This window comes from Actinotalea fermentans (assembly GCF_007991475.1).
GTDB classification, from domain to species: domain Bacteria; phylum Actinomycetota; class Actinomycetes; order Actinomycetales; family Cellulomonadaceae; genus Actinotalea; species Actinotalea fermentans.
Genome location: NZ_BJYK01000006.1, coordinates 1 through 54,761, shown reverse-complemented (window position 1 = coordinate 54,761; position 54,761 = coordinate 1). Strand labels below are relative to the sequence as shown.

The window sequence follows — 54,761 nt, the reverse complement described above, 5'->3', positions numbered from 1 at the left end:
CTCGGTCATGAGGAAGGAGACGTGGGGACGGACGGCCGCGCCGGAGCCGGTGCTGGGCAGGCTGAGCACGGTGTCCGCCAGTGCCTCCAACGCGTCGGCCGTCCGCTGCGCGTGGCCCCTGGAGTCGTCCGCGGCGGGCCGTGGGCTCAACGCCTCGAGCGCCAGCCGAAGGCGGTGCCCGGCCATGGAGTCGAGCTGCCCGGAGATCCTCGTCCCCGACGGTGTCTCCGCGAGGTGCAGGAAGCGCTCGGCGCGCTGCGCCTGGTGGGTGCGCTCGACGTGCGCGGCGTCGACGCTCGCCGCCATGCGCGCGAGGGCGGTCGCGAACCGACCTGCGTCCAGCCGCCGCGCCATCTGGAGCACGCGTGCCTGACCCTCGGGGGACCCGAGGGCGTCGCGTACCGCCTGGGAGCCGCGGGCCGTCGCCTGCCCGATCACGTCGACGTGCGCCACGCTCACCGAGCCCGCGAGGGTCGCGTCCCGGACCTCCCGCATCGACGTCAGGGTCTCGGCCCGGCGCTCCTCGGCGGCTCCACCTCTGACGCCCACGCGGGCCGTGCGGCCGCGCCACGCGGCGAACGACGGGTCCCCCGAGCCCCGCCAGTCACCCGAGTCGCGCTCCGCCAGCAGCACCTCGGACCGCACCGCGGTGAGCCCGGCGATCGCCCGGTCCACCTCCGTCAGGATGGTCCGCCGTCGCGCGGCGTCCCAGGAGCGTGCGCCCGTGGCGAGGGTGGCGAGGCCCTCGACGGCGTCCCGCAGCGCGTGGTGCGGTGACGTCGCCACCCCAGCGCTCGCCGTCGGCATCTCAACTCCCTTCGAACGGGTGTTCTAAGTCTACCGAAACCGGGCAGAGGGGGCAATTCGCCCAGAGCGAACGCAGGCAGCCAATCGCCAGCACGGAACACAGCTGCCTGCCGCATGCCCGGTCCCGCTGCCGCCCACCCCGAGAACGACGAACGCCCCGCCTCATCCGAGGCGGGGCGTCTGCCCAGCTGACTGCAGGTGGCCACTGGCAGGGTCGAACTGCCGACCTTTCGATTTTCAGTCGAACGCTCTACCAACTGAGCTAAGTGGCCGTTCGACCTGCCGGCGAACCGGATGGTCGAGAGCGACCCCGACGGGACTTGAACCCGCGACCTCCGCCGTGACAGGGCGGCGCGCTAACCAGACTGCGCTACGGGGCCTTGCGTGACTGCTGTCCTGCTTCCGTGCTGTCCTGCGACCTGCTGTCCGTACCCCCAACGGGATTCGAACCCGTGCTACCGCCGTGAAAGGGCGGGGTCCTAGGCCGCTAGACGATGGGGGCCCTGGTGGGCGCCCAGACGTCCACGCGCCGAAGACCTCGGAAAGCATACGGGCTCCGGCTCGGAACTCCAAAGCGGCTTCCTACGACGACGCCCGCACCCGAGCGCGGGCCCTCCCGCCCCCTCCTCGCCCGACCCCGGACGGCCCCCGCTCGGCCACAATGGTGGCGTGGTCACGATGTCGCGCGCCGAGTTCGAGGACGCAGTCCGGGACGCCCTGGACCTGATCCCCGCCGAGCTCGCCGAGCAGATGGACAACGTCGTCGTCCTGGTCGAGGACCATCCGCCCGCCGACGAGCCGCAGGACCTGCTCGGCCTCTACGAGGGCGTCTCGCTCACCGAGCGGGACCACTGGTGGGCGGCCGGGTCCCTGCCGGACCGCATCACGATCTTCCGGATGCCGACGCTCGCCGTGTGCGACTCGGTCGAGGAGGTCGTGGAGGAGGTGGCGGTGACCGTCATCCACGAGATCGCCCACCACTTCGGCATCGACGACGAGCGCCTCCACGAGCTCGGCTGGGACTGACCCACCCCGACACCCACCACCCCACACCCCACACCCCACACCCCACACCCCACACCCCGGACGGAGCCGCTCGTGCGCATCGGGATCGTCCTGCTCCCGCAGGACCGCTGGCCGGTGGCGCGCGAACGCTGGCGCCGCGCTGAGGAGTACGGCTTCGACCACGCCTGGACCTACGACCACCTGGCCTGGCGCTCGCTCGCCGACGAGCCGTGGTTCGCCACCGTGCCGCTCCTGGCGGCCGCCGCGACCGCGACCGAGCGCATCCGGCTCGGCACGTGGGTCGCGAGCCCGAACTTCCGGCACCCCGTCCCGTTCGCCAAGGACGTCATGGGCCTGGACGACGTCAGCGGCGGGCGCCTCCTCCTCGGCGTCGGCGCCGGCGGTGAGGGGTACGACGCCGAGGTGCTGGGTCCGCCGCCGACGCGCGGTGAGCGCGTGGCGCGGTTCGCGGAGTTCGTGGACCTGCTCGACGAGCTCCTCACGCACCCCGTCACCGAGCGCACCGGCGAGCACTACGAGGCGCACGGCGCACGGATGATCCCGGGCTGCGTGCAGACGCCGCGCGTGCCCTTCGTCGTCGCGGCGAACGGTCCCCGCGCGATGCGCGTCGCCGCGCGGCACGGGCAGGGCTGGGCGACGTACGGGCCGCCGTCGGGCGACGGCGACCTGACGCCCGCGCAGGCGTGGGAGGCCTGGTGGGCGGGGCTGGGCGCGCTGGTCGCCCGCTTCGACGAGGTCGCGCTCGAGGCGGGCCGCGCACCCGGCGCCGTCGACAGGTACCTCAACGTGGACGCCGCGCCGCGCCTCGCGCTGGAGTCCGCGGACGTGTTCGAGGAGTCGGTAGTGCGGGCCCGCGCGCTCGGGTTCACCGACGTCGTCGTGCACTGGCCGCGCGAGGAGGGCGTCTACGCGGCGCGCGAGGAGGTCCTGGACGAGCTCGCGAGCCGGCTCGACGCCCTCCGCCAGGCAGACTGACCGCCCCCCACGCCCGCCCGACGCGCGTCCCGCCCGACGCGCGGCGGGGAGCGTCCCTCCCGACGTGCGAGAGGAACGCTCCCCGGAGCGCGTGCGGTCAGGCCGTCAGAGGACGGTGCGCCGGCGCGAGCCGAGCGTGCGCGCCGCGATCATCACACCGATGACCGCGAGGCCGATCTGCAGGACGAGCTCGATCCAGTCGATGCCGTCGGTCACCGCCACTCCGATGTTCTGGGCGATCCACGTGCCGAGCAGCGCGGCGAGGATGCCGATGACGATCGTGAGCAGGATCGAGATGCGCTGACGGCCCGGGGCGAAGAGCCGCCCGAGCGCGCCGATGATGAGCCCGACCACGATGGCGCTGATGATGCCGCCGATTCCCATGGCGATACCCCTTCCCTCGGTGGGCCGTGGGGATCACCGGCCCTGATTTCGGAAGGTAAGCCCCGGGAGAACGTCCCGCACGTCGAGGGATCGCACGGACCGGCGGGTGCGCTGCCCCCTCCACCGCTCGCCGCGCGACCGGTTCGCCCTACCCTGAGGCGATGCGCCCCCTCGTGATCGCCGCGACGGACGACGTCTCGCCCGCCGCGGTCGTCCTCGCCGTCGCGCTCGCCCTCATCGCCGCCGTCCTGCTCGCGGAGGGCGTGGCGGCCGGGCTGCGGGCGGCCGGCCGCCGCCGCTGGCTCTGGGCCCACCTGGCCCGCCGCACCCGCAACCCGGTGCGCCTGCTGCTCGCCGCGGTCGCCGTCCGGATCGGCGTGGGCCTCGCCCTGCCGCGCCCGACGGCGGCCCTCGACCGCTCGTGTGCGCTCGCCGCGATCCTGGCGCTGACCTGGCTCGCCGTCGTCGTCGCGCCGGCCTGCGTGGACGCGGCGCTCGGCCGCCACCGGACCGACACCCCCGGCCATCGCCACGCCCGCGGGAGCCGCGCGCTCGCCGGGGCCGCCAGGGCCGTCGCGCTGGTCGTGGTCCTCGTCGCGGGCCTCGCCGGCGCCCTGCTGGTCTTCCCGACGACGCGCGTCGCGGGCCTCGCGGCCCTCGGCCTCCTCGCGCTGGTGCTCGCCGCGGTGGTGGGCGCCGCGCTGCCCTGGCTGCGCGACGTCGTCGCGGGCCTCGAGCTGGCCTCCGCGGACGCGCTCCGGCTCGACGACGTCATCGCCCTCGGTGGCCTGGGGGCCGACGGCGCGCCGTCCGGCCGCGGTCCCCTCGCCCCGACGGCGGCCGACGGCGTCGGCACCGACCGCCTGTGGGGTCGCGTGGAGGAGATCACCGCGACCACCGTCGTCGTGCAGGCGTGGGACGACCGCCGCGTGGTCGTGCCGGCCCGGCGCCTGGTGGCGGCGGGCTTCGAGAACTGGACGCACCGCAGCGCCGACCTGGTCGGGACCGTCGACGTCGACGTCGACCCGGCCGTCCCCGTCGCCGACGTGCGCGCGGCCCTGCTCCGCGTCGTCGAGGCGAACGACCTGTGGGACCGCCGCGTCGCCGTCCTGCAGGTCGCCGACGCGACCGGCGGTCGGGTGCGGTTGCGGGCCGTCGTGAGCGCCGCGGACGCGCCGCAGCTCGCTGACCTGCGCTGCGACGTCCGGGAGGGCCTGGTCGACCACCTCGTGCGGGTGCGCCCGTCCAGGGCCGAGGGTGCCGCGCCGCCGCAGCCCACGGGCCGGCACTCCGGCGACACGACGATGACGGTCGACCCGCGCAAGGACTCGCGGCTGTTCACCGGGAGCGTCTTCGCGGTCGAGCGCTCGCAGTCGTTCACCGGCCCGGGCGCGGACGTGCTCGCCGAGCGCGACGCCGCAGCCGAGGCCTGAGACGGGCTGACCGGCCGACCGGCCGACCGGCCGACCGGCCGACCGGCACCCGACCCCGCCGCGGGTCTCAGCGCGGCAGGACGATCCCCGTCACGTCGGCGAGCCGGGTGAGCACGCGCTCCTGGAGCTCGACGTCGAGCGCCTGCGGGTTGGGCTCGAGCGGCGTGCGGTGCTTGAGGAACCGGCCGCCGACGAGCGCCTCGGGATCGTCCGACGTCGCGAGCCAGACCTGCGTCTCCGCGCCGGGTCCGAGGTCGTCGGTCGCGTTCGGCCCGCCCAGCCGGGTGCGGACCCAGCCCGGGTCGACGGCGTTCGTGACGACGTCGGGCCACAGGCGGGACACCGCGCAGGCGAGGACCAGGTCGACGAGCTTGGCGTCCGCGTAGGCCTGCATGCCGTCCCAGCCCCACTCGATCTCGTCGGGCTCGGCGTACCCCTCGGCCTGCAGGCCCGAGGTGAGGTAGACGAGCCGGCGCGGGCGCGGCATGAGCGCGGTGAGGACGTAGGGCGCCACGGCGTCGACCTGGAAGATGCGCTCGAGCCCGTCCGCGGTGAGCACCTTGTCCGGTGCGCCGCCGCCGATCCCCGCGTTGTGCACGACGGCGTCGAACGGCCCCGCGGCCGCGGCCGCCTCCGCGAGCGCACGGGTCTGGGCGAGGGAGGAGAGGTCGCCGACGACGACGTCCGCGAGCCCGGGCAGGACGGCGCGGACCTGGTCGGCCCGCTCGGCGCTCCGCGCGTGCCCGACGACCTCGTGACCCGCCTCGAGCAGCTGCCGGGCGGTCTCCCGGCCGATGCCGGCGGTCGATCCGGTGACGAACACGCGGGCCATGGGAACTCCTCGTCGTGCGGGTGATCGAGGTCCTTCGGGTGGTCGTGCCCACGCCGCCCAGCGCCGGGCGACGTGCGCACAGTCTCGCACTCGCGCGTCGTGCGGCGGGCCGGTCCGGAGCCCGGGCGAGTACCGGACGAACCGTCCCGAGATGTGGACGTACCGGGGCGTAGGGGTTGCGGGAGCGCCGTGCCGCCCCGACGGTGGAGTGGTCCGAGGCCCGCCCTGCGGTGCCGCGACGTTCGATGGAAGGACAGCGCTCATGCTCACCCTGACCGACAACGCCCGCTTCGCCGTGCAGGACATCGCCGCGCGCGCCGGGCTCCCGGAGGAGGGTGGTCTGCGGATCGCCGAGTCCGAGGCCCAGACCGGCGCCTTCGAGCTCTCCCTGGTGGCGGCGCCGCTCGACGGCGACGAGATCATCGACGCCGGGTCGGCGCACGTGTACGTCGAGCCGACGACGTCGGAGATCCTCGCCGACCAGAAGCTCGACGCCGTCCCGTCGCCCGAGGGCACGGGCTTCCTCCTGGCTCCCCAGGACGCGCCCGACGCCGGGGCGGACGGCGTGGCCCGCTAGCTCAGACCGTCAGCCGGCTGCGCAGCGCGGCGACGATCGCGCTCGTCTCGGCGACCGGCAGCGGCCCCGGTCGGCCCGTGAGGTAGCCCTGGACCGCCTCGGCGCCGAGCGCCGACCAGGCCACCAGGTCGTCGACGTCCTCGATGCCCTCGACGACCATGCGCGCGCCCGCGGCGTGCGCGAACTCGGTCAGCGAGGTGGCCAGCGCGCGCTTGAGCGGGCTGCTGCCGACGCCCTGCGCGAGCGAGATGTCGATCTTGATGATGTCCGGGGCCAGCTGGACGATGTGCCGCAGGCTCGAGAACCCGGCGCCGGTGTCGTCGACGGCGAGGCGGACGCCGAGGGCCCGGAGGTCGCTGAGGTGCTCCTGCAGCAGGGCGTAGTCCTCGACGACGGCGTGCTCGGTGATCTCGACGGCGAACGTCCGGTCCGGGTGGCCGGCGAGGATCGCGTGCAGACGCGGGTCCGCGAGAGTCGCCGGGGAGGCGTTCACCGCGAGGGACACGTGGCGCGGGAGGTCGCGGGCGCCGTCGGCGGCCTTCTCGATGGCGGCGATCTCGAGATCCGTGCCGAGGCCGGCGATGGCCGCCGCGCGGAACCAGACGTCGGGCGTGCGGCGGGGCTCGGCGTCGAACCGCGTGAGCGCCTCGACCGCGACGAGGCGGCCGTCCGCGAGCGAGTAGGCGGGCTGGTAGACCACGTGGAAGAGCCCCTCGGCGAGCACGCGCTCCAGAGCCGGCAGGACGGCGTCGTCGGTCTCGTCTGCGCCGTAGCTGCGAGTGACGCGGTCGCGGATCTCGGTGGTGAGCTGCTGCTCGCTGACGCGCTCGCGGATCTCCATGGCGAGCGTGGCTGCGCCCGCGACGATGCAGAACATGACCGCGCGCAGGAGCCAGCCGTTGGGCTGCTGGGCCTCGCCCGTCGCCGTGTTGAGCGGCATCAGCGGCCCGACGGCGATCGCGGACACCAGGGCGGCCGGGATCCCGCCGCGGAACCCGAAGAGCATCGCCGCGCCGATGATCGGGATGTAGAAGAGGTGAGGGAACGCCCGTTGGCTGCCGCCGGAGGCGTACGTCGCCAGCCACGCGGCGGCGATGAGGATGCCGACGCACAGCGCGGTCGCCCACCACGGCCAGGCGGCGCCGCGCCGGATCGCGCCGTCGAGCCACGACGTCGGGACGACTGTCCTCGACGGGCTCTCGGTGCGTATGGCCATCACGGTCCCCTGTCGTGTCACCACGGGCCTGTGTGCGCGGCCCTAGCCCCATCCTCATGCCCGCGAGGGCTCCGCCGGGAGGGGGTGGGTGCGTGTTCTGTCGTGTTGGTCCCTGGTCGTGTGGGGCTGGCGCCGGATTTCACCCGGCTGTGACGGGGTCCTTCGAGAGTCCAGAGTCCCGGACGGCCGGCCCGGGGACCGGGCAGACTCGGGAGGGCATGATCGCGACGAGAGAGAGGGAGAGCGATGACTGCACCCGCCATGACGAGCCCCCTGGGTGACGCCGACAAGGCGGCCACCGGAGCGGCACTCAACCGTGTGCTCGCGGACCTGATCGACCTGAGCCTCGTCGGCAAGCAGGCGCACTGGACGCTGGTCGGCCGTGGCTTCCGCAGCCTGCACCTCCAGCTGGACGAGGTGGTCGACGCCGTCCGCATCCACGCCGACGACGTCGCCGAGCGCGCCGTCACCATCGGCGTGACGCCCGACGGCCGCGCGAAGACCGTCGCTGCGGAGTCGGCCCTGCCCGAGCACCCGACCGGGTGGGCGCAGGACACCGACGTGATCGACTACTTCGTGTCCGCGCTCGGCACCGCCATCGGGCGCCTGCGCGAGGCGATCGCCGAGACCGAGAAGCACGACGTGGTCAGCCAGGACCTGCTGATCGGCATCACGGCCGCGCTCGAGAAGCACCTGTGGATGTTCCAGGCCGAGCGCTGAGACGTTCCCACCTGACGGGGAACCCGGGCCGGTCGGTGCGCGAGCGCCGGCCGGCCCTTCCCGTTCCCGCGTCCTCCACCGCCGACGGCGGCACCTGGCCGGCGTGCGCCGGGGTCACGGCTGCGCCTCGAGGTCGGTGACGTGCTCGATCGGCAACTCATTGCCTCGGCCGATCGTGGCGAGGGCGCCGTCGGGGCCGACCCGGTACAGCCCCTGCGCGGGGTTGACGAGGTCGTACGGTGCCCCGTCGTGGCGGTTCAGGACGAAGGCGTACTCCGCGTCGCCTGGCTCGACAAGAGTCGTTCCGGCCGCAGGCTGGTCCCGCGTCCCGAGTTGGCTCACCTCGATGACCTGGCCCTCGCGCACGTCGCCCTTCATCGCGCGCGTGACCTCGACCTCGGCCACGGTCACCACGATGGCCGATCCTCGATCGGCGGTCGCCGCCGCCCCGGCTTGCGGGTTCAGGCTCGGATCCGTCCCCAGATCCTGATCGGCGTAGACGTCTTCCACGCGGGTGCTCAGGACTCGTCCCGTGACGATCACGTCCGCCGCGACGACCATCTCGTCGACCGTGGCGTAGCCGGGGTAGTCGGCAGCCGGGCCCCCCGAGCTGCACGCGGCCAGCACGGGTAGCAGGAGGCCCAGCCCCATCGGTCGCACCCTGCCAGGCCGTCGTCGCGCGCGAGATCTCGATCGACTCGGTGCGGTGCCGGACCCCGTGCGGCCCCGGATGCCAGCAACCCGCGGCTCTCTCACGGCACAGCCCCCGTCCCCGTCGGCTCCCACCCTCGGCATGATGCCGCGTGGGACGGTGTGCGGGCGGGCGATCCGCATCAGGCTTGCCCCGGTGCGCCACGCGGGCCTCTGACCTCCGCGAATGCGCGGCGGGTGTGCACGGGTGGGCCCCGTGGGGATCGAACCCACAACCCGCGGATTAAAAGACGCTTGTGGTGGCAGTTCGAGCGGCTGGCAAGAGGGCCGAAAGTCGGCCTGAGCTGCAGCGATGCCTTCCGACGGTTCTTGTCTTTGAGGGCCCTTTCTCGGTCAGTTGCGGACTAGGTGCGGACTGGCCGTGCATCGCCTCGCTGTTCGCCAGATGGCCGAGATGCCGTCACTCAGCCCTCTGGGCTCGCTGTGTCGGCCAGGTCCATCCGTCCAATCGACCGACGAAGTCACGATAGGGATCGCCTTCATAGCCTCGTCGAGCGGCGTGACCCCTACGAGTCTGCATTCCAGCGAGGTAGGGCCGTCTCAGGCCAGGCCAGTGCGCCGCGAGACCACGTTGGCGGGAAGTCATCGAAGTCGGTGAATTTCCCGTCGCCCAGCTCAAGGCTGTACATGTGCTCCTCCGGGAAGCGGTTCATCCGGATGAAGACTTCGCCATCGTCGATTGAAGCCTTCAGCCAGAGCTCGCGAGTCGCGTCAGGTTCCCAGTGCAGCGGCATGCGCATCAGACTCGTAAGATCGATCACCTCTGCTCCCCCAATCCGTACTGCTGGTTCACGGATGTTCGCGACCTCGATGCAGCCTGTGCAATGGCGTCGAAGTCCCCGTCATACTTCTGGAGCACCTGTTCCCAGGTGAGATTCGGATCCGACCGTGAAAGCGCGGCAGCCGCCTCCCGATCGGACATTGCGGCACGCGCCTGTGAACGTATTGCGTTTCGCGCCTCAAATGCCATCTGGGCACGGACCTCGGCGGGAACCCCGGCGGCGATCATCTCTGCGTTTCGGGCTGCGATTTGCTGCTCTTGAGCAAGATACCAAGCGCGGGCCTCCGCATTTGAGAGGGAGCCGAACGCTGGCGCGGTGTTAGCCGTGCCAGGCCCCGCCGCGCTTCCGCTGGTGCCCGGTCCGAAGAAGCCCCGTCCGGCCACCGAGAGTGTGCCGCCGATGAGAGCGCCCGTGCCGATGTACAGGGAGGCATCACCCCCGTCCCAACGATACTGCGGGGTCGACGTGGTGTAGCCAAGCGCCGCCGTTGTGGCACCGCCGGCTGCGCCGGCGATGAAGGCGCAGCCGTAGCTGCCCGCCCCTCCGGTGCCTGCTTCGCAGATCACGAAGACCCCACCAGCGACCAGCGCCCCGGCCGCCGTGGCTCCAAGGGACTCGAACGCTTCCTGGGGGCTCATGAAGTCCGTGGGCACGCCGAGCTTGAGCAGTCGCATCGCTTGGGCGACGGCGGTCGCGCGGTCGGGGCTGATGGTGCCTTGCTCCATGCCGTACTGCAGGCCGACCATCGCGGCCTGCAGGTTGGAGCGGTAGGTGTCGAGGTCCATCTGCGTCCACGTCGGCACGCCGTCGTCCTCGAAGGGCCGGCACTGGTTCTCCGCGGGGAACACCCGGCACATCGCCATGAGCCCCAGGACGTAGGCAAGTTCTTCCGCGGGCAGCCGTTGGGCCAGGATCGCCGCCTGGGCGGCCATCCGCCCGGTCGGGTCGACCAGGGTCTCCGGGGCGCCCTGGGCGTAGGTGTACCGGTTCTGCGTCGCGGCGACCGTAGCGGTGCCCGGCCAGGTGTCCTCCTGCACCCACACCCGTGATGCGGGGTCGTAGGTGCGGGTGGGCGTCTCGACCAGCCCGGCCGCCTCCAGGTGCCCGGTGTAGCCCGTGACGGTGTCCCAGCCGGGTGTGGCGACGACATTGCCGAAGGCGCCGGTCCAGGCCAGGTCGTCGGAAACCACCCCGGCCTCGGCAATGCTCAGCGGGGTGCCGAGGAGGTCGGCGAGCACGTCGACCGCCACCGGGACCGTCGTGGCGTTGCGGCCGTGACCCACGACGGTGTCCGTGGTCTCCACCAGCGCTTCGCCGGCAGGCCCGCGGGTGATCCGCGTGGGCCCGTCGGCCACGGCCAGCGACCCGTCAAACACCCGGCGTTGGGCGGTGCCGTTCTGCGTCTCGACCAGTGCCCTGCCCAGGCCGTCCCGGCCCCAGGTGGTGATGATGTCGTCGCGGGCGTTGTTGAGGTTCGCCCCGGCGTCGTGTTCGCGGACCAGCCGGTCGGCGGCGTCGTAGGCGTAGGCGATGCGTGCCTGCGTGTGCGTGGCACCGCCCGAGGTCGTCGTCGTGGTCTGCCCGGTCCGGTTCCCCCGCAAGTCATAGGTGAGCGCGACCGTCTCGGTGTGCGGGACCGGGGCGTGTGCGTAGTCGGTCACGATCGTCGTGGTTTGGTTGATCGCGTTGACCGAGCGGAGCGCGGACCATCCGTCCGCGTCGATGGGGGTGGTCGGGTCGTCCGACGTCACCTCCGCAACCAGGTTCGACGCCGCATCCCACCCGTACGTGGCGACGTACCCGCCGGTCGTGGATGACACCAGGCGGCCCAGGGCGTCGTGCGCGTACTCGGTGGTCGTAATCGCCTCGTCCGTGGTCACGGTCCGCGTGGTCACCAGGCCGCGCGGGTCGTAGGTGTAGGACACGACGAGGGTCGAGGTGGTGCAGGCAGGCTGCTGGTTCGGGTGGCCCGTCGGGTTGTCCTTGCAGTGGCCGAAGGCGTTGCCCGGCGCGTTCGCAGACGAGTTCCCCGCCGGGGAGGTCCCGGGTGCCGCGCCGCTGCCGGTGTGCGTCATCCCGGTGACGCGTCCGTTGAGGTCGCGCGTCAGCGAGGTTACGACCCCGGTCGGCCGGGATGTCACCGACAGGTTCCCGTCAGCGTCGTAGGAGAACCGAGTCGTGCCGGTGGCGTCTGCCTGCGTGGTCGCGAGGCCGCGGGCATCGAACTCCCGGGTGAGGCGTCGCGCGTCGGGGTAGGAGACCTGCACCTGGTTGCCTGCGGCGTCGTAGACGTAGCCGATGACAGCACCGGAGGCGTCCTGTGCCCTCGTGACCCGGCCCACCGGGTCGTACACCCACGAGCTGGTCCCCATCGGATCCTTCATGGAGGTGCGTCGACCAACGGCGTCGTACCCGAACGTGACGGCGTGGTCGGGGTAGGCAACCGAGGCCACCTGCCCGTCCGGCGTGTACGCCGTAGCGGTGACCTGGCCATCCGGCGCGGTCGCCGTGACCGGCCGGCCGGCGGCGTCGTACGCCGTCGCCTTGACACGCCCGGCCGCATCCGTGGTCGCCGTCACACGACCGGCAGCGTCACGAGCGTAAGCGGTGGTGTTCCCGCGGGGGTCGGTCGCCGAGGAGAGGCGGCCGGCGTCGTCGTAGGCGTATTGCGTGGTGACGTTCACCGCCGGTCCCGCCGGGGTGTCCGGGAGGGCGTTCTCGACGACGGCGGTGAGCAGGTCGCGCGGGTCGTAGGTCATGGCGCTGACGACCCCGACGGGGTCGGTCACCGTCACGGCGTTGCCCTGGCCGTCGTACACGGTCGCGGTCACCCCGCCTTCGGCGTCCGTGACCTGCACGGGCCGGTCCATCGCGTCGTACTCCCACGCGGTGACCCCGCCCCTCGGCGTCGTCCGGGTCACGAGGTTCCCGACGGAGTCGTAGGCGTAGGTGGTCGTGTTGCCCTCGGCGTCGGTGACGGAGGTTGGACGGCCGACGGCGTCGTAGGCCGTGGCCGTCGTCGCGCCGACCGGGTCCGTGGTTGCTACGACGCGTCCCGCGGCGTCGTAGGCGGTCGTGGTGGTCGCGCCGGTGGCGTCGGTGATCGTGACGGGCCGGTCGGCGGCGTCGTAGGTGCTCGACGTCGTCGCCCCGGTCGGGTCGGTCGAGGTCAGGAGGTTCCCGACGCCGTCCCACGTCTGGGTCCACGTCGCACCGGAGGGGAGCGTCATGGTGAGCTGCCGTCCGGCACCGTCATACGTGAGAGTCGTCTGGCTGCCGACGGCGTCGGTCGTCACCACGGCGAGGCCGCGAGCGTCGTAGGTCGTCTTGGTGATGCCGCCCGTCGGGTCGGTCACCGCGACGGGTCGGCCAGCGGCGTCGTACTCCGTCGTCGTGGTGCCACCGAGCGGGTCGGTGGTGGCCGTGACCATGCCTCGAGCGTCGTAGGTGGTGGCCCAGTCCTGGCCCGCCTCGTCGGTCATGGCGATGGGCCGACCAAGGGCGTCCACGACCAGCTCGATGGTGTGGCCGCGGCCATTGGTCTGGGCCACCATCTGGCCGGTCGGGTTGTACGCGGAGGTGATCGTCGTTCCGTCGGGTCGCGCCACCTCGGTGACGCGCCCGGTGCCGTCGTAGGCGTAGCGGGTGATGCGGCCGAGTGGGTCGGTCACCTTGACCACCTGGCCTGCGGCGTCATACACCGTCGTGGTCGTGGCGCCGGTCGGGTCCGTGACGGCGACGGGGCGCCCTGCGGCGTCGTACTCCGTGGTCGTGGCGTGGCCGAGCGGGTCGGTGACGCTGACGGGCCGACCTGCCACGTCGTAGGCGGTCAGGGTCGCCGCTCCGGTGCCGTCGGTGACGGACACCGGGCGGTTGGCCGCGTCGAAGACGGTCGTCGTGGTGTGGCCGTTCGCGTCCGTGACGGTGGTCGCGTTACCCGCGGCGTCGTAGGCGATCCGGGTGATGGCGCCGGTCGGATCGGTCATCGTGAGGGGCCGGCCCATCGGGTCGGACTCGACGGTGGTGCGGCCGCCCACCGGGTCGGTGACCACCGCTGCCACACCGCGCGTGTCGTAGCTGGTCGTCGTCGTCGCACCCGTGGGGTCGGTGACCTCGACTCGGCGCCCGGCGGCGTCGTAGGTGTACTCGGTGCGGGCACCCGTCGGGTCTGTCTCGGCCAACGCGCGGCCCAGGCGGTCGTACTCCGTGGTCCAGTGACCGCCGGCCGCGTCGACCATGAGGGTGCGCCGGCCGGTGGGGTCGTAGCCGTAGGTGGTGACCTGGCCTCGGGCGTCGGTGAGCTGGGCGAGGCGGCCTGCCTCGTCGTAGGCCTGCGTGGTCACCGCACCTGTGGGGTCGGTCACGGTGAGGACGCGGCCGGCTTCGTCGTAGGTGAGCGTGGTGACCCGGCCGAGCGGATCGGTGCTCGCGGTGACGCGTCCGGCGGCGTCGTACGTCGTGGACGTTGTGCCGCCGGTGGGGTCGGTGGTGGCAACCAGGTGCCCGGCCGCGTCGTAGGCGTTGGTCGTGGTGGCGCCCGTGGGGTCCGTGGTTGTGACGATGCGGCCCGCGCCGTCGTACTCCGTGGTCCAGACCGCGCCCGTCGCGTCTGTCCTGCTGACCTGCCGGCCGAGGGCGTCGTAGGCGAAGGCTGTGACGCCGCCACGAGGGTCGGTGATCGTGGCGATGTTGCCCACCGGGTCGTAGGTGTAGGTAGTGGTCGCGGCGTCCGGGGTCGTCACGCCGGTGAGCCGGCCCATCACGTCGTAGGTGCGCGCGGTCACGCCGCCGATGGCGTCCGTCTGCTGGCCCACCAGACCGCCGGGGAGCCAGGTGGTGGAGGTGGTGTGGCCGAGCGGGTCGGTCACCGAGGTGACCTGACCGAGGGCGTCGAAGCTCGACGTGGTCCTTCCGCCCTCGGCGTCCACGACCGCGACCGGGTTCCCGACGGCGTCGTACTCGGTGGTGGTCGTGGCGTCGGCCTCATCGGTGATGCTGACCTGCCGCCCGAGGGCGTCGTAGGTGAACGTGACGGTCGTGCCGTCCGGGTTGGTCCGAGTGGTGACGTGGTGCTCGTCGTCGTAGGCCAACTCGGTGCGTGCCCCGTCGGGCGCGATCTCGGCGGTGATCTGGAGGTTCGCGTTGTGCTCGAACCGGGTGACGTTTCCGAGCGGGTCGGTCGTGGACGTGCGTGTCCCGGTGGCGTCGTACTCGTGCTTGGTCACCGCGCCGATCGGGTCGGTCACCGACACGACATTGTCGTCGCCGTCGTAGGTGTAGACGGTTCGGGCTCCCGTGGGGTCGGTCGAGGCGGTGAGCCGATTGGCTAGGTCGAACTCGAAGGTGCTGGTGCCGCCCTCCGCGTCGACGGTCTGGACGCGGTTGCCGCGGGCGTCGTAGGAGTGCCGGGTGGTGTTGCCCGCAGCGTCCGTGACCGAGGTGACGTCGCCGTGCGCGTCGTACGCCGCCGTCATCACGGTGCCGTCAGGCAGGTGCGTCTCGACTGCACGGCCGTCCTCGTTGAGAACGAAGGTGGTCGTCGCGTTCGAGCCGTCCGGCGCCGTGGTGGTCCTCGAGGTCAGGTCGCCGGCGGCGTTGTAGGCGGACGTAGTGGTGTTGCCGAGAGGATCGGTGGTGGTCAGGACCCGGCCTGTGGCGTCGAAGGTCGAGTGGTGCTCGTTGCCCAGGGCGTCGACCGAGGTCACCGGGTTACGCGCATCGTCATACTCCGTGCGCGTGACTCCGCCGGCGGCGTCGATCGTGCGCTCGGGCAGGCCAGCGTCGTCGTGCACGACGGTGCTGCTGTTGCCCAGGGCGTCGGTGAGGGTGGTGGTGCCGTCGCCGTCGTAGGCGAAGGTGCGCCGCAGGCCTCTGCCGTCGACCTGGACCGCGACACGGTGGTCGAGGTCGTAGGCATTGGTGACCTCGACGACGCCGTCGGCGCGTGTGATGGAGGTGAGGTAGCCGGCGTCGTCGTAGGCGAAGGACCGGGTGTGCCCGGCGGCGTCGGTGATCGACGTCAGGTTGTCGCCGTCGTAGCCGAGGGTCCAGGCGGCGCCGTCGGGGCGGGTGAACCCGGTGATCCGCCCCGTGCTCGTGGTGGTGACGACGACCTGCTGGCCACCCTCGTCCGTGATCGAAGCCAGGGGGGCGAAAACCGCTCCCTCCCCGCCGCGCGCGCGGCTGGCGTAGGCGAGCGTGTAGGCGTTGCCCTGGCGGTCGACGACGCCAGTAAGGACGCCCGTGCCGGTGAGCGGATCGATCGTGTAGGTCTCCTGCGTGCCGTCGATGCGGGTCAGGACGACGCCGTCGGCCGTCTTGGCGAGCGTCGCCCGAGCGGCGGGCGGGGACGCGTAGCCGCCGCCATCGGGGGTGAAGTACAGGCCCTGGCCGTTCGCGCCGGTGATGAGTACCCCGCCGCCGTCGTACTTCTGCGCCCAGGCCGAGTACGCGAAGTTCCAGCCCCGACCGACGGGGGTGATGCGCCCGTCACCGCCGTTGTACGTGAGGGTGAGGTCGATCATCTGGTCGCCGACGCCGGTCAGGGCGAGCAGCTCCTCGCTCTGTGTCACGTTGCCGGTGGCCAGGTTCACCGGGTCGCCGCCGTAGATCTGCTCGTACGTCAGGCCATAGCCGGCGAGCAGCGCGAGCACGTCCCGGTCGGGCGGCAGGGGGAGGAACGGCCCCGGCGGCAGCGGGGGAGCGGCCCACGGCGCGGTCCAGGCCAGGATCGGGTCGTCGCTGGAGTTGAGCACGTAGACGTGGCCGTCCCAGTCGCCGTCGACGCGGTAGCTCACCCAGGACGAGATGTTGCCGAGCGACGAAGCGTTGCCCGTGGCTGGGTCGTACGAGAACACGGGGCTGAAGGCCGGGTAGAGCTCGAAGTCCCCGGACCCCTCGCCCAGACTCGCGACCACGATGTCCAGCCACCAGCCGACCTCGCGGATGGCCGTCCAGAACCTCGAGAGCATGTCCTGGTGCGGGTCGATGTCCCACGAGGCGTTCACCCGCACGGTTCCCGGTTCGCCCTCGGCCGGGAAGGCGGTGACCGAGTACGTCGCCGTGACGCCGCCCTCGTCGACCTCTTCGAAGCGCTGGTTCACCCCGCCCCACCAGGAGCCCTCGTCCCCCTCCGCCATCGGCAGGACGTGCGCGTCGGTCCCCCTGGAGAAGCCGTGCCCACCCGCCACGACGGTCCCGGCGGCTGCCGAAGGCCTCGGCCAGCACTCGCCGGATCGATCCAGGGTGCTGACGACGGCCCGCGCGAGGGCCTGGGCGTAGAGCTCGGGACGATGTGCGATCACCGCGTGGTCGTAGTTGTGGTCCAGGTAACCGAGCTCGACTCGGGCGTAGGTGGCGTCGGCGACCTGGGCCGCGTCGGCGACCGGCCGAGCGGTCCCAAGCTCTGTGGAGTCCACCGTTCGCGCCGGCCGACCCGTGTACGTCACGAGGGCGTCGGTCATCGCGGCGGCTAGTGCGGTGTCGGTGCTCCAGACGCGCGCGCCGCCGGTCTCGGCAGTGCCCCCGGGAAGGCCGTCGGTAGCGTCGAAGCCGAGCGTCAGAGCGAGCGTCGGGCGGGTGCGGGTGACCGCCGCGGCTCGCATGGCCGGATCCACGACGGCGGTCTCGGCCGACCGAGTGATGAGGACGTCGGCCATGCACGCGTCCTCGACGTACCCCTCGAACAGCTCCGCCACGGCCGCGGTCGTCGGGAGCTCTCCGACGACCTCGCCGTCCCACATGGCGCGTGCCGCGTCGTCGTCGAGGTCCAGCGCCACCACTGGGGCAGCCCGCGGAGCCGACGGAGCCACGACGAAGTCCCCTGTGGAGTCCGCCTGCGCCACGACTGCGCCGCGGGCCGGCAGCCAGGCCGAGGGCACGGGGGCCCACTCCGCATCGTCGGTCGTGCGGTGCCAGACCTGGAGCGTCGTCAGCGCGTCGTCACGCACCTCGAGCGCCTCGCGAGCGAACGCCACCTCCACACCGGGCGCCGACAGCTCCGCGGACCATGGTTCATCGACTAGGCCGCCCGACAAGGCGGCCGCGCCCGGCCACCGGGTGAGGGCCGCCCCCGAGGCGTCGGTCGCCGCGAACGTCGCAACCTCGGAGACGGCGCCCTCCGGGACATCCCCCGTGGTCGGCGCGAGCCTCAGCGTTGCCGTGCCGCCGGCGACGCCCGGATCGTCGGACCATACCGAAGCGGTGACGCCTCCGTTCTGCACCATGAACGGCTCCGCCGGCTTCAGGACCGGCGCCGATCCGGCGGCCGCGGCAGGTTGCACCAGGGCTCCCGTGATGAGGAGCGCGCTGGTCGCTAGCGCTGCGCAGGCGCCTCGCAGTCGGCGACTCGGGGCGGCGATGGCGGACGGGGCGTGCACGGACACGAGGGGACCCCCTGCTCGGACGGCAAGTGGGCCGAACCTTGGCAGCGTTCCCAACCGGGCGGCAATGCGCCGTCAGAGTGACGATGACTTCCAGAAAGCCAGGCGCATGACCGTGACTATTGACACGCGAACGCTCACAACGGCGCCAAACGGGCCTTTTCGGCAAGCACGGCGGTTCCCCGGGTCCGCCTGAACTACGCGGATTTCACCCCCGCCCCGCCCGAAGAATGGGACCGCGCCTGGGCTGTTCGGGTGAACGGCGCGAGCCGGGGGCGGACGTCAGAGGCGGACGGCAACATGAACACGGACGCCGTGGTCGTCTCCTGCGAGGCCGATGGGTCCGCCTCCGGCTCGCCCAAGGGAAGGGCGTCGGCGCGTCACGCGCTGAGGGCTTCGCTGCCACACCGGGGCGCGGGACTGCGGCACGAGCCCCGGGCTCGACGGGAACTGGTCAGCTTCTGGTCGCCGCCGGCGGCTTGCCCTGCAGGCTGCGGACGGAATGCGGACCAGGCGTTGCCCATCGTCGTGCCGCGTACGCGCGCCCTACAGGCTGACCTGCAGTGATGTCTGGTTTGGCGTCGGTGCGAATGCGCAACCCGTGGACCCTAGGTCCACGCGTACTCCCGTGCGACCGGTTGAAGGTCCACAGCCGCCTGACCTGCACAGACGCGCCCGAGAGTGCGAACAGGTACGCGAGGAAGGGGCCGCCTGTCGATTCCTCGGTCGAAAGAGACTCATGGTCAGCAACGCCGTGACCTGCGGCGACGTGGGCCCCGTGGGGATCGAACCCACAACCCGCGGATTAAAAGACGCTTGTGGTGGGGAGTTGGGTGGCTGGTCAGAGGGGCGAGAGCGGGGCTGACCTGCGGCGGGACCTTCGGATGGCTCTCGTCGGTTGGGGCCCATTCTCGGCCAGTTGCGGACTAGATGCGGACTGGATCGCCGCGACAAGCTCCTCCATCGTCGGCGAGCCGGCAACGCCGTTCGCCGTCCGGTACAGCCGACACGAGAGGCCTACTGGAGCGCCCGGCTGGGCGAAGGGGTCCTGGCCGTCCAAGAGCAGCGATGGAGACCCGTGAAAGGCCCAGTGCTCGGCCTGCTCCTGGGTGGTGATCAGAACCCGCTCCACCTTGGCGTCGCTGCCGACCATGCGAAGGGCTTCACGTAGGCGGGCGTCGGCGACGTGCCAGTTCGGGCACCCGTCGAAGTAGAGGAGCTGCGCGCGCATCACGTCATCCTCCACTCAGGTGACGCAGGCCGGGCGCAGGCGCGGTGCGTCGGGCCCGTCGGCGACGATCGCACCCAGGGCTCGCAGTGTGTCGGCGAACGCGCCGGGCGCGAGCCGGTACCAGGTGTAGCGGCCCTCCGGTTCGCTGGCGACGACGCCGGCCTCGCGCAGCAGGCGCAGGTGGTTGCTGATCGTGGTCTGGCGGGCGCCGGTGATGTCGACGAGGTGGCACGTGCACAGCTGCTCACGGGAGAGCGCCTCCACGATCCGCAGCCGCAGCGGGTCGGCGAGGAGCGCGAACTGGCTGGCGACCACAGGGGGCGTGGGGACCCTGGGCAGCGGGACGGCGACCGGACTCATGTCCCATACGCTACAACTCATCAGTGTGGTCTGATGTCAGCAGCAGATGATGTGCACTCGCTTCGAGGAGGACCTGATGGCTCGCGTGGAGATCTTCGACCCGGCGATGTGCTGCTCGACCGGGGTGTGCGGCACCGACGTCGACCCGACGCTCTCGCGGTTCGCCGCTGACGTCGCGTGGCTGTCGTCGCGCGGCGTCGAGGTCGACCGCGCCACGTTGTCCCAGGAGCCTGCGAAGTTCGTCGCCAACGCCGCGGTGCGGCAGGCGCTGGAGATCGACGGCGCGGCGGCCCTGCCCATGGTGGTCGTCGACGGGGCCGTGAAGGCGAAGGGGCACTACCCGAGCCGCAACGAGCTCGCGACGTGGGCGGAGGTGCCGCGCACCGCGATCCCGCTCAGCGCCGCCGTCGCGCTGGCGAGTGCCCCGGCGCAGGGGTGCTGCGGTGGGACGGGCTGCTGCTGACATGACCTCCCTGGCGCTGGGCGACACGCGACTGCTCACGGGCGTCCTGGCCGCGCCGACGCCGTACCTGTTCTTCACGGGCAAGGGGGGCGTGGGCAAGACGTCGTGCGCGGCGGCGACAGCGGTCGCGCTGGCCGACGCCGGCCGCCGGGTGCTCATCGTCTCCACCGACCCGGCGAGCAACCTCGCCGAGGTCTTCGGCATGCCCGAGCCGACATCGTCGTCCCCCGAGCCGGTGCCCGGCGTGCCGGGTCTCGACGTGGTCGACATCGACCCGGCGGCCGCGGCCGCCGAGTACCGGGAGCGCGTCGTCGGGCCCTACCGAGGGCTGTTGCCCGCCGACGCCGTCGCGTCGATCGAGGAGGAGCTGTCCGGGTCCTGCACGGTCGAGGTCGCGGCGTTCAACGAGTTCGTCACCCTCCTGACCAGCGAGGACGTCGCCGCCACCTACGACCACGTGGTGTTCGACACCGCCCCCACCGGGCACACCCTGCGCCTGCTTGCCCTGCCCGCGGCCTGGACCGGGTTCCTGGAGACCAACACCGCCGGCGTCACCTGCGTCGGGCCGGTCTCCGCGCTCGGGCACGCCCAGGAGTCCTACGCCGCCAGCCTGGCCGCCCTGCGCGATCGTGACCGCACCACGGTGGTCCTGGTCGCCCGCGCCGAGGCGTCGTCGCTGCTCGAGGCCGCGCGCGCCGCGACCGATCTGGCCGACCTGGGCATGACCCAGCAACGCCTCGTCATCAACGGCGTCCTCGCCGAACCGGCCGGCGACGACACCACCGCCATCGCGCGCCGTGCACGCGAGGCGGCAGCGCTCGACGAACTCCCCGCCGTGCTGAGCGCCGCGACCTCCGTCGACACCGTCCCGCTCCTGGCCCGTGCTCCGATCGGTGTGGCGGCCCTGCGTGCCGCGCTCGCCGGCACGCCCGCCTCCCACGACGTCGTACGCGTCGCCGCCCCCGACCTGGACCCGCTCGGGTCGCTAGTGGACGAGCTGGCCGAGGGCGAGCCCTGCATCGTCATGACGATGGGCAAGGGCGGTGTCGGCAAGACCACGATCGCCGCGGCCATCGCGCTGGCGCTCGCCGACCGCGGACTGCCGGTCACGCTCACCACCACCGACCCTGCTGCCCACATCACCGGCGTGCTGCCTGACCCCCCGGCGAACCTGGACATCACGCGCCTGGACCCGGTCGCCGAAACCGCCGCGTGGACCGAGCATGTGCTCGCGACCGCCGGGGCCGGCCTGGACGACGCCGCCCGCGACCTGCTCACCGAGGACCTGCGCTCACCGTGCACGGAGGAGGTCGCCGTCTTCCACGCGTTCGCGCGGACCGTCGCCGACGCCGCGGACCGCTTCGTCGTCATCGACACCGCACCCACCGGCCACACCCTGCTGCTGCTGGAGTCCTCCCAGAGCTTCGCCCGACAAGCGGTCCGCGGTGGGGGCAGGGACGACGCCGCGACGTCGTTGTTCGCCTCGCTCGCCGACCCGGAGCGCACCCGCATCGTCCTCGTGGCCCTTCCGGAGGCGACGCCGGTGCACGAGGCGCTGGCCCTGCAGGCCGACCTCGCCCGCTCCGGTCTGCGCCCATGGACGTGGGTGGCCAACTCCTCGCTCGCCGCCACCGGGACGACCGACCCCGTCCTGCGGGCACGCGCGGCCGACGAGGCCCGGTGGCTCAGCGAGATCACCGAGGCAAGTCCCCGCCGCCCGGTCATCGTGCCGTGGATGGCCGAGGTGCCGGCCGGCGCGGGCGGGCTGCGGCGCCTGACCGGGTAGCGCCCGCCTGACCTGTCCACCGAACTCAGTGCCGCGCCTCGCGGCGCCCCAACCGACCCGCGCTTGGAGACCCGCCCGTGCTGCTCGCCGTCGTCATCTTCGTGCTCACCTTGACCCTGGTCATCTGGCAGCCCCGCGGGCTGGGCATCGGGTGGAGCGCCCTCGGCGGTGCCGCCCTCGCCCTGATCACCGGGGTCGTTCAGCTCGGCGACGTGCCCGACGTCTGGGTGATCGTGTGGAACGCGACGCTCACGTTCGTCGCGGTGATCATCATCTCCCTCGTGCTCGACGAGGCCGGGACGTTCGAGTGGTCGGCGCTGCACGTGGCCCGGTGGGGCCGCGGCAACGGACGGATGCTGTTCAACCTCATCGTGGTCCTGGGTGCCGCGATCGCCGCGGTGTTCGCCAACGACGGCGCTGCGTTGATCCTGACGCCGATCGTCTACCAGATGCTCCTGGCGCTGAAGTTCGACCCCAAGGCGGCCTTCGCGTTCGTGATGGCCACCGGGTTCATCGCCGACACCACGAGCCTGCCGCTGGTGGTGTCGAACCTGGTCAACATCGTCTCGGCCGACTTCTTCGGCATCGGCTTCGGCCGCTACGCCCTGGTGATGATCCCCGTCAGCCTCGCCTCACTCGCCGCCAGCCTGCTCGTCCTGCGCGTGTACTTCCGCAAGGCGATCCCCGGCCGCTACGACGTCGCCGACCTGGCCCGTCCGGCCGACGTCGTCCACGACCACCTGACCTTCCGCGCGGGGTGGGTCGTCCTGGCTGTGCTGCTGGTCGGGTACTTCGTCGCCGACCCGCTCGGCGTCCCGATCGCCGCCGTCGCCGGGCTCGGGGCTGTCGCCATCGTCCTGATCGCCGCCCGCAAGCCTGCCTGGGCCTTCGCCCGCCTGGCACCCACGCTGCTGACCGTCGACGTCGAGGGCGTCGTCGAACCGGCCCACGACCACGCCCGCTCAGGCGTGGTGCACGACGACATCCACGACCACGCCCTGGACACGGGCGCCGGACATCACGAGCCGGCGCCAGCGCGGACCAAGCCGAGCGTGCACATCCCGATCGCGCCCGTGCTGCGCTCGGCGCCGTGGCAGGTCGTCCTGTTCAGCCTGGGCATGTACCTGGTCGTCTACGGGCTGCGCAACCAGGGCCTGACCGACTCCCTCGGCGAGGTGTTCGCCTGGTTCGGCGACCAGGGCCCGTTCGCCGCAGCCGGCGGCACCGGCTTCCTCGTCGCAGGCATGTCCTCGGTGATGAACAACATGCCCACCGTCCTGGTCGCCGCCCTGGGCATCGACGCGGCCGGCGCGACCGGGATCACGCACGAGCTGATGGTCTACGCGAACGTCATCGGGGCCGACCTGGGGCCGAAGATCACCCCGATCGGCAGCCTTGCGACCCTGCTGTGGCTGCACGTCCTGGACCGCAAGGGCATGCACATCGGCTGGGGCACCTACTTCAAGGTCGGCATCGTCCTGACCATCCCGGTGCTCGCCGTGACGCTCCTTGCACTGGTGGGCTGGCTCATGGTGGTCGGTGCCTAGCCTCGTTGCGGATTCGAGCCCAGTCTAATTAGACTAGCCTCGAATCCACGGGAGGACCGGATGGCGACAGGAGCACGAGAGCGGGCCATCGGCTCGGGGGTGGCGGAGGCGCTCGCCGAGGCACTGCGCGCCATCGGCGATCCGATCCGCCTGCGCGTTCTTTCGGCCATCGCCACCGCGGACGCCGGTGAGGTGTCGGCCGGTGAGCTTGCCGCGATGACGGAAGTCACCGCGCCGACCGTCTCCCACCACCTGCGGGTGCTCAAGGAGGCGGGCCTGCTCGTCTCGGACCGCCGGGCCAGCGCCGTCTACTACCGGCTGGCCACGGACGTCCAGCAGGCCGTGACCGTGCTGCTCGAGGCCTTCGCCCCAGTGGCCGCGCGCCTTGGTTCCCAGCGCCGTCCCGACGTCCCCGAGCGGCTGGGCGGGATCGACCCGTTGCGGCACGCGGACGAGCTCATCGACCGCGTCGGCGAGAAGCTGGTCGAGCGCTATGGCGACCTGACCCGCGACGTCGTCGTGCGGACGGTCCGCGAGTCCTACACGGCGCTCCTGCGCACCGCGCGCGTCACCAGATACGTCCCGGTGCTCGCCGAACGGTTCGCCAAGCAGCGCCTGGACGACCTGCGCCGGGTGGAGGGCCAGAGCGCCACGGTCCGTCGGCCGCAGGTGCTCTTCGTGTGCGTGGCCAACGCCGGGCGGTCCCAGCTGGCCGCCGCCCTGCTGCGCCACTACGTCGGCGACGCCGTCGTCATCCGCTCCGCCGGTTCGCACCCGGCGGACGAGATCCACCCCACCGTCCAGCCCCTGCTGGAGGAGATCCTGGGCCCCGACGCCGAGACCCCGTTCCCCAAGCCCTTGACTGACGACGCCGTGCGTGCCGCGGACGTGGTGATCACGATGGGCTGCGGCGACGTCTGCCCCGTCTTCCCGGGTAAGCGCTACGAGGACTGGGCGCTCGGGGACCCCGCCCTCGCGTCCCCCGAGGGGGTGCGCGCCATCCGCGACGAGATCGACGCCCGTGTGCGGGCGCTGGCCGTCGAGCTGCTCGACCAGCCGATCTCCACCGACACCTGACCCACACCCATCCAGGAGGACCCAGCGTGACCGACCAGACCGCACCGCAGACCACCCGCCCCAGCGTGCTGTTCGTCTGCGTGCACAACGCCGGACGATCGCAGATGGCGGCCGGCTGGCTGACCTACCTGTCCGGCGGCGCAGTCGAGGTCCGGTCCGCAGGGTCCATGCCCGCCGACCAGATCAACCCGGTCGCCGTCGAGGCGATGCTCGAGGAGGGCGTGGACATCCGCGCCGAGCAGCCCAAGGTGCTCACCACAGAGGCGGTCCAGGCCTCCGACGTCGTGATCACGATGGGCTGCGGCGATGTCTGCCCGATCTTCCCCGGCAAGCGCTACGAGGACTGGAAGCTGGACGACCCGGCCGGCCAGGGGATCGACTCCGTCCGCCCCATCCGCGATGAGATCCGCGGTCGGGTCGAGGCGCTGCTCGGCGAGCTCGGCGTCCCGGTGGCGCGCGCCTGAGTCGTCACACATACGCACGCCGAAGTGCGTGCACGACGGTCCGGACGATCGTGGAACGGGCTGTCAGCAGCAGGTGGCCTCCACCTGTCGGCCGAGGATGCCGAGGGCGTCCGGCTCGAGCGCGTAGTAGACGAAGACGCCGCGCTTGGAGCGCGTCACGAACCTGGCCTCGACGAGGACCTTCAGGTGATGGGAGACGGTCGGCTGACTGAGCCCGACGAGATCTGTGAGGTCGGCGACGCATGCCTCGTGGTTCTCGTGCGCTGCGATCAGCGAGAGCAGGCGGAGCCGGCCCGGCTCGGCGATCGCCCTGAGGCGGTGGGCGAGCTCGGCCGCCTCCGCGTCCGTGATCGAGCTGCCCACCAATGCGCAGGACGGACGCGGGGTCCGCGTCGCGGCGATCTCCGACTTCACTCTCAGCGTCCCTTCAAGACTCCAGCTTCGCCGCATTCACCCCGTCAGCCCACCGCCATCGTGACGATCTTCACGGCCGTCATGACGACGATGAGGATGCCGAATACCCGCTTGAGCGTGGGGCCGGAGACGAACCGGCTGGTCAGCCGGGCCCCGAGGAAGGAACCTGCGGCGCCGACGACCACCAGGACGGTGGCCACGCGCAGGTCCACCTCGGCGGTGTCCACGTGCGGGATCAGCGCGGTGAACGAGGGCATCGTCACGGCCACGGCGTTGATGCCCGCGGCAAGCTTCGGCTCGTACCCGGCGAGGATCAGCACAGGCATCAGCAGGAAGCCCGGCCCCACGCCCAGCAGGCCCGCCACGACCGAGATCGGGACCGCGAGGATCAGGGCAAGGCCGAGCCGGGGATGCTGGGCGGCACCCTCCCTCGGGCCCCCTCCCTTCTGGAACATCCGGAAGGCGAGGTACGCCACGGCGACCAGGTAGAGGCCCCACAGCCACGCCTGGCTGGTGCCCTGCGCCAGCCAGGAGCCGAGCGGGGCGCCGACGGCCGTCACCGCGGTGAGCATCAGCGCAGGCCGCCACGCGACCAGGCCGCTCTTGGCGAATCCGACCGCCGCGAAGATCGCGGTCACCCCGTTCAGGAACAGGCTCAGCGGCTGCACCTCGTGCACCAGGTCGCCCATGAAGAAGCCCAGGAACGGCACGGCGGCGAACGCGACGCCGAGCCCGAGCATCCCCGAGGCGACCGAGAGCGCGAGCAGGCCGACCGCGACGACGATGATCGTGCCGGTGTCCACGGGCTCTTCCTCCTGCCGGGTGCGACGGCTACTGCTGCTGGGCTTCGAGCCAGGCGAGGGCGTCGGCTGCGGTGTCGTTCACGGTGGCCATCTTCATCAACCGGGCGACCAGCACCGCCTCGGCGATCTCGGCGTCGCTGGCACCGGCGTTCTTGGCCTGCCGGGTCCACATGAGGGTGCACGTCGAGGACTGCAGCGCGGCGGCGACGCCGATCCCGATGAGGAGCTTGTCCTTGGTCGGCAGCGCGCTGAGCGCAGGGTTGTCCATGATCGCGGCGCGGTGCGCCAGGTAGGTGCTGGCGCCTTCGGGCGAGACCGCGCCGAGGATGTCCATCGGCGTGCGGGCGGGGGCCGTGCTGGTCATGTCTTCTCCAATTCTTCGAGGTGACCGGCCGGCGATGCCGCGCCGGGAGTCGGGCGGGTGATGCGCGGCGCGTAGTACGCGCGAACCCGGGGCGCGAGCCGGAGGAAGCCGACCATCAAGATCACCTGGAAGATCGGCATCGTGGCCGCCGGCACAGCGACCAGCGGTGAGAAGGCGGTCGCGGCGATCGCGATGGCGGTGGCGTTGTTCTTGCCCGCGGAGGCGAACACGACCGCGACCGACTGCTCGTAGCTCAGCCCGAGCCGACGGTTCACCCAGGTCGCCACACCCAAGGTCAGCGCCATGAACAGGGCGTTGGGCACGAGCAGGAGCAGGACGGTGCTCCAGCGGTCCACGATAATCGTGGCCTTGCTGAAGAAGATGCCGAAGATCGTGGCGAACATCGCGAGCATCGACGCCGCGGAGAAGGCGGGCTGAAGGCGCCCCATGACGGCCGGGCCCCGCCACCGGGCGACGCCCACCCGCGTGAGCCACCCGGCGATCATCGGCCCGATCAGCACCGTGACGATGGACACGACCATCGAGCCGATCGGCACGTCCAGGTCGTACCCGGAGGCGAAGACCGCCATCCATGCCGGCACCACGACCACGGCCAGGACGAAGCTCGTCCCGACGACCACCGTCGCCAGCTCGACGTCACCCTTGGCCAGGCCCGTGTAGGCGATGCTCATGCTCGAGCACGGCACCACCATGACCAGCAGGAACCCGAGCGCAAGCAGGTGGTCGTGCAGGAAGAGCCGCGCGAGCACGAAGCCGACCGCGGGCGCCCACACGAAGTTGTAGACCAGCGCCAGAGCGAGCCCGCGCACGTTGCGCCCGGCACGGGCCAAGGCCTCCACGCGGAGGTTGACCATCATCGGGTAGATCACCAGGAACACCGAGATCGTGGTGACCGTCCCCAGGTCGTCGGTGTGGCGGGAGGTCCAGTCCCGCAGGGGGTAGCCCACGAGGACGCCGACGAGCATCGAACCGAGCGCGTAGAGCATCAACCATCGGCTCAGATGGGCCTGGAGCCGGGCGGGGCCCACCGCAGTGGTGCGACCGGCGTCGCCGGAGGGAGCGCCGGTGGGCGTGCTCATCGGCCCCGTCACCGCGCGGCCGCCTGGGAGAGCAGCTCGCGGAGCGCCGCGGCCTTGGGGACGCGGCCCACGACCACCACGGTCCCGTCGATCGCCAGCGCGGGGGTGCTCATGATCCCGTAGCTGAGGATCGCCGCGTAGTCGGAGACGATCTCCAGCTCGGCGTCCAGGTCGAGCGCAGCGACCGCCTCGCGCATCGCCCGCTCAAGGCTCAGGCAGCTGGGACAGCCCGGGCCCAGGACGGTGATCTTCATCTCGGTCCCTCGTCAGGCCGGTCAGAGTGGGCGGGCGGGCGACGTCAGAGGCTCACCGGGCAGCGCCGGCGACGAGCGGCGCGAGGATGTCTCGCACCTGCGCTGCCGTCGGAACGCGGCCGGAGAGCACGACCTGCTCGTCGACCACGAGGCCGGGGGTGCGCATGATGCCGTAGCCCACGATGGCGGCGTAGTCGGTGACCTTCTCGATCTCGGCGTCGATGCCGAGCGCAGCGACCGCCTCGCGCGTCGCCCTCTCGAGGTTGACGCAGTTGGCGCAGCCGGGGCCCAGGACCTTGATCTTCATGGTGGTTCCCTTCGGTGGGTGGGTCACAGGACGGCGTTGAAGAAGTAGCCGACGGCGACGATTCCGACGACGACCGCGCCGAAGAAGATCGCGAGCAGCGGCGGCTTGAGGACGCGGCGGAGCATCACGGCCTCGGGGATCGACAGGGCGATCGCGCTCATCGTGAAGGCCATGACCGTGCCCAGCGGCATGCCCTTGCTCCACAGGGCTTCGGCGATCGGGACGACGCCCGCGCCGTTGACGTACAGCGGCATGCCCGCGAGCGTCACGATCGGGACCGCTAGCGGGTTGTCGGCGCCCGCGACGTCGGCGAAGAACTCCGCCGGGACCCAGCCGTGGATCGCCGCGCCGATGGCCACGCCGACCAGCACCCACTTCCAGACCTTGCCGAAGATCTCGCGGGTCTCGGCCTTGGCGGCGTCGATGCGCTCGGCCCACGTGGGCACGTGGCCGTCGGCACGCAGGGTCGCGATCCTCGTCGCGAAGACCATGTCCTCGACCCAGCGGTCCAGGCGCAGGCGGGAGAACACCCACCCGATCAGCAGCGCGACGACCGCCCCGGCGGCCACGTAGGCGGCGGCGATCCCCCAGCCGAACTGGTCGCCGATCATGATCGCTGCGATCTCACTGATCAGCGGCGAGGCGACCAGGAACGTCAGGGTCACCGACAGCGGGATGCCCGCCGCGACGAACCCCATGAACAACGGGATCGACGAGCACGAGCAGAACGGCGTCACCGCACCGAGGACCACCGCCAGGACCAGGCCCACGAACAAGCCCCTGCCCTCGAGGTAGGCGCGCGCCCGCTCCACGTCCAGGCTCGCGCGCGCCAGTCCGATGACGAACATCAGCCCCGACAGCAGGAGGAAGATCTTGGAGACGTCGTAGAGGAAGAAGTGCACGGCGCCGGGCACGCGGTCCTCGAGGTCCGCCCCCACGACGTCACCCACCAGCCACGTCCAGACGACCTCGTTGAGCGCGTAGAGACCCGCCCAGGCAGCCGCGGCCAGGCCCAGACCCACCCATCGACCGACCGGGGTCGTGACGCGCAGCCGCTCGGTGACGCTCATGCGGGCCCCTCCGCCGGGCCGCCCGGGAGGGCCGCGTGCATGAGCCGGCGGGCGTCGTCGGCGAGGGCGTAGTCGATCCACCGACCGCGTCGCGTGGCCGTCACGAGCCCGGTGTCGCGCAGCACCTTCAAGTGGTAGCTGAGCAGGTTCGCCGGCACCGGCACCCGCTTCCGGATGTCACAGACGCACTTGGTCGTGTCCGCGAGCTCCTCCAGCACCGCCCACCGCACCGGATCGGCCACGGCCTGCAGGAGCTCGATCCGCTCTGCGCGGGTCAGCGTCACATCAACCACGCTTGAATCAGTCACACTCGAAACGTACGACCGCCGATCCGGGCGGACGAGGGACCAACGTCACCGGTACATTGACACCTGTCGATGCAAACCGGCGCCCTGATCGCGGCGCCTCGCTGAGGAGGACCAGTGACCGAGACCGACGCGCTCAGGGACGAAGTCCGCGAACGCTACGCCCTGGCGGCCACCGCCGTCGGCAGCGGCTGCTGCGGGCCGGCCGACGGGGCGGCCAGCTGCTGTGCAGAGGTGGGAGCCGACGCCGACCTGTTCGGCGCCGGCCTCTATGCCGCCGACGACGTCGAGGGACTGCCGGCCGAGGCAGTCCTGGCCTCCCTCGGATGCGGCAACCCCCTGATGGTCGCCGAGCTACGCGAAGGCGACGTCGTCCTCGACCTCGGCTCCGGCGGCGGGATCGACGTCCTGCTCTCCGCCCGCCGCGTCGGACCGACCGGGTTCGCCTACGGCGTCGACATGACCCCCGAGATGCTCGACCTCGCCCGCGCCAACACCGCAAAGGCCGGAGCCACGAACGTCGAGTTCCGCGAGGGCGCCATCGAGAACCTGCCCTTCGCCGACGGCGACATCGACGTCATCATCTCCAACTGCGTCATCAACCTCTCCGTCGACAAGCCCGCCGTCCTCCGCGAGGCCTTCCGAGTCCTGGCGCCCGGCGGGCGGTTCGGGGTGTCCGACGTCGTCGCCGAGGACCACATCTCCCCCGCCCAACGCGCCGAACGCGGCAGCTACGTCGGCTGCATCGCCGGCGCACTGTCCCGCTCCGAGTACCTGGAGATCCTCGCCAGCGCCGGATTCGAGGGCGCCGACGTCACCTTCACCCATGAGGTTGCCGACGGCCTCCACGGCGCGATCGTCCGGGCGACGAAGCCCCGGGGGTAGGCAATACCGGCCAGCATCCGCGGGCGGGTGACGGCTCGCCGGCGTCACCCGCTGCTGACCAAGTGCGGACTAGATGCGGACTAGATGCGGACCCGGCCCGCGCGGCTCGACCGCGGCGAGGACGTCCGGGCCGCTGACCTGCGCAGATACCAGACTCGCCTTGAGGTTGGCATTCACAACCCGCGGACCAGATGACCACGACTTCCGAGCCGACTCGGCAAGATCAACAACGCTCTGACCTGCGGAAACGTGGGCCCCGTGGGGATCGAACCCACAACCCGCGGATTAAAAGTCGCTTGTGGTGGGGGAGGCGGCGCCTGGTCGTGGTGCCCTCTGCGGGTCTGACCTGGGGTGATGCCTCCCGACCTCTCTCGTTCGTGAGGGCCCGTTCTCGCCGAGTTGCGGACTAGATGCGGACTGCGATAGCGATGCGGGTCCGTCGAGCATGTAGCATCGCTGTATGACGATGATAGCGACCACGAGCGATCCGCATGTGGACGAGACGGCCGCCGTATCCGCTGCGGCTTGCCTGTTCCATGGCTTCAGTGATGCTTCACGGTTGGCGATCCTCCGCCATCTCGCTCTCGGGGAGCACCGCGTGGTGGACCTCACCAGGCACCTCGGTCTGGCGCAGTCGACGGTCTCCAAGCACCTGGCGTGCCTCCGTGACTGTGGGCTGGTGTCCTCCCGGGCGGAGGGTCGGGCGTCGGTGTTCTCGTTGACGCATCCCGAGGCGGTGCTGGACGTGCTCGCTGCGGCGGAGCGGCTTCTCGGGCTCACCGGTGACGCGGTCGCGCTGTGCCCGGTGTACGGCATGGGTGGCCGGGCGGCGGCGGCGCACACCGAAGGGGCTGTGTCGTGAGCGACGCCGAGCTGGCCGCACCTGAGGTCGAGCGGCTCACGCGTCGTGGGCTCCGTCTGGCGCAGTTCACCGTCGCCTACAACGTCGTCGAGGGCGTGGTCGCGATCACCGCCGGCATCCTGGCCGAGCTCGTGTCGGTGATCGGCTTCGGCATCGACTCCGGCATCGAGTCCATCGCCGCCGTCCTGGTCGGTCTGCGGCTCGCTGCCCGGTTGCGGCACGGCCACGCGGATGAGGACAAGGAGCGGCTCGTCCTCCGCGCCGTGGCCGTGACGTTCTTCGTCCTCGCGGCGTACGTGACGGTCGAGGGCGTGCGCAGCCTGGTCGACGGCGAGGCGCCGGACGCCTCGCCCTTGGCCCTCGTTCTGCTGGCCGCGTCGATCGTCGTGATGCCCGTCCTTGCGGCCGCGAAGCGTCGGGTCGGCCTGGCGCTGCGCGACAACCTGATCCTCGCCGACGCCGCCGAGACCAGGATCTGCGTCCTCCTGAGCGTGTCGACCCTGGCCGGGGTGGGCCTGTTCCAGCTCACGGGCGCGGCCTGGCTGGACCCCGTCGCGGGCTTCGTCATCGCGGCGTTCGCGATCCACGAGGGCAGGGAGGCCTGGGAAGGCGAGCTCGTCGAGGACGACGACGAGGACGAGGGCGGTCACGACGACGATGACGGCGCTGCCAGCCGCCGCGAACCTGGGCCGGCCGTGCCGACGAGTGCCGAGGTGAGGTGATGGGCGCCGGGCACGAGCACGCCCACGGCACTGCCACCGGGCGGCACCGGCGCCGCCTGGTCCTCGTGCTCGCCATGACGTTGTCGGTGGTCGGTGTCCAGGTGGTCGGTGGGCTGGTGTCGGGGTCGCTGGCGCTGCTCGCCGACGCCGGCCACATGCTCACCGATGCGACGGGGGTCGCGATCGCGCTCATCGCGTCCGTCCTGGCGGCGCGCCCGGCGACCAGCGCGCGCACGTTCGGGTTACAGCGCGCCGAGGTGCTCGCAGCGCTGGCGAACGCGGTCCTGCTCGCCGCGCTGGCCGTGTGGGTCATCGTCGAGGCGATCGGCCGCTGGAACGACCCGCCCGAGGTGGGCAGCGGGCTGATGCTGCTCGTGGCGCTCGTCGGCGCCGGGGCCAACGTCGTCAGCCTGCTGGCCCTGCGCGGGGCGCGCGACGAGAGCCTGAACGTCCGGGGCGCCTACCTGGAGGTGCTCGGCGACCTGGTCGGGTCCATCGCCGTCATCATCGCCGCCGTCATCATCGCCACCACGGGGTACGCCCGGGCCGACGTCATCGCCTCGGTCGGCATCGGCCTGTTCATCCTCCCCCGGGCCTGGGGCCTGCTGCGCGACGTCCTGGACGTGCTCCTCGAGGCCACGCCCAAGGGGCTGGACCTGGACGTGGTGCGCGAGCACATCCGCCAGACGCCAGGCGTGGTGGACGTGCACGACCTGCACGCCTGGACCATCACCAGCGGCGTCCCGGTCCTGTCGGCCCACGTCGTCGTCGACCAGGACTGCATCGACGGCGGCCGCACCGGGCTGGTCCTCGACCAGCTCGGCGCCTGCCTGGGCGAGCACTTCGAGACCGAGCACTGCACGTTCCAGGTCGAGCCCGTCGGGCACGGCGGGCACGAGTTGCGCCAGCACGCCTGAGCGCGGTGCCCGGGTCCGAGCGGCCCGCCGGGGTCAGCTGACGCAGGCCGGGCGCAGCCGGGGTGCGTCGGGGCCGTCCGCGACGACGGCGCCGAGCGCCCGCAGGGCCTCGGCGAACGCTCCGGGGGCGAGGCGGTACCAGGTGTAGCGGCCCTCGGGCTCGGCCAGGACGACGCCGGCTTCGCGCAGCAGGCGCAGGTGGTTGCTGATCGTGGTCTGGCGGGCGCCGGTGATGTCGACCAGGTGGCAGGTGCACAGCTGCTCGCGCGACAGGGCCTCGATGATCGCCAGCCGCAGGGGGTCCGCCAGGAGCGCGAACTGGCTGCCGGCGACGGGCGGCGTCGGGACCCTGGGCAGCGGGACGGCGACCGGACTCATGTCCCATACGCTACAACGCATCAGTGTGATGTGATGTCAGCAGGACGTGATGCAACGCGTGAGTGCCTGAGCCGAGGAGGACCTGATGGTGCGCGTGGAGATCTTCGACCCGGCGATGTGCTGCTCGACGGGCGTGTGCGGCACCGATGTGGACCCGACGCTGTCGCGCTTCGCCGCCGACGTCGCATGGCTCAGCGCCCGCGGGGTCCAGGTGGATCGCGCCACGCTGTCCCAGGAGCCCGCGAGGTTCATCGCCAGCGGCCCGGTCCGCCAGGCCCTGGAGATCGACGGCACCGCCGCCCTGCCGATGGTCCTGGTCGACGGCACCGTCAAGGCGAAGGGGCACTACCCGACCCGCACCGAGCTCGCCGCGTGGGCCGACGTGCCGCGGACGGCGATCCCGCTGAGCGCGGTGGTGCAGGCGACCGCCGACCAGTCGCAGTCGTGCTGCGGCGGGTCGGGCTGCTGCTGAGATGACCGCACCGGTCACGGCCGAGCCCAAGCTTCTCCCCGGGGTGTTGGGCGCGTCGACGCCGTACCTGTTCTTCACCGGCAAGGGCGGGGTCGGGAAGACCTCCTGCGCCGCCGCGACGGCGATCGCCCTGGCGGATGCCGGGCGCCGGGTGCTGATCGTGTCGACGGACCCTGCGAGCAACCTCGCAGAGGTCTTCGGCATGTCGGAGCAGGTCGTCGGGTCGCCCGCACCGCTGCCCGGGGTCTCCGGCCTGGACGTGGTGGACATCGACCCGGCTGCGGCGGCTGCGGAGTACCGGGAGCGCGTGGTGGGCCCGTACCGGGCCGTGCTGCCCGCCGACGCCGTCGCGTCGATCGAGGAGGAGCTCTCGGGTTCCTGCACGGTCGAGGTGGCGGCGTTCAACGAGTTCGTCACGCTGCTCACCAGCCCTGAGATCGCGGCCAGCTACGACCACGTCGTCTTCGACACCGCGCCCACGGGGCACACCCTGCGCCTCCTCGCGCTGCCCGCCGCGTGGACCGGGTTCCTGGAGACCAACACCGCGGGCGTCACCTGCGTCGGCCCGGTGTCGGCGCTCGGGCACGCGCAGGAGTCCTACGCCGCCAGCCTCGCCGCCCTGCGCGACCCGGACCGGACCACCGTCGTCCTCGTGACGCGCGCCGAGGCGTCGTCCCTGGCCGAGGCCGACCGGGCCAGCCGCGACCTCGCCGACCTCGGCATGACGAGCCAGCGGCTGATCGTCAACGGGGTGCTCAGCGACCCCGTGCTGAGCGACCCCATCGCCCTTGCCCGCCGCGACCGGGAGGCCGCCGCCCTCGCCGCGATGCCGGACACCCTCGGCAGCGCGGCCTCCGTCGACACCGTCCCGCTGTTCGCACGCGCCCCGATCGGCGTCGAGGCGCTGCGCGCCGCCCTCGCCGGCACCCCTGCGCCGGACGCCGACGACACCGTCGCCGCACCGGAGCTGGACCGCCTGTGCGACCTCATCGCCGACCTGGCCGACGGCGAGCCCTGCATCGTCATGACGATGGGCAAGGGCGGTGTCGGCAAGACGACGATCGCCGCCGCCATCGCCCTCGCCCTCGCGGACCAGGGGCTGCCGGTCACGCTCACCACCACCGACCCCGCGGCGCACGTCACCGGCGTCCTGCCCGACCCGCCGGCCAATCTCGAGGTGACGCGCCTGGACCCGGCGGCCGAGACCGCGGCCTGGACCGAGCACGTGCTGTCCACCGCGGGCTCCGGCCTCGATGACGCTGCGCGCGACCTGCTGACCGAGGACCTGCGCTCTCCTTGCACGGAGGAGGTCGCGGTCTTCCACGCCTTCGCCCGCACCGTCGCCGAGGCCGCGGGTCGGTTCGTTGTCATCGACACCGCCCCCACAGGGCACACGCTGCTCCTGCTGGAGTCCTCGCAGAGCTTTGCCCGCCAGGCCAGCGCCCGCCGTGACCGCGCCGACGACGCCGCGACCTCGCTGTTCGCCGCCCTCGCCGACGAGCGGCGCACCCGCATCGTCCTGGTGGCCCTGCCCGAAGCGACGCCGGTGCACGAGGCGCTGGCCCTGCAGGACGACCTCGCCCGCTCAGGCCTGCGGCCGTGGACCTGGGTCGCCAACTCCTCCCTCGCCGCCGCGTCGCCCACCGACCCCGTGCTGCGCGCCCGGGCCGCCGACGAGGCCCGCTGGCTCCTGGAGATGACCGTCGCGAGCCCCCGGCGCCCCGTCGTGGTGCCCTGGCAGGGCGAAGTCCCCACCGGCGCCGACGCCCTACGGCGCCTCACCCCCTGAGGTGCGCCTGGTCACCCGGTGACGCGGATGAAGATCGGGTTCGTCTGCCACATCTCCCGGAACTGGACGCTCTTCCCGGGCCTCGGGGAGTCGATCATCATGTTGTCTCCCGCGTAGATCCCCACGTGCCCGGGGCTCCACACCAGGTCGCCGGGCTGTGCCTGATCCCGCGGGACCTCTACGCCGTCGTACCGCTGATCCCCTGACACGCGCGACAACGTGATCCCGAGCTGCGCGTAGACGTACGCCGTGAACCCGGAGCAGTCGAAGCCGTCGGGAGTGGTCCCGCCGTAGACGTAGGCAACGCCGACGTACCTCGCGGCGATCTCGATGACGGCGCTCCCTGCCGCCGATGCCGGGATCGCTCCGCCGGACGGCGCCTGTGCGCGCACCTCGGAGCGGGAAGCAGCCGGCGGGCGCGGTGCGACCGGCTCGGGCTTCGGGTTGGCGGTGACGGTGAGCGCCGGCGCCTCGAACGTCCACGGCTGGGCCTCGGTCGGGACGGAGACGGCCACCGACGTCGCCAGTGCCGAACGAGCCTGCGCGGTGAGCTGGGCGACGTCGACCGACTGCACGCCCTCGACCGGGTGGTCGGCGGGAACGGCGGCAGTCGCGGGTGCGGCGACGGACATGATGAGGCCGGACGACGCCAGGGCGACGCCGTAGCGGCGTCCCGCAGCTGTCGCCCGGACGACGAGCGTGCGTGCCGCGTCGTCCAGGGCCGTCTGGGGGCGGGATGCGGCCCGGTGGCGCGCACGAGGGGTCGGCTCAGACACGTGGTGCCTCCTGCCGCCTGCGAGGTGAGCTGTCGGGTTCGGGTGGGAGAACACCCGGCCGGGCCCGCATGGGACGCCGGCTTCACCCCGAGGACGCTGGTGCGCCCGAGGATGGGTCCCCCGCTCCTGCCGCCTCGTGGTCGTGGGCCGGGGCGGGCGGCAGGACTCGGCGTACCGCCTCGGCGCCCCACCGAGCGGCGGGGCTGGACCACGGTAAGCAGAGGCACCGCCCCCAGCGGAAGCCCCGGAGCGGTTCCTTGAGCGAACCTTCATGAAACGTGACGCCAGTTCTCAGCCTTGGCGCCCGAGAGTCGAGACCACGCAAAGCTCGTCCTCGGAGGCACCGTGCGACCCGTCCTCTTCAGCATCCTCGGCTTCGACGTCCAGACCTACGGCGTCAGCAAGGTGCTCGCCGCAGTGATCGGGGGACTCCTCCTCGCTTGGGCATTCGAGCAGCGGAACCTGCCGCGCGACTCGGCGTACTCCCTGGCGATGTGGGCGACCGTGTGGGGGTTCGTGGGCGGCAAGATCTACTACCTGCTCGAGCAGGCGCCGAACATCACGATGCACCACCTCGGCGGGATGGGCTTCACCTGGTACGGGGGGCTCATCGGTGGGGTCGCCGCCGCACTCGTGATCGTTCGCAGGCACGGGCTCCCACTGGCGCAGGTTGCCGGCGCGATGGCGGCTCCCCTGAGCGCGGCCTACGCCGTCGGACGCCTCGGCTGCCTCATCTCGGGCGACGGAACGTACGGCAGGCCGACCGACCTGCCGTGGGGCATGGCGTTCCCGAGCGGCGTGGTCGCGACCGACGTCCCCGTCCATCCCACGCCCCTCTACGAGGCGATCGCTGCGGCCCTGCTCGCGGTCGTGCTCTGGCAGTACTGGCGCCGCGCCGACCCCACCCGGACGTTCGCCCTCTACCTCCTGGGCAGCGGCCTCTCCCGGTTCGTCGTCGAGTTCCTGCGCATCAACGACCCGGTGCTGCTCGGCCTGACCCAGCCGCAGCTGTGGGCGGTGGCGAGCATGCTCGCCGGAGTCGGTCTCTGGGCCGCCGCCGGCCGTCGGCCGGCGACCGAGAGCGCACCGACGACGCCTCGCGAGACCGCCGAGGTCCTCTCGCGGTGATCACATCGCGCCGATGCGTCCCGCTCGGGATCGCGGTCGCCCTAGTCGCCGGCCTTGCGCTGGTCGGCCCTGCATCGGCGGACGAGTACGACGATCGTCGCGCTCAGGCCGAGGCGGAGCAGGACGCTGTGACCGACGCTCTGGGCGACATCGACGAGCTGCTCGAGGACACGGATGCAGCGCTCGTCCAGGCCTTCGCCGAGCTGACGGCGATCGAGGCTCAGCTCCCCGAGGCGCAGGCCGCCTACGAGCGCGCGGCCGGAGAGCTCGCCCGACTGACCGCCGAGTCAGCGATCCTCCAGCAGCGGCTGGACGCCGCCGGGGCCGAGGAGCGCCGCGTCGCGGATGCCCTCGAGGCCAACGCTGCGCGGACCGCCGAGGTTCGCGCAGCGCTCGGGGAGACGGCGCGGCAGGCCTACCGAGGAGAGCTGTCGCTCACTCCCGTCCGCGTCGTGGTCGAGGCCGACTCGCGATCCGACTTCCTCGCGCGCGCCGAGGCGGCGAAGCTCGCGGGCCGCCTTCAGTCGACCGCCCTTCGCGAAGCGGAGCAGCTAGCGGCCGTGGAGCGGAACCAAGGTCGCCGGCTGGCGGCGGTGCGTGCCGAGATCGCCGACCTCGACGCCGCGATGGACGTGCTCGTCGAGCGGGCTGCGGAAGAGGCTGCGCGGGCGGAAGAGAGGCGCGTCGAGCTGGAACGGCTCCTCGTCGACCAACGCACCCGCGCTGACGCGATCGAGGCTCAACGCGACGCCCAGCTGGCCCGCAAGGCCCAGTACGAAGCGCAGCAGGCAGCACTCGCGGCCGAGATCGCTGCAGTTCTCCGGGAGCAGGCGGCCAACCGCCCCCCGGCGGCCCCGCCGAGCACGCCCTCGTCCGGATGGCCTGCCAGTGGAGGCATGCTGGGCCCGCCGGTTCCGTCGGACCCTCCGGTCATCACCTCTCCGTACGGTTGGCGGATCCACCCCATCTACGGCTACCGCAAGCTGCACGCGGGGACCGACTTTCGTGCCTATTGCGGCAACCCGATCATCGCCGCCGAGTCCGGGACGGTGCAGTGGGCCAAGCCGATGGGCGGCTTCGGCAACCAGGTGATGCTCAACCACGGGTACCGCGACGGCGCGTCGCTCCTGACGAGCTACAACCACCTGTCGAAGTTCGCAGTTCGAAGTGGCGACAGCGTGAGCCGCGGGCAGGTGATCGGTTACTCCGGGACCACGGGGACGTCGACCGCGTGTCATCTGCACTTCGAGGTCTATGTGGACGGGCGAACCGTCGACCCGGAGACCTTCCTCTAGGCACCACGGCGCGCGCGCGACGTGTCGCTCGCGCGTGGCTCCTCCGCGCGGTCATTCGGAGTGGCCGCGTCGGTGGGCGCGGAGGCCGAGCACGGTGAGCAGGAGGGCGGCGACCACAGCAGCCGTGGCGGGGGCGTCGCCGATGCGGTCGCTCAACGTCAACGTGCCGCGCAGCGGAAGGGCCGCCACCAGGCGGTCCTGCGTGAACAGTGACGTGCGCTCGATGAGTGCCCCGTCGGGCGCGATCACCGCACTGACGCCGACCGTGGAGATCTGGATGGTGGCACGGCCGTGCTCTGCCGCACGGAACCGGGACATGCCGAGCTGCTGCACGGACTCGGCGGTGAACCCGAAAGAGGCGTTGTTCGTCGGCACGACGAGCACCTCTGCGCCCTCGAGGACCGCTGCTCGAACGACCGCGTCGTAGGCGACCTCGAAGCAGATCGGGGTCGCTGCCACGACGGTGCGCCCCAGACGTGCGACGGGGACCGGAACCACGGCCGGCTCGCCGCCTCGTGCCATGTCGACGCGGACCCGATCGACATCGGCCGAGAACAGCCGGAAGAACGGCCGGAACGGGATGTACTCGCCGAAGGGGGCAGGGACCTGCTTCGCGTAGGCGAACGTCGCACCTGTGCCCGGCTCCCAGAGCACCATCTCGTTGTACCGGGCGCCGTCCGTGTGCCGATCGGTGCCCAGCAGTATCGGGGCCCCCAGGGCAGAGGCGACGTCGTCGATGGCTCGGGCGGCATCAGGGTCAACGCGCGGGTTGATGTCCGTGGCGTTCTCCGGCCATAGGACCACGTCAAGGCCGTCCGCGAGCCCGTCAGTGGCCAGGGCTCGCGTGGCGACGACATGGTTGTCGAGCACCTCGCGGGCCTGAGCGAAGGCGTCGAGCCCAGGTGTCGAGACGTTTCCCTGGACCGCAGCCACCTGCAGGGTGCCGGTCTCCGGTGCGGTCGGCAGGGGAACCAGGGCGCTGGCCGCCACGGTCACCGTCGCCGCCGCGACGACGCGGGCGAAGGCGGCTCGGTCGCTCGCACGCAACGACGTGAACGCCGCGCTCATCGCGTACCCGAGTCCGGCCACCACGAAGGAGACCAACGGTGCCCCGCCGACGGGAGCCAGCGGCAGCAGTGGTCCGTCCACCTGCGAGAACGCCAGCCGCCCCCATGGGAAGCCGCCGAACGGCCAGACCTGGCGCAGCTGCTCCGACGCCGCCCAGACCGCTCCGAACGCCGCTGCACCGAGTGCGACATGCCTCCGGACGTGGCGCAGCGTCAGGACCACCGTCGCGGCCGCTGCACCGGAAGCCACGAGGGCCGCCTCCAGTGTCGCGAGCGCGAACCATGGCAGGGGACCGACCGCCTCGTTCGCCCACCACAGGTGCGGCAGGAAGAACGCCAGCCCCCAGACAAGCCCGAGGAGCGCGCCGTGGCGGACCCGTTGGCGCGGGTCGAGTCCGTGTACGAGGAGCGCGACGCCGAGGACCGCGGCCGGCCACAGGGAGAGCTCGGAGAACGCCAGCTCCGTGACGGCACCGCCGGCCGCCGCGACGATCACCGGCTGGTGGCGGTGGATGAACCCCTGACAGTCACCCGCGGGCAGGCGTGTGGTCGCCGTGACGAGGGTGCTGACGACCATCTGGCGGCTCCCGCTTGTTGTCCGGTCTGTCGATGCTGCGGGCGTTTCCCGGCACGAATGGGTGAGAGTCGGTCAACCTTCGATGAAGGTTCACCGCAGGGGCCGCCTGGGAGGCGTTCGCCGCCTCCTGGCCAGGGACCATGGAGCGTGACCGGAAGCCGCACATCGTTCCGCAGTCCGGGCGTGATCCTCGCCCTCGTGCTCGTCCCGCTCGCGATCGCGACCGGGGTCGGCCTCATCGCCCTCTGGCCCGACGGAGAGATCCCTGACGCGGGGATCGTCGACGTCGGGGCCGAGTTCCGTGATGCGGAGGTGGTCTCCGCGCGCCCGGTGGACTGCGAGGGCGCCAACGAGGACAGGCGACCGGACGGGACGATCCCGCCGACCGTGCCCTGCGGCGACGTGGTGGCGCGCGTCACCGAGGGCGCGGAACGAGGGCTCGAGGTGCAGGTCTACTCGCCCACGACGGTGCCCGTCGGCGAGCTGTCTCCGGGCACGCCCATCGTCCTGGTCCGCTACCCGGCGACGGAGACCGAGCCTGCGATCTGGGTGTGGCAGGACTTCAACCGGGCACTGCCGCTCGGCGCCCTCTCCGGTGCGTACGCCATCGTCGTGATCGCCGTCGCCGGGATGCGGGGGCTGCGCTCGCTCCTCGGGCTGGGCTTCGCATTCGCGATCATCGGGCCGTTCATGCTCCCGGCGCTCTTGGAAGGAGGCGATCCCGCGCTGGTCGGTCTGGTCGCGTCGTCGGCGATCATGTTCGTGGTGCTCTACCTCGCCCACGGCTTCTCGCACCGCACGACGACGGCGCTGCTGGGGACTCTCGTCGGGCTCGGGGTGACCGCCGGACTCGGCACCGTCGCCGCGCGGATGGCCCACCTCGACGGGATCAACGGAGAGGACACATACCAGCTGGCCCTTCTGACCGGACACCTCACCGAGGGTGGCCTGAGGGGCATCTTCCTCGCCGGCGTCATCCTCGCCGGGCTCGGAGTCCTCAACGACGTCACGATCACCCAGGCCTCCGCAGTGTGGGAGCTGCGGGAGTCCGACCCGGGGGCGTCGCGCCGCACGCTGTTCTCGCGAGGGATGCGCATCGGCCGGGACCACATCGCGTCAACGGTGTACACGATGGCCTTCGCGTACGCGGGTGCCGCGCTGCCGGTGATGCTGCTGCTGCAGGTGTACCAGCGCCCGCTCATCCCGACGATCACGTCGGGTGAGTTCGCCGAGGAGATCGCGCGGACCGCAGTCGGGTCGATCGGCCTCGTCCTCGCGATCCCTCTGACGACGCTCATCTCGGTCCTGGTCGTCACGGCGCAGCCGGCCGTGCGTGCACGGCACAGGCACCGCGACGTGGAGCCGCACGGGCACTCCCACGCACACGCCGGGTAGGGAGGACGAAGGCCGACGCGGCGGAGGCGCGGCCGTAGGCGACTATGCCCGGCCGCGCAGTACCGCCGCGGCCGGGCATGGCGAGCTTCAGCTCCTGACGAGTCGTCCCTTCAGCCGTTCCTGGCGTCAGGCCGTCGGGTGCCCGTACCGGTGCGGGTCGGCGTCGAACGCCTTCGCGCAACCAAGCGAGCAGAAGAAGAACGTGACCCCGTCGTGCTCGCGCGTCGCCGCCGCGGTCGCTGGGTCGACGGTCATGCCGCAGACGGGGTCGACGGCCGTCGCCGCGCTGTCGTGGTCGTGGTCGTGGTGCATGGGGCACTCCTTCTCGTGATGGTCGCTTCGACCTCGGCCACCGGGGTGGTGGCCGGGACCTGGGGCGCGCCGCCGCCGGGCGACGCCGCGGTGGGGCTCCCGAGCCGGCTCAGGGGCGACATGACGGGGCGGAGGGCGCGGCCACGTACCGGTCGGGATCGGCGGCGAACGTGGCGCCGCAGTGGTTGGCGCAGAAGAAGAGCTCCTGACCTCGGTAGTACGCGGCACCGGCCGCCCGCGCCACGCGCACCACCGTTCCGCACACGGGATCCGTCGCGGTCCTGGTGGTGAAAATCGCCATCGCTGCCTCCTCGTGCTGCCTCGGAACGGGAATGAAGGGGTCGCAGAGCCATGGAGACGACGACGGCGCGGCGCCGGGCATGCCCGGGCACCGCGCCGCCGCGGGAAGGTCAGAGCTTGTCGAGCGCGATGTCCAGCAGCTCGGTCGGGTCCAGCCACATCGACGGGTAGTTGCCGTACCAGCGCTGGACGCCGTCGGCGTCGATCAGGATGAAGCCGTGACCTGGCAGGCCCTCGTGCATGCCGGTGCCCAACGTCCCGTACGCCTCGGAGACGGTGCCGTCGTCCAGGGCGAACGGAGCCTCGACGCCCAACCGCTCCCGTTCGTCGTTGATCTGGTCGGCCGAGTTCATCACGATCGGCAGCACCGCGATGCCGGCCTCGGCGAAGCCCGGCTCCTGCTCGATCTTCGCCATCTGGACCAGGCAGGAGTCGCAGCCGGCGCCCTCGTTGAAGTACAGGATCACGGGGCTGCCGGCGTAGTCGGAGAGCGAGACGGTGGAGCCGTCGCTCATCGGGAGGGTGAACGGCGTCGCGTCGATCGCCTCGCTGCTCGTCTCGGGGCGGGCTGACAGCAGGGCGGCCACGACGACGCCGATCAGTACGAGGACGGCGGACAGCGAGGCGATTCGCAGGATCAGGGTCCGTTTGCGCTGCGCCGCCTGCTGCTCCTTGCGCACCTGCTCGAGCTGCTCCTGGCGCTCGGCCTGGCGCCTGATCGCGGTTCCGGAAGTCATGTCAGTCCTTGTGGTCGGGGCCGGCGGCCGTGGCCGGGCCGGTGGTCGAGGTGGCGTGGCAGCTCGGCTCCTCGGCGGTTGCCGTGGTTGCGGCGGCGGTGGGGTCGGCTGCCTCGCGGGCGGAACGGCGCCAGGGAAGGCGTCGCTCGGCGAGCGTGGCCCAGACGAAGACGGCGGCGATCGCGAGGATGCCGGTTCCCTGGATCCACTCCGGTACCGGGCTGAGGAAGTCCTGGACGCCGGCGAAGACGTCGGTGAGGCGTTCGCTCGCCCAGGCCTGGGCGGCCGTCCCGCCCGTCATGTCCTTGGACCCGGCGAGGGCGATGACGAAGGTCCCCATGATCACGAAGGCGGCGGCCACGGCGACGTTGACCGTGTTCGTGGCGACGAGCCGTCCGGCGACGTGGAACCGGACGGGCTTGGCGCGCAGGAAGCGCTTCTCCCCGAGCTTCGCCTTGTCCCAGACCAGCGCCATCACGAACAGCGGGAACACCATGCCGAAGACGTAGGCCACGCCGAGGGCGAACCCGCCGATGGGTGAACCGGAGAGCACGGACAACGTCATGACGCCCGCCAGCACGGGGGCGCAGCAGCTCGACGCGATGCCCGAGAAGACACCCAGGGCGAAGAAGCTCGCACTGTCCCCGCGGGTCGTGTCCGGCGCGCGGAGCATCGACGGCATCGACCACATGCGTCCGGACAGCGCGAGGGCCGCGAGGGCGAACATGAGGATGCCGCCGGCCCAGTACAGAGGCTGGTGGTACTTGGCGATAGCGCCCGAAAGCAGGCTCATCCCGAGCGTGATGGGGACCAGGACCAGGCCGAGGCCCGCGGCGAAGACGAACGTCAGGGGCAGCAGCCGCCAGCGGCTGTTCTTCACGGCACCGGCCAGGTAGCTCGGCGCGAGGAACACGATGCAGCAGGGCGCGAAGAGCGCGACCCCGCCGGCGAAGAAGGCCGCGAGGATGCTGCCCGTCGTCAGGAGCTCAGATCCCATGTCAGCGGCCCGCCGTCGCCAGCCGCGCGCCGCGCGACTCAAGGAGCTTGATGAGCTTCTTGCGCGGCAGCCGGCCCGAGCTGAAGAACGCGCCGTCGACCAGGACGAGGGGGTTCATCGCCGGGCGGTGAACGGCCACGAGGGTCCGGCCGAGCGGTGAGTCGATGTACACCACCGAGACGTCGATCGCGTACTCCGCGCTCAGCTCGTGCAGCGCCTCCTCGGCGTCGTCGCAGAAGTGGCAGGCCGGGCTGTGCACGAGGGTCACCGCAATCGGCTGCGGGGTCGCGTCTGTGCTCACGAGGACTCCTTCGAGATGCTCACACCAGCACTGTCGGGCATCCGCCCCGCGCGGTTGATCTCCCTTTGATTGAGGTTCGATGAAGAGCGCTCCGCGCGGCGGTCGTGGCGGTCCCCGGCCCGTCCGGATGGCCGACAATGGCGCCGTGAGCACATCGACTGGTCCCCTCGCACCGCGCGCGTTGGTCGTCGACGACGAGCCCGCGCTCGCCGACGTCGTGACGAGCTACCTGGTCCGTGACGGGTTCGAGGTGGAGGTCGCCCTGACCGGTGAGGATGCGTTGGCGCACGCGCGCCTGCTGGACCCGGACGTCGTCGTCCTCGACCTCGGTCTGCCGGGCATCGACGGCATCGAGGTGTGCCGCCAGCTGCGCACCTTCTCCGACTGCTACGTGGTCATGCTCACGGCGCGGACCGAGGAGATCGACAAGCTCGTCGGCCTGTCCGTCGGTGCTGACGACTACGTCACCAAGCCGTTCAGTCCGCGGGAGCTCGTCGCGCGGATCCGCGCCATGCTCCGCCGGCCACGCGCCGCCGCGACGCCCCGCTCGCACGACGCCGCTCCGGCGATCGCGGTCGGCGACCTGACGGTCGACGTCGCCGCGCGCGAGGCGCGTGTCGGCGGCGACCTCGTGCCGCTGACCCGCACCGAGTTCGACGTGCTCGCATCTCTGGCGAGCCGGCCGAACGCCGTGATGAGCCGGGCGGCGCTCATCGAGGCGGTGTGGGGAGGGGCCTGGGTCGGGGACGAGCACCTCGTCGATGTGCACGTGCTGCACGTGCGGCAGAAGCTCGGTGACACGGCCGACCAGCAGCGGTACGTGCGCACGGTGCGAGGGGTGGGCTATCGCATCGGGACAGGCGCGTGAGCGTGGTGCGGGGCGGGGGGCTCGCCCGTCGGCTGCTGGCCGCGCTCGCCCTGGTCCTGGCCACCGCCGCGCTGACGGCGTGGCTCGTTGCGGGCGCCGTGGGTCCGTACATCTTCCACGACCACCTCATATACGAGGGCACCCGAACCGCGGAGGAGGCCGTGGCGCACGCCGAGGCCGCGTTCCGGACGGCCAGCGGGCTCGCGCTCTCGATCGCGCTCGGGACCGCGGTCGTGGCCGCGCTCACCGTGAGCCTCGTCCTGACGCGGCGTATCGGTACGTCGCTGGCGGCCCTGACGGCCGCGGCGCGGCAGGTCGCCGGTGGCCGCTACGAGGCGCGCGTCCCCACGCCGAACATGGGCCACGAGTTCGAGGAGCTGGTGGACGCGTTCAACCAGATGGCAGCCCGGCTCGAGTCGAGTGAGCGCCTGCGGCACAGGCTCCTCGCCGATGTGGCGCACGAGGTCCGGACTCCTGTCGCCACGCTCACCGCCTACCTCGAGGGGCTCGAGGACGGCATCACGGAGCTGACTCCAGAGACCGTCGCGCTCCTGCGCGCGCAGGGCACGCGTCTCACGAGGCTCTCGGAGGATCTCGCGGCGGTCACGAAGGCCGAGAGCGGCGAGCTGCAGCTCGCGATGGTCGAGACGCCACCGGTCGAGGTGCTCGGCCTGGCGCATCTCGCCGCCCGCGACCGCGCCGCCGCGGCGGGGGTCGATCTCTGCCTGGACAAGCCGCCCTCGGCGCTGCCCCCGATCGCCGTCGATCCCGATCGCATCGCCCAGGTGCTGGGGAACCTGGTGGACAACGCGCTGCGGCACACCCCCGCGGGCGGTCGTGTCACCTTGGCCGCGGCTCGGGTGCGGGACGGGGTGGCCCTGATGGTGGCGGACACCGGCGAGGGGATCGCAGCCGAGCACCTTCCCCACCTCTTCGAGCGCTTCTACCGGGCCGACACGGCGCGGGACCGTCACAGCGGTGGTTCCGGGATCGGGCTGGCGATCACCAAGGCGATCGTCGAGGCGCACGGAGGGAGTGTCCGCGCGGAGTCCCGGGGTCGCGGACGCGGCTCGCGCTTCGTCGTGACGTTGCCGGTCAGCGCTCCGGAACGAACGGCTCGCTGACCCGCTGCGTCGGGACGTCCGTGCCCTGCCCGTGGCAGCTCGCCGCGGTGTCGGCCGGCTGTCCGCCGTGCTGGTGGCCACCGGACGACTGGCGGCCCATGAACCACATCATGCCCATCATGCCCAGCGGGCACGCCAGGAGCAGGCCCCACGTGACGGCCTGCTGCCAGCCGACGCCGAAGGCGATGGCCAGCAGCGCGACGCCCACGCCTCCGACGAGCATGTGCTTCCCGTGGGCCTTCATGTGACCGTTCATCGGGGTCCCCTTCCTGCGGCCTCCAGGCCGTCGAGCTCTTCACGGATGAGTCGGTACGTCTCCGGGTCGATGTCGCCGCGCGCGAGGCGGGCGTCGAGCGTGGCGCGAGCACTCCCACCCGACTGGACCGGGAACAGTCGGGAGATCGCCCAGATGGCCAGGGCCACGATCACCAGCCAGAACGCCACCATCCCGACCCACCCGCCAACGCCCATCTGGCCGCACCAGGGACCCATGGCGATCTCCTCACCGCTCGACACCTCGACGCCGCGCCGTTGTTCGGCGCCAGTAGCCACGGTGCATCGGCGGGGTCAAGAACCGACGCCGGAACGATGAAGATCCGCTGAAGGTGATCCCCGGCGGGCCGGGGGTGTCCCGGACCGCCCGGCGCGGCCCGCCGGTCGATGAAGAACCCATCGCCCACCATGAAGAGTCGCTGAAGACCTGTGCCGAAAGGCCCTCGGGCCCTGATGCCGCCCCGCCGCTGCGGCCTACGGTGCGGCAGGGCGCGTCGACGCGCGCCTTCCGGCGAACGGGGAAGAGATGACTCAGCAGACGTACGCGGTGAGCGGCATGTCCTGTGCCCGGGCCGTCGCTGCTGTCGCGACCGCGATCGCGGCTCTCCCTGGCGTCGAGGACGTGAACGTTCGTCTGGCGATGGGCCAGGTGGATGTTCGCGGCCATGAGCAGCCGGCCCTCGCGGACCTGCGGGCCGCGGTCGCCCAGGCGGGCTACGAACTGATGGGAGCCGTGCGATGAACAACCCGGTCCTGCGACTGGCGGGGTACGCCCTGGTCCTCGTCGTGGTCTTCGCCGCAGCCCTCGGGCTCGGCACCGTTGTGGGGGCATGAGCCGTGACCACTGAGACCACCTCGGCACCCAGCACCGACGAGACGACCGTCGACCTCGTCGTCGGCGGCATGACATGCAGCTCCTGCGCGGCGCGCATCGAGAAGAAGCTCAACCGCATCGGCGGCGTCACGGCGAGCGTGAACTTCGCGCTCGAGTCGGCGTCGGTCCGTTTCGCGGAGCCGGTGACGGTCGCCGACCTCATTGCGGCCGTGGAAGACGCCGGCTACACCGCCGCCCTGCCCGAGCCGCCGGCGCCCACCGACGCGTCCGACGGTGAGCGCCACATGAGCGCGGAGGTGGACCCGGTCGCCGAACTCCGTCGGCGGCTCGTGATCACCACCGTGCTGACGCTGCCGACGCTGGCCATGGCCATGATCCCCGCGGCGCAGTTCGACCACTGGCAGTGGCTGTCGCTCACGCTCGCATCGCCCGTGGTCGTGTGGGGCGCGCTGCCGTTCCACCGGGCCGCGTGGAAGAACCTGCGGCACGCGACGGCCACGATGGACACCCTCATCTCGGTCGGCGTGATCGCGGCTTACGCCTGGTCGGTGTACGCGCTCTTCCTCGGCGACGCCGGGATGCCGGGGATGCGGATGGGCTTCACTCTCTTCCCCGAGCCCGGGGCGGGCAGCGACGAGATCTACCTGGAGATCGCCGCGGCACTGACGATGTTCATCCTGCTCGGCCGGTACTTCGAGGCGCACGCCAAGCGCCGGTCCGGCGCCGCCCTGAAGGCGCTCCTGGACCTCGGGGCCAAGGAGGTCGCCCTCCTGCGCGACGGCCCGGACGGGCCGGTCGAAGCACGTGTCCCGATCGACCAGCTGGCCGTGGGTGACCGGTTCGTCGTCCGGCCCGGCGAGAAGGTCGCCACCGATGGCGTCGTGCTCGAGGGCACGTCGGCGATCGACGCCGCCCTGCTCACCGGCGAGCCGGTCCCGGTCGAGGTCGGCCCCGGTGACACCGTCACGGGCGCGACGATCAACGCGGGCGGTCGGCTCGTCGTCGAGGCGACGCGCGTGGGCGCGGACACCAAGCTGGCGCAGATCGCCGCCCTCGTCCTGGCGGCACAGTCGGGCAAGGCCGCGGTCCAGCGGCTCGCGGACCGGCTGTCCGCCGTGTTCGTGCCGATCGTCATCGCCCTGTCCGTCGGCACGCTCGGCTTCTGGCTCGGCCTGTCCGGCGACGCGGTCTCGGCGTTCACCGCGGCCGTCGCGGTGCTGATCATCGCCTGCCCGTGCGCGCTCGGCCTCGCGACGCCCACGGCCCTGCTCGTCGGCACCGGCCGCGGCGCCCAGCTGGGCATCCTCATCAAGGGCCCGGAGGTGCTCGAGTCCACCCGCAAGGTCGACACGATCGTGCTCGACAAGACGGGCACCGTGACGACCGGTCAGATGGCACTGCAGCACGTCGTCCCCGCGGCCGGGGTCGACGCGACGCGGGCACTCTTCCTCGCGGCGACCCTGGAGAACGCCTCCGAGCACCCCATCGCCGCGGCCGTGGCCGACGGCGCGGTCGAGCGCGGGATCGCGCTCGGGACCGTCGCGGAGTTCCAGAACACCCCGGGCCGGGGCGTCCAGGGTGACGTCGACGGGGAGCACGTCCTTGCCGGGCGCGCCACGTGGTTGGCGGAGAGCGGTCTCGTGCTCCCTGGCGAGCTCGCCGGTGCGCTGGACGAGGCGGAAGAGGCCGGGCGGACGGCCGTCGTGGTCGGGTGGGACGGGTCGGCACGTGCCGTCATCGTGGTCGCCGACACGGTCAAGCCGACCTCGGCGGAGGCGATCTCCCAGATCCGCAGCCTCGGCCTGACCCCCGTGCTGCTGACGGGCGACAACGCCCGCGCGGCCTCGGCCGTCGCCCGACAGCTCGGCATCGACGAGGTGATCGCCGAGGTCCTGCCGGAGGAGAAGGTCGCCGTCGTGAGCCGGCTGCAGGCCGAGGGCAAGACGGTCGCCATGGTCGGTGACGGCGTCAACGACGCCGCGGCGCTCGCCCAGGCAGACCTCGGGCTGTCGATGGGCACGGGGACCGATGCCGCCATCGAGGCGTCCGACCTCACCCTCGTGCGCGGCGACCTGCGCTCTGCGGCCGACGCGATCCGCCTCGCCCGGCGGACGCTCGGCACGATCAAGGGCAACCTCTTCTGGGCGCTGGCGTACAACGTGGCCGCGATCCCCCTTGCGGCGTCCGGGCGGCTCAACCCGCTGGTCGCCGGGGCGGCGATGGCGTTCTCGAGCGTGTTCGTCGTGTCGAACTCGCTGCGGCTGCGCCGGTTCCGTGCCTGGTCGCAGGTGACCGAGCAGGACGCGTGACATCCGGCCGCACCTGGGCGTCGAGACCGCGCACGCCGGCAGAGGGCGCCTGAATGGCGCGGGTCCAGCTCGACGTGCGCGGGATGACGTGCGCGGCCTGCGAACGTCGCGTCTCCCGGGCGCTGGACAAGGTCCCGGGCGTCGTCGGTGTCGCCGTGTCAGTGCGCCGGGGGCGCGTCTCGTTACGCACACGAGGTGCGGTTCCCCACGAGCGCCTGCACGAGGCCGTCCGCCGGGCCGGGTACGACATCGGGCGCGAGGACCGGCCGTGGCTCAGCCGCGAGCCGCGCGTGTGGCGGGACGTCGCGATCGCCTGTGCGGTCCTCGCCCTGCTCGCCGTGATGCTCCGCGCGACCGGTGCGACCTCGCTGGCGAACCAGGCCGGCGCGCTGGCGGGCTCGGGTGGCCTGGCGGTGATCGTCCTCGTCGGTGTGGCGGCCGGGTTCTCGACGTGCATGGCGCTGGTGGGTGGCGTGGTCCTCGCCGTGTCCGCCCGGTACGCCGAGCAGCACCGGCACCTGACCGCGCGGCAGCGGCTCCGCCCGCAGCTGGCCTTCAACGCGGGCCGGGTGCTCGGCTTCGCGGTGCTCGGCGCGGTGCTCGGTGCCTTCGGGTCCTTCGCCGCCCTGGACGGACGCGTTCTCGCCGTGCTGCTCATCACCGTGTCGGTGGTGATGGGCCTGGTCGGCCTGCGCCTGAGCCAGGTGTCCCCGCGCCTGTCGGCGGGCGCTGCGCTCACCCTGCCGACCCACCTGTCGCGCTTGGTCCGCACGGACGCTCCCCGCAGGTACAGCGACCGCCGGACGGCGCTCCTCGGCGCGGCGACCTTCCTGCTGCCCTGCGGTTTCACCCAGGCCGTCCAGGTGTATGCGATGTCGACCGGCAGCCCGTGGCGGGCCGGGACGATCACGGGGCTGTTCGCGCTGGGCACGATGCCGGGCCTGCTCGGCGTCGGCGGGCTGACCGCCGTGGTTCGCGGAGGTGCCGCGACGGCGTTCTTCCGCTTCGCCGGCGTGGCGGTCGTGGCCCTCGCGGTCGTGAACCTCACCGGCGCGGTGCGCCTGCTGAACCCGATCGCGAGCCCCGCCCCCGCGGCATCCGGGCCCCCGCCCGCCTCGGCCGGCGCGGGGACGGACGGCACTGCGCGGACAGCCGACGACGACCGCTCCCCCCCGGTCGGTCGTTCGGTGGAGCGTGAGGCGCCGGCTCCTGACGTCTCAGACAACGTCACCATCAGCGACGGGATCCAGGTCCTGCGGACCACCCAGCTCGCGGAGAGCTACGAGCCGGCCGACGCCCGGGTCCTTGCCGGGGTGCCCGTCCAGTGGGAGATCGACTCACAGGCGCTGAGCTGTGCCGCTTCTCTCTACGCGCCGGACCTCGGCATCGACTACATGGGGCTGGAGCCCGGCGTCACCACGCTGTCCTTCACGCTCGACGAGCCGGGCGTCTACGTCTACACCTGCGCGATGGGCATGTTCGCGGGGACGATCACCGCCGTGGCCCCGCCCCAGAACGGCCCCGGCTTCAGCGAACCTTCATAGAAGGTAAGGCAATCCTCAGGGCGCATGGCCGAGGCTGGGATGACCGGGTGCCGGCGACCATCGGGCGCCCCTGACGATCCAGGAGGGTCCGTGACCGACTGCTGCAAGAGCGAGACGACCGACGCTGGCGGCTGCTGCGGAGGGGAGTCCGCCTCCGGTGCCGCCGGTGACGGGTGCTGCGCGACCCAGCACGCCTGATCCCGGTCCACAGACCACCACCGACTCCTGGGAGATCACGATGACGACCACCCGCCGCTTCGCAGCACCCGCCGCGGCCCTCGCGCTCGCGCTCACCCTCGCCGCCTGCTCGGCGGACGCCGACGAGGCCCCGGCCACGCCCGAGAGCCAGGCCACCACCGAGGACGACAGCGCCGCCGGCGCCGACGACCCGGCTGCGCACAACGGGGCCGACACCGAGTTCGCGCAGATGATGATCATCCACCACCAGGGCGCCATCGAGATGGCAGAGCTGGCGGTGGAGCAGGCCACGACGGAGGAGGTTCGAGCGCTCGGCCAACGCATCGCCGCCGCGCAGGGGCCCGAGATCGACCTGATGTCGGGGTGGCTCGACACGTGGGGCGAGGAGCAGCCCGACGAGGCCGAGATGGGTGGCATGGGTCACGAGGGCATGGACATGGACGGCATGGACCAGACGGCCGTCATGGCCGAACTCGGCGGCCTCAGCGGCGCGGAGTTCGACCGCCGGTTCCTCGAGCTCATGATCGAGCACCACAAGGGCGCGATCGTCATGGCCGAGTCCGAGCGGGGCGAGGGCGAGAACGCCGAGGCGACGGGCCTCGCTCAGAAGATCATCGACGACCAGACCGCCGAGATCACCGAGATGACCAATCTCCTGAACTCGCTGTGACGCCTCGTCCGACGGCCCTGCCCATGCCGTCGGACGAGGAAGATGGCGCGAGGGCGGGTGGCCCGGCGGAGCTCCGGGACACCCGCCCTCGTGTCGTCGTCGGCCGCTCCCGCTGAGCGGGCTCAGACGGCCGCTCAGCTGGCGGGCGTGCCCACGCCGCCGCTGCAGGGGGCTCCGGGTTCAGGCGTCTGCTCACCCTGGACGTAGCGGGTGAGGAAGGCGTCGAGCCGTTCGTCGTCGACGGAGTCCAGCTCGAGCTGCACGCCCCACGCCGTCGCGACGACGGGTGCCGCCAGGTCCTCGTACGGGCTGACGAGCACGTACGGCTCGCCCTGCGCGATCTCCCTGAGCCGGCTCACGTCAGCCTCGTCGAGGTCCGTCCGGTAGGTCAGCCAGACGGCGCCGTGCTCGAGCGAGTGCACGGCGTTCTCGTCGCGGACGGGCTGGTCGTAGAACCCGCAGTTCTGCGGCGTCGGGTCGTGGTCACCGCCCACGGGCGGGAGCGCGCTTCCCACGGCCTCCGCACCTCCTGGAGTGGGGGTCGGCGTGGTCGCCGGATAGGCGACATCGCCGGAGACGTGCCCGGCGGAGGGGACGTCGACGTCCTTCTCCCCGACGATCGGTTGCTCCGCGGCGGCGTCCCGTCGCGCGTTCTCCTGGGCGCGGTTGGCGACGACGATCGCGACCGGGACGATCAGCGCAGCAGCGACGACCGCCGTTATCAGGATGGTCAGCCGGCGCCGCCTGCGCTCCGCCTGCTCCTGCGCGGCCTTGAGGGCCGCTGCTTCCGCCCTCCTGGCCTCACGGGAGTTCTTCGAGCTCGACGTCACCACACACCCCTTCGTCGACAGGGCAGGGACACGGGTCGATCATGCGTCGATCGGACCCGCTCCGCACCTGGTCGCGCGCGGGCGCCCGTCAGTCGTGGTGGCTGTCGTCGTGCACGACGGTGGTCACCTCGTCGGGGGCCCGGTCGGACGTCCCGCTGATCCACGGCCCGACGACGAGCGAGGAGATCACGAACATGAGGGCGAAGACCGCGAGCGCGACGACGGGTGCCCACCAGCTCCCGACGCGGCGCTTCAGGCGGATGAGCATCGGTCCGGACGCCCCGAGGCCGAGGAGCCCGAAGAGCGCCGTCCCGCCCGCCCCTGAGACGAGCGCCGTCCCGACCAGTGGCCCCACGTGGTGGAGGACGTGTGGCGCGACGCCACCGACCGCACCGAGCGTGCCTGTCACGATGCTGCCCGCGGTGCGCGTGCGGCCCCGGCGCTGAGGCGCGCCGCCGACAGCGGGCCGGACGCCCCCTGGCGGAGCCGCGGTCGTTTCGGTCTCGCGTCCCGGCGCGGGCTCGTCGGTTGAAGGGACCACTCGGCCGACCGGCATCAGGTCGGCCGCCAGCCTCGATGCGGGCTCCATCACTGGATGCTCCCCGTGCTGAAGCGCTCCGCCGCGTAGACCACCCGGCCCGGGACGGGCGCAGCGCCGTCGGTCCGCGCTGGCTCGGCGACGTGGAACGAGCCCGCGGAGGACACCGCCCGCCGCAGCTCGCCGGTCTCCACCCAGCGGGCGCAGTGCACCGTCATCCGTGAGCGCCCTGCTCGGTTGAGGCTCAGCCCCACCCGGGTGACGCCGTCGACCGCACGGACCCGCTCGAGCACCTCGGCGAGGCATGCGGCGCTCATCAGCCCTTCCACCATCAGTCGCCTGCTGTGAGCCATGCCGGTCCCTTCGACGCCGTGCCCATCACCCTCAGCGTGGTCGACCCAGACTCACGTCGCGTTCATGGCCGGTGAAGATCCGACGAAGACGTCAGGCCAGGGTCTCCGCCGGCACCGCCGGTCGGGGCGAGTCGGGTGGCGCGGGCAGCCGCAGGCGCTTCAGGAGCAGGGCGTTGACCGCCACGATCACCGACGAGCCCGACATGGACAGGGCGGCGATCTCCGGGCTCAGCGAGATCCCGAAGGACGGCTCGAAGACGCCCGCGGCGATCGGTAGCGCGATCGCGTTGTAGCCGATCGCCCAGCCGAGGTTCTGCCGCATCTTGCGCAGTGTTCCCCGGCCGATCCGCAGCGCCACCGGGACGTCGAGCGGGTCGGAGCGCATGAGCACGACGTCGGCCGTCTCGATCGCCACGTCGGTGCCGGCTCCGATCGCGATCCCGATGTCAGCGGTGGCCAGGGCGGGCGCGTCGTTCACGCCGTCGCCGACCATCGCGACGCGCCTGCCCGACCGCTGGAGCTCGGCGACCTTCTCTGCCTTGTCGCCGGGGAGGACCTCGGCGATGACGGTGTCGATCCCGAGCTGCCCGGCGATCCGGCGCGCGGTGGCCTCGTTGTCGCCGGTGAGCATGACCACCTCGACGCCCAGCGCGTGCAGCGCCTCGACGGCAGCCGCGGCGGTCTCGCGGGCGGCGTCCGCCATCGCGACGACGGCGACGGCGCGCCCGTCCACGGCAGCAAGGACGGCCGTGCGGCCGGCGTCGGCCAGGCGGTCTCGGACGGCGGCGAGGGTGCCGAGATCGACCTTCTCGGCGGCCATGAGGCGCAGGTTGCCGACGAGCACGGTGTGACCGTCCACGGTGGCGGTGGCACCGTGCCCGGCGACGTTACGGAAGCTGCTCGCCCGCAGCCGGCGGGCG

At 72.1% G+C, this 54,761-nt stretch carries 56 protein-coding genes, 3 tRNA genes and 1 riboswitch (1 of these 60 running past the window's edge); of the genes, 25 read left to right on the top strand and 34 right to left on the bottom strand.

The window, feature by feature from the left end; all coding sequences use genetic code 11:
- The 4 genes from AFE02nite_RS10330 to AFE02nite_RS10315 form a co-directional block, all read right to left on the bottom strand.
- A protein-coding gene (locus AFE02nite_RS10330; RefSeq protein ID WP_034248286.1) for an HNH endonuclease signature motif containing protein crosses the window boundary here: on the bottom strand, positions 1-807 show its 5' portion. It extends 747 nt beyond the left edge of the window; only the first 807 of its 1,554 coding nucleotides appear in the window; its start codon is at positions 805-807; the stop codon falls past the left edge of the window.
- A gap of 199 nt (positions 808-1,006) precedes the next feature.
- Positions 1,007-1,079: transfer RNA gene (locus AFE02nite_RS10325), tRNA-Phe, on the bottom strand.
- 33 nt (positions 1,080-1,112) lie between these two features.
- Positions 1,113-1,187 (bottom strand) — tRNA-Asp (locus AFE02nite_RS10320).
- 49 nt (positions 1,188-1,236) lie between these two features.
- Positions 1,237-1,309, bottom strand: a tRNA-Glu gene (locus AFE02nite_RS10315).
- 176 nt (positions 1,310-1,485) lie between these two features.
- On the opposite strand from AFE02nite_RS10315, the gene AFE02nite_RS10310 reads away from it, so the two are divergent.
- Together AFE02nite_RS10310 and AFE02nite_RS10305 are read left to right on the top strand one after the other, a co-directional pair.
- Complete coding sequence (locus AFE02nite_RS10310; RefSeq protein ID WP_052113974.1) at positions 1,486-1,833, top strand: metallopeptidase family protein; 348 nt, start codon at positions 1,486-1,488, stop codon at positions 1,831-1,833.
- Between the two features lie 72 nt (positions 1,834-1,905).
- Entirely contained in the window at positions 1,906-2,808 is a 903-nt protein-coding gene (locus tag AFE02nite_RS10305) for an LLM class flavin-dependent oxidoreductase (RefSeq protein ID WP_034248281.1), read from the top strand.
- Positions 2,809-2,913: 105 nt separating this feature from the next.
- On the opposite strand, the gene AFE02nite_RS10300 is transcribed toward AFE02nite_RS10305, so the two are convergent.
- A complete protein-coding gene (locus tag AFE02nite_RS10300; protein ID WP_034248279.1) occupies positions 2,914-3,192 on the bottom strand; it encodes a GlsB/YeaQ/YmgE family stress response membrane protein in 279 nt (92 codons plus the stop codon).
- A 161-nt stretch (positions 3,193-3,353) separates the two neighbouring features.
- On the opposite strand from AFE02nite_RS10300, the gene AFE02nite_RS10295 reads away from it, so the two are divergent.
- Positions 3,354-4,625 (top strand): mechanosensitive ion channel family protein, encoded by a 1,272-nt coding sequence (locus AFE02nite_RS10295; RefSeq protein WP_146819585.1) that lies wholly within the window; start codon positions 3,354-3,356, stop codon positions 4,623-4,625.
- A gap of 67 nt (positions 4,626-4,692) precedes the next feature.
- On the opposite strand, the gene AFE02nite_RS10290 is transcribed toward AFE02nite_RS10295, so the two are convergent.
- Entirely contained in the window at positions 4,693-5,457 is a 765-nt protein-coding gene (locus AFE02nite_RS10290) for an SDR family NAD(P)-dependent oxidoreductase (protein WP_034243329.1), read from the bottom strand.
- Between the two features lie 262 nt (positions 5,458-5,719).
- Here AFE02nite_RS10290 and AFE02nite_RS10285 point away from each other — a divergent pair, with 262 nt between their 5' ends.
- Complete coding sequence (locus tag AFE02nite_RS10285; protein ID WP_052113378.1) at positions 5,720-6,034, top strand: iron-sulfur cluster assembly accessory protein; 315 nt, start codon at positions 5,720-5,722, stop codon at positions 6,032-6,034.
- Position 6,035: 1 nt separating this feature from the next.
- On the opposite strand, the gene AFE02nite_RS10280 is transcribed toward AFE02nite_RS10285, so the two are convergent.
- Positions 6,036-7,250, bottom strand: a complete 1,215-nt coding sequence (locus AFE02nite_RS10280) for an EAL domain-containing protein (RefSeq protein WP_052113377.1) — start codon at positions 7,248-7,250, stop codon at positions 6,036-6,038.
- A gap of 246 nt (positions 7,251-7,496) precedes the next feature.
- Between AFE02nite_RS10280 and AFE02nite_RS10275 the strand changes: the two genes are divergently transcribed.
- The gene (locus tag AFE02nite_RS10275) at positions 7,497-7,970 is read left to right on the top strand and encodes a Dps family protein (protein ID WP_261765573.1); all 474 of its coding nucleotides are present in this window, start codon (positions 7,497-7,499) and stop codon (positions 7,968-7,970) included.
- A 114-nt stretch (positions 7,971-8,084) separates the two neighbouring features.
- Here AFE02nite_RS10275 and AFE02nite_RS10270 read toward each other — a convergent pair whose 3' ends face one another.
- The 5 genes from AFE02nite_RS10270 to AFE02nite_RS10250 form a co-directional block, all read right to left on the bottom strand.
- Positions 8,085-8,621, bottom strand: a complete 537-nt coding sequence (locus AFE02nite_RS10270) for a hypothetical protein (protein ID WP_052113376.1) — start codon at positions 8,619-8,621, stop codon at positions 8,085-8,087.
- A 566-nt stretch (positions 8,622-9,187) separates the two neighbouring features.
- Positions 9,188-9,442, bottom strand: coding sequence for a hypothetical protein (locus AFE02nite_RS10265; RefSeq protein WP_034243323.1), 255 nt, complete (start codon positions 9,440-9,442; stop codon positions 9,188-9,190).
- The gene (locus AFE02nite_RS10260; protein ID WP_186814532.1) at positions 9,439-17,439 is read right to left on the bottom strand and encodes a DUF6531 domain-containing protein; all 8,001 of its coding nucleotides are present in this window, start codon (positions 17,437-17,439) and stop codon (positions 9,439-9,441) included. The genes AFE02nite_RS10265 and AFE02nite_RS10260 overlap by 4 nt, the downstream gene beginning before the upstream one ends.
- Before the next feature lie 1,246 nt (positions 17,440-18,685).
- Positions 18,686-19,075 (bottom strand): DF family (seleno)protein, encoded by a 390-nt coding sequence (locus tag AFE02nite_RS10255; RefSeq protein ID WP_261765572.1) that lies wholly within the window; start codon positions 19,073-19,075, stop codon positions 18,686-18,688.
- A 15-nt stretch (positions 19,076-19,090) separates the two neighbouring features.
- Positions 19,091-19,435, bottom strand: coding sequence for an ArsR/SmtB family transcription factor (locus tag AFE02nite_RS10250; RefSeq protein ID WP_146819583.1), 345 nt, complete (start codon positions 19,433-19,435; stop codon positions 19,091-19,093).
- Between the two features lie 76 nt (positions 19,436-19,511).
- Here AFE02nite_RS10250 and arsD (AFE02nite_RS10245) point away from each other — a divergent pair, with 76 nt between their 5' ends.
- From arsD (AFE02nite_RS10245) to AFE02nite_RS10225, 5 genes are all read left to right on the top strand, one after another.
- Positions 19,512-19,898, top strand: coding sequence for an arsenite efflux transporter metallochaperone ArsD (arsD, locus tag AFE02nite_RS10245; protein WP_034243369.1), 387 nt, complete (start codon positions 19,512-19,514; stop codon positions 19,896-19,898).
- A 1-nt stretch (position 19,899) separates the two neighbouring features.
- Entirely contained in the window at positions 19,900-21,684 is a 1,785-nt protein-coding gene (gene arsA, locus AFE02nite_RS10240; protein ID WP_052113374.1) for an arsenical pump-driving ATPase, read from the top strand.
- 77 nt (positions 21,685-21,761) lie between these two features.
- Positions 21,762-23,231 (top strand): arsenic transporter, encoded by a 1,470-nt coding sequence (locus AFE02nite_RS10235; protein ID WP_034243317.1) that lies wholly within the window; start codon positions 21,762-21,764, stop codon positions 23,229-23,231.
- Positions 23,232-23,291: 60 nt separating this feature from the next.
- The gene (locus AFE02nite_RS10230) at positions 23,292-24,308 is read left to right on the top strand and encodes a metalloregulator ArsR/SmtB family transcription factor (protein WP_034243315.1); all 1,017 of its coding nucleotides are present in this window, start codon (positions 23,292-23,294) and stop codon (positions 24,306-24,308) included.
- A 26-nt stretch (positions 24,309-24,334) separates the two neighbouring features.
- A complete protein-coding gene (locus AFE02nite_RS10225) occupies positions 24,335-24,772 on the top strand; it encodes an arsenate reductase ArsC (protein ID WP_034243312.1) in 438 nt (145 codons plus the stop codon).
- A gap of 63 nt (positions 24,773-24,835) precedes the next feature.
- On the opposite strand, the gene AFE02nite_RS10220 is transcribed toward AFE02nite_RS10225, so the two are convergent.
- Genes AFE02nite_RS10220 through AFE02nite_RS10185 form a run of 8 tightly spaced genes read right to left on the bottom strand, consistent with a single transcriptional unit; the run spans position 24,836 to position 29,368 of the window.
- Positions 24,836-25,186: an ArsR/SmtB family transcription factor gene (locus AFE02nite_RS10220; RefSeq protein ID WP_052113373.1), complete on the bottom strand. Its 351-nt coding sequence runs from the start codon at positions 25,184-25,186 to the stop codon at positions 24,836-24,838.
- Between the two features lie 44 nt (positions 25,187-25,230).
- Entirely contained in the window at positions 25,231-25,989 is a 759-nt protein-coding gene (locus AFE02nite_RS10215; protein ID WP_222594385.1) for a sulfite exporter TauE/SafE family protein, read from the bottom strand.
- A 28-nt stretch (positions 25,990-26,017) separates the two neighbouring features.
- Complete coding sequence (locus tag AFE02nite_RS10210) at positions 26,018-26,353, bottom strand: carboxymuconolactone decarboxylase family protein (protein WP_146819581.1); 336 nt, start codon at positions 26,351-26,353, stop codon at positions 26,018-26,020.
- On the bottom strand, positions 26,350-27,453 hold the full coding sequence (locus AFE02nite_RS10205) for an arsenic resistance protein (protein WP_222594384.1): 1,104 nt from the start codon (positions 27,451-27,453) through the stop codon (positions 26,350-26,352). The genes AFE02nite_RS10210 and AFE02nite_RS10205 overlap by 4 nt, the downstream gene beginning before the upstream one ends.
- Before the next feature lie 8 nt (positions 27,454-27,461).
- Positions 27,462-27,707 (bottom strand): thioredoxin family protein, encoded by a 246-nt coding sequence (locus AFE02nite_RS10200; protein WP_034243306.1) that lies wholly within the window; start codon positions 27,705-27,707, stop codon positions 27,462-27,464.
- Between the two features lie 52 nt (positions 27,708-27,759).
- Positions 27,760-28,014, bottom strand: a complete 255-nt coding sequence (locus tag AFE02nite_RS10195; protein WP_034243304.1) for a thioredoxin family protein — start codon at positions 28,012-28,014, stop codon at positions 27,760-27,762.
- A 23-nt stretch (positions 28,015-28,037) separates the two neighbouring features.
- The gene (locus tag AFE02nite_RS10190; RefSeq protein WP_034243301.1) at positions 28,038-29,084 is read right to left on the bottom strand and encodes a permease; all 1,047 of its coding nucleotides are present in this window, start codon (positions 29,082-29,084) and stop codon (positions 28,038-28,040) included.
- A complete protein-coding gene (locus tag AFE02nite_RS10185; RefSeq protein ID WP_261765571.1) occupies positions 29,081-29,368 on the bottom strand; it encodes an ArsR/SmtB family transcription factor in 288 nt (95 codons plus the stop codon). Before AFE02nite_RS10185 ends, AFE02nite_RS10190 begins: the two co-directional genes overlap by 4 nt.
- A gap of 138 nt (positions 29,369-29,506) precedes the next feature.
- On the opposite strand from AFE02nite_RS10185, the gene arsM reads away from it, so the two are divergent.
- The 4 genes from arsM to AFE02nite_RS10165 all read left to right on the top strand — a co-directional run bounded on the left by arsM (position 29,507) and on the right by AFE02nite_RS10165 (position 32,775).
- Positions 29,507-30,274: an arsenite methyltransferase gene (arsM, locus tag AFE02nite_RS10180; RefSeq protein WP_034243295.1), complete on the top strand. Its 768-nt coding sequence runs from the start codon at positions 29,507-29,509 to the stop codon at positions 30,272-30,274.
- Between the two features lie 460 nt (positions 30,275-30,734).
- The gene (locus AFE02nite_RS10175) at positions 30,735-31,136 is read left to right on the top strand and encodes an ArsR/SmtB family transcription factor (RefSeq protein ID WP_034243293.1); all 402 of its coding nucleotides are present in this window, start codon (positions 30,735-30,737) and stop codon (positions 31,134-31,136) included.
- Positions 31,133-31,858: a cation diffusion facilitator family transporter gene (locus AFE02nite_RS10170; RefSeq protein WP_052113371.1), complete on the top strand. Its 726-nt coding sequence runs from the start codon at positions 31,133-31,135 to the stop codon at positions 31,856-31,858. Before AFE02nite_RS10175 ends, AFE02nite_RS10170 begins: the two co-directional genes overlap by 4 nt.
- The gene (locus AFE02nite_RS10165; protein WP_034243290.1) at positions 31,858-32,775 is read left to right on the top strand and encodes a cation diffusion facilitator family transporter; all 918 of its coding nucleotides are present in this window, start codon (positions 31,858-31,860) and stop codon (positions 32,773-32,775) included. Before AFE02nite_RS10170 ends, AFE02nite_RS10165 begins: the two co-directional genes overlap by 1 nt.
- Positions 32,776-32,808: 33 nt before the next feature.
- Here AFE02nite_RS10165 and AFE02nite_RS10160 read toward each other — a convergent pair whose 3' ends face one another.
- Positions 32,809-33,153: an ArsR/SmtB family transcription factor gene (locus AFE02nite_RS10160; protein ID WP_146819580.1), complete on the bottom strand. Its 345-nt coding sequence runs from the start codon at positions 33,151-33,153 to the stop codon at positions 32,809-32,811.
- 85 nt (positions 33,154-33,238) lie between these two features.
- Between AFE02nite_RS10160 and arsD (AFE02nite_RS10155) the strand changes: the two genes are divergently transcribed.
- Both arsD (AFE02nite_RS10155) and arsA (AFE02nite_RS10150) read left to right on the top strand, forming a co-directional pair.
- On the top strand, positions 33,239-33,625 hold the full coding sequence (arsD, locus tag AFE02nite_RS10155) for an arsenite efflux transporter metallochaperone ArsD (RefSeq protein WP_034243288.1): 387 nt from the start codon (positions 33,239-33,241) through the stop codon (positions 33,623-33,625).
- A gap of 1 nt (position 33,626) precedes the next feature.
- Positions 33,627-35,414, top strand: a complete 1,788-nt coding sequence (gene arsA, locus AFE02nite_RS10150; RefSeq protein WP_052113370.1) for an arsenical pump-driving ATPase — start codon at positions 33,627-33,629, stop codon at positions 35,412-35,414.
- Positions 35,415-35,425: 11 nt separating this feature from the next.
- Here arsA (AFE02nite_RS10150) and AFE02nite_RS10145 read toward each other — a convergent pair whose 3' ends face one another.
- Entirely contained in the window at positions 35,426-36,190 is a 765-nt protein-coding gene (locus AFE02nite_RS10145; RefSeq protein WP_034243285.1) for a C40 family peptidase, read from the bottom strand.
- A 19-nt stretch (positions 36,191-36,209) separates the two neighbouring features.
- Positions 36,210-36,314, bottom strand: a riboswitch (cyclic di-AMP (ydaO/yuaA leader).
- Between the two features lie 221 nt (positions 36,315-36,535).
- Between AFE02nite_RS10145 and AFE02nite_RS10140 the strand changes: the two genes are divergently transcribed.
- Together AFE02nite_RS10140 and AFE02nite_RS10135 are read left to right on the top strand one after the other, a co-directional pair.
- Positions 36,536-37,318 (top strand): prolipoprotein diacylglyceryl transferase, encoded by a 783-nt coding sequence (locus AFE02nite_RS10140; protein ID WP_052113369.1) that lies wholly within the window; start codon positions 36,536-36,538, stop codon positions 37,316-37,318.
- Positions 37,315-38,613: a M23 family metallopeptidase gene (locus AFE02nite_RS10135; protein WP_052113368.1), complete on the top strand. Its 1,299-nt coding sequence runs from the start codon at positions 37,315-37,317 to the stop codon at positions 38,611-38,613. Before AFE02nite_RS10140 ends, AFE02nite_RS10135 begins: the two co-directional genes overlap by 4 nt.
- 51 nt (positions 38,614-38,664) lie before the next feature.
- Here the strand turns inward: AFE02nite_RS10135 and lnt are convergent, their stop codons facing one another.
- Positions 38,665-40,257, bottom strand: coding sequence for an apolipoprotein N-acyltransferase (lnt, locus tag AFE02nite_RS10130; RefSeq protein ID WP_052113367.1), 1,593 nt, complete (start codon positions 40,255-40,257; stop codon positions 38,665-38,667).
- A gap of 183 nt (positions 40,258-40,440) precedes the next feature.
- On the opposite strand from lnt, the gene AFE02nite_RS10125 reads away from it, so the two are divergent.
- Complete coding sequence (locus AFE02nite_RS10125; protein WP_261765570.1) at positions 40,441-41,652, top strand: YibE/F family protein; 1,212 nt, start codon at positions 40,441-40,443, stop codon at positions 41,650-41,652.
- Positions 41,653-41,778: 126 nt separating this feature from the next.
- Here AFE02nite_RS10125 and AFE02nite_RS10120 read toward each other — a convergent pair whose 3' ends face one another.
- From AFE02nite_RS10120 to AFE02nite_RS10100, 5 genes are all read right to left on the bottom strand, one after another.
- Positions 41,779-41,964, bottom strand: a complete 186-nt coding sequence (locus AFE02nite_RS10120) for a YHS domain-containing protein (protein WP_034243280.1) — start codon at positions 41,962-41,964, stop codon at positions 41,779-41,781.
- A 109-nt stretch (positions 41,965-42,073) separates the two neighbouring features.
- Positions 42,074-42,265, bottom strand: coding sequence for a YHS domain-containing protein (locus AFE02nite_RS10115; protein ID WP_034243278.1), 192 nt, complete (start codon positions 42,263-42,265; stop codon positions 42,074-42,076).
- Between the two features lie 109 nt (positions 42,266-42,374).
- Positions 42,375-43,001 (bottom strand): peroxiredoxin family protein, encoded by a 627-nt coding sequence (locus AFE02nite_RS10110; RefSeq protein ID WP_034243275.1) that lies wholly within the window; start codon positions 42,999-43,001, stop codon positions 42,375-42,377.
- Between the two features lies 1 nt (position 43,002).
- Complete coding sequence (locus tag AFE02nite_RS10105; RefSeq protein ID WP_052113365.1) at positions 43,003-43,998, bottom strand: cytochrome c biogenesis CcdA family protein; 996 nt, start codon at positions 43,996-43,998, stop codon at positions 43,003-43,005.
- Position 43,999: 1 nt separating this feature from the next.
- Complete coding sequence (locus AFE02nite_RS10100) at positions 44,000-44,299, bottom strand: glutaredoxin family protein (protein ID WP_034243272.1); 300 nt, start codon at positions 44,297-44,299, stop codon at positions 44,000-44,002.
- A gap of 127 nt (positions 44,300-44,426) precedes the next feature.
- Between AFE02nite_RS10100 and AFE02nite_RS10095 the strand changes: the two genes are divergently transcribed.
- Both AFE02nite_RS10095 and AFE02nite_RS10090 read left to right on the top strand, forming a co-directional pair.
- Positions 44,427-45,167 (top strand): response regulator transcription factor, encoded by a 741-nt coding sequence (locus tag AFE02nite_RS10095; RefSeq protein WP_146819617.1) that lies wholly within the window; start codon positions 44,427-44,429, stop codon positions 45,165-45,167.
- Positions 45,164-46,291, top strand: a complete 1,128-nt coding sequence (locus AFE02nite_RS10090) for a sensor histidine kinase (protein ID WP_034243270.1) — start codon at positions 45,164-45,166, stop codon at positions 46,289-46,291. Before AFE02nite_RS10095 ends, AFE02nite_RS10090 begins: the two co-directional genes overlap by 4 nt.
- On the opposite strand, the gene AFE02nite_RS10085 is transcribed toward AFE02nite_RS10090, so the two are convergent.
- Positions 46,263-46,547 carry a DUF2933 domain-containing protein gene (locus tag AFE02nite_RS10085; RefSeq protein ID WP_034243267.1) on the bottom strand — a complete coding sequence of 95 codons (285 nt, stop codon included), beginning with the start codon at positions 46,545-46,547 and terminating at the stop codon, positions 46,263-46,265. The two genes, AFE02nite_RS10090 and AFE02nite_RS10085, sit on opposite strands and share 29 nt — an antisense overlap.
- A complete protein-coding gene (locus AFE02nite_RS10080) occupies positions 46,544-46,783 on the bottom strand; it encodes a hypothetical protein (protein WP_034243337.1) in 240 nt (79 codons plus the stop codon). The genes AFE02nite_RS10085 and AFE02nite_RS10080 overlap by 4 nt, the downstream gene beginning before the upstream one ends.
- A 307-nt stretch (positions 46,784-47,090) precedes the next feature.
- Between AFE02nite_RS10080 and AFE02nite_RS10075 the strand changes: the two genes are divergently transcribed.
- The 4 genes from AFE02nite_RS10075 to AFE02nite_RS10060 all read left to right on the top strand — a co-directional run bounded on the left by AFE02nite_RS10075 (position 47,091) and on the right by AFE02nite_RS10060 (position 52,120).
- Entirely contained in the window at positions 47,091-47,306 is a 216-nt protein-coding gene (locus AFE02nite_RS10075) for a heavy-metal-associated domain-containing protein (RefSeq protein ID WP_034243265.1), read from the top strand.
- 161 nt (positions 47,307-47,467) lie between these two features.
- Positions 47,468-49,708 (top strand): heavy metal translocating P-type ATPase, encoded by a 2,241-nt coding sequence (locus tag AFE02nite_RS10070; RefSeq protein ID WP_146819616.1) that lies wholly within the window; start codon positions 47,468-47,470, stop codon positions 49,706-49,708.
- A 53-nt stretch (positions 49,709-49,761) separates the two neighbouring features.
- Positions 49,762-51,252 carry an urease accessory protein UreH domain-containing protein gene (locus AFE02nite_RS10065; protein ID WP_034243261.1) on the top strand — a complete coding sequence of 497 codons (1,491 nt, stop codon included), beginning with the start codon at positions 49,762-49,764 and terminating at the stop codon, positions 51,250-51,252.
- 238 nt (positions 51,253-51,490) lie between these two features.
- Positions 51,491-52,120, top strand: a complete 630-nt coding sequence (locus AFE02nite_RS10060) for a DUF305 domain-containing protein (RefSeq protein ID WP_034243258.1) — start codon at positions 51,491-51,493, stop codon at positions 52,118-52,120.
- Between the two features lie 134 nt (positions 52,121-52,254).
- On the opposite strand, the gene AFE02nite_RS10055 is transcribed toward AFE02nite_RS10060, so the two are convergent.
- The 4 genes from AFE02nite_RS10055 to AFE02nite_RS10040 form a co-directional block, all read right to left on the bottom strand.
- Entirely contained in the window at positions 52,255-52,950 is a 696-nt protein-coding gene (locus AFE02nite_RS10055; protein WP_034243334.1) for a DUF3105 domain-containing protein, read from the bottom strand.
- A gap of 88 nt (positions 52,951-53,038) precedes the next feature.
- A complete protein-coding gene (locus AFE02nite_RS10050; protein WP_146819576.1) occupies positions 53,039-53,359 on the bottom strand; it encodes a hypothetical protein in 321 nt (106 codons plus the stop codon).
- A gap of 179 nt (positions 53,360-53,538) precedes the next feature.
- Positions 53,539-53,805 (bottom strand): hypothetical protein, encoded by a 267-nt coding sequence (locus tag AFE02nite_RS10045; RefSeq protein ID WP_034243256.1) that lies wholly within the window; start codon positions 53,803-53,805, stop codon positions 53,539-53,541.
- A gap of 127 nt (positions 53,806-53,932) precedes the next feature.
- The coding region (locus AFE02nite_RS10040; RefSeq protein ID WP_146819575.1) for an HAD-IC family P-type ATPase at positions 53,933-54,761 on the bottom strand (829 nt) is incomplete at its 5' end.

Excerpts from the sequence above, each read along its gene's own strand:
- AFE02nite_RS10310 (WP_052113974.1), top strand. The coding sequence starts at position 1,486 with ATGTCGCGCGCCGAGTTCGAGGACGCAGTCCGGGACGCCCTGGACCTG.
- AFE02nite_RS10300 (WP_034248279.1), bottom strand. The coding sequence starts at position 3,192 with ATGGGAATCGGCGGCATCATCAGCGCCATCGTGGTCGGGCTCATCATC.
- AFE02nite_RS10295 (WP_146819585.1), top strand. The coding sequence starts at position 3,354 with ATGCGCCCCCTCGTGATCGCCGCGACGGACGACGTCTCGCCCGCCGCG.
- AFE02nite_RS10290 (WP_034243329.1), bottom strand. The coding sequence starts at position 5,457 with ATGGCCCGCGTGTTCGTCACCGGATCGACCGCCGGCATCGGCCGGGAG.
- AFE02nite_RS10285 (WP_052113378.1), top strand. The coding sequence starts at position 5,720 with ATGCTCACCCTGACCGACAACGCCCGCTTCGCCGTGCAGGACATCGCC.
- AFE02nite_RS10280 (WP_052113377.1), bottom strand. The coding sequence starts at position 7,250 with ATGGCCATACGCACCGAGAGCCCGTCGAGGACAGTCGTCCCGACGTCG.
- AFE02nite_RS10275 (WP_261765573.1), top strand. The coding sequence starts at position 7,497 with ATGACTGCACCCGCCATGACGAGCCCCCTGGGTGACGCCGACAAGGCG.
- AFE02nite_RS10270 (WP_052113376.1), bottom strand. The coding sequence starts at position 8,621 with ATGGGGCTGGGCCTCCTGCTACCCGTGCTGGCCGCGTGCAGCTCGGGG.
- AFE02nite_RS10255 (WP_261765572.1), bottom strand. The coding sequence starts at position 19,075 with ATGCGCGCGCAGCTCCTCTACTTCGACGGGTGCCCGAACTGGCACGTC.
- AFE02nite_RS10250 (WP_146819583.1), bottom strand. The coding sequence starts at position 19,435 with ATGAGTCCGGTCGCCGTCCCGCTGCCCAGGGTCCCCACGCCCCCTGTG.
- arsD (WP_034243369.1), top strand. The coding sequence starts at position 19,512 with ATGGCTCGCGTGGAGATCTTCGACCCGGCGATGTGCTGCTCGACCGGG.
- arsA (WP_052113374.1), top strand. The coding sequence starts at position 19,900 with ATGACCTCCCTGGCGCTGGGCGACACGCGACTGCTCACGGGCGTCCTG.
- AFE02nite_RS10230 (WP_034243315.1), top strand. The coding sequence starts at position 23,292 with ATGGCGACAGGAGCACGAGAGCGGGCCATCGGCTCGGGGGTGGCGGAG.
- AFE02nite_RS10210 (WP_146819581.1), bottom strand. The coding sequence starts at position 26,353 with ATGACCAGCACGGCCCCCGCCCGCACGCCGATGGACATCCTCGGCGCG.
- AFE02nite_RS10205 (WP_222594384.1), bottom strand. The coding sequence starts at position 27,453 with ATGAGCACGCCCACCGGCGCTCCCTCCGGCGACGCCGGTCGCACCACT.
- AFE02nite_RS10200 (WP_034243306.1), bottom strand. The coding sequence starts at position 27,707 with ATGAAGATCACCGTCCTGGGCCCGGGCTGTCCCAGCTGCCTGAGCCTT.
- AFE02nite_RS10195 (WP_034243304.1), bottom strand. The coding sequence starts at position 28,014 with ATGAAGATCAAGGTCCTGGGCCCCGGCTGCGCCAACTGCGTCAACCTC.
- AFE02nite_RS10190 (WP_034243301.1), bottom strand. The coding sequence starts at position 29,084 with ATGAGCGTCACCGAGCGGCTGCGCGTCACGACCCCGGTCGGTCGATGG.
- AFE02nite_RS10175 (WP_034243293.1), top strand. The coding sequence starts at position 30,735 with ATGACGATGATAGCGACCACGAGCGATCCGCATGTGGACGAGACGGCC.
- AFE02nite_RS10165 (WP_034243290.1), top strand. The coding sequence starts at position 31,858 with ATGGGCGCCGGGCACGAGCACGCCCACGGCACTGCCACCGGGCGGCAC.
- AFE02nite_RS10160 (WP_146819580.1), bottom strand. The coding sequence starts at position 33,153 with ATGAGTCCGGTCGCCGTCCCGCTGCCCAGGGTCCCGACGCCGCCCGTC.
- arsD (WP_034243288.1), top strand. The coding sequence starts at position 33,239 with ATGGTGCGCGTGGAGATCTTCGACCCGGCGATGTGCTGCTCGACGGGC.
- arsA (WP_052113370.1), top strand. The coding sequence starts at position 33,627 with ATGACCGCACCGGTCACGGCCGAGCCCAAGCTTCTCCCCGGGGTGTTG.
- lnt (WP_052113367.1), bottom strand. The coding sequence starts at position 40,257 with ATGGTCGTCAGCACCCTCGTCACGGCGACCACACGCCTGCCCGCGGGT.
- AFE02nite_RS10120 (WP_034243280.1), bottom strand. The coding sequence starts at position 41,964 with ATGCACCACGACCACGACCACGACAGCGCGGCGACGGCCGTCGACCCC.
- AFE02nite_RS10115 (WP_034243278.1), bottom strand. The coding sequence starts at position 42,265 with ATGGCGATTTTCACCACCAGGACCGCGACGGATCCCGTGTGCGGAACG.
- AFE02nite_RS10110 (WP_034243275.1), bottom strand. The coding sequence starts at position 43,001 with ATGACTTCCGGAACCGCGATCAGGCGCCAGGCCGAGCGCCAGGAGCAG.
- AFE02nite_RS10105 (WP_052113365.1), bottom strand. The coding sequence starts at position 43,998 with ATGGGATCTGAGCTCCTGACGACGGGCAGCATCCTCGCGGCCTTCTTC.
- AFE02nite_RS10095 (WP_146819617.1), top strand. The coding sequence starts at position 44,427 with ATGGCCGACAATGGCGCCGTGAGCACATCGACTGGTCCCCTCGCACCG.
- AFE02nite_RS10085 (WP_034243267.1), bottom strand. The coding sequence starts at position 46,547 with ATGAACGGTCACATGAAGGCCCACGGGAAGCACATGCTCGTCGGAGGC.
- AFE02nite_RS10080 (WP_034243337.1), bottom strand. The coding sequence starts at position 46,783 with ATGGGTCCCTGGTGCGGCCAGATGGGCGTTGGCGGGTGGGTCGGGATG.
- AFE02nite_RS10075 (WP_034243265.1), top strand. The coding sequence starts at position 47,091 with ATGACTCAGCAGACGTACGCGGTGAGCGGCATGTCCTGTGCCCGGGCC.
- AFE02nite_RS10070 (WP_146819616.1), top strand. The coding sequence starts at position 47,468 with ATGACATGCAGCTCCTGCGCGGCGCGCATCGAGAAGAAGCTCAACCGC.
- AFE02nite_RS10065 (WP_034243261.1), top strand. The coding sequence starts at position 49,762 with ATGGCGCGGGTCCAGCTCGACGTGCGCGGGATGACGTGCGCGGCCTGC.
- AFE02nite_RS10060 (WP_034243258.1), top strand. The coding sequence starts at position 51,491 with ATGACGACCACCCGCCGCTTCGCAGCACCCGCCGCGGCCCTCGCGCTC.
- AFE02nite_RS10045 (WP_034243256.1), bottom strand. The coding sequence starts at position 53,805 with ATGAGCGCCGCATGCCTCGCCGAGGTGCTCGAGCGGGTCCGTGCGGTC.